Source organism: Devosia sp. (assembly GCF_041917035.1).
Classification (GTDB): Bacteria; Pseudomonadota; Alphaproteobacteria; order Rhizobiales; family Devosiaceae; genus Devosia_A.
This window is the reverse complement of record NZ_JAYRYM010000008.1, coordinates 1-40955: the sequence shown is the minus strand read 5'-3', so window position 1 is coordinate 40955 and position 40955 is coordinate 1. Positions and strand designations below refer to the sequence as shown.

At 68.2% G+C, this 40955-nt stretch carries 47 protein-coding genes and 2 tRNA genes; 30 read left to right on the top strand and 19 right to left on the bottom strand.

Annotated elements, in window-relative coordinates:
• Positions 1–9: 9 nt before the first annotated feature.
• From ACE3TU_RS02250 to ACE3TU_RS02225, 6 genes are all read right to left on the bottom strand, one after another.
• On the bottom strand, positions 10–1122 hold the full coding sequence (locus ACE3TU_RS02250; protein ID WP_374619685.1) for a cis-3-hydroxy-L-proline dehydratase: 1113 nt from the start codon (positions 1120–1122) through the stop codon (positions 10–12).
• Positions 1122–2156, bottom strand: coding sequence for a proline racemase family protein (locus ACE3TU_RS02245; RefSeq protein WP_374619682.1), 1035 nt, complete (start codon positions 2154–2156; stop codon positions 1122–1124). The genes ACE3TU_RS02250 and ACE3TU_RS02245 overlap by 1 nt, the downstream gene beginning before the upstream one ends.
• Positions 2157–2160: 4 nt before the next feature.
• Positions 2161–2886 (bottom strand): amino acid ABC transporter ATP-binding protein, encoded by a 726-nt coding sequence (locus ACE3TU_RS02240; RefSeq protein WP_374619680.1) that lies wholly within the window; start codon positions 2884–2886, stop codon positions 2161–2163.
• Positions 2879–3535, bottom strand: a complete 657-nt coding sequence (locus ACE3TU_RS02235) for an amino acid ABC transporter permease (protein ID WP_374619677.1) — start codon at positions 3533–3535, stop codon at positions 2879–2881. The genes ACE3TU_RS02240 and ACE3TU_RS02235 overlap by 8 nt, the downstream gene beginning before the upstream one ends.
• Positions 3536–3544: 9 nt before the next feature.
• Positions 3545–4210, bottom strand: a complete 666-nt coding sequence (locus tag ACE3TU_RS02230; protein WP_374619674.1) for an amino acid ABC transporter permease — start codon at positions 4208–4210, stop codon at positions 3545–3547.
• Positions 4211–4296: 86 nt separating this feature from the next.
• Positions 4297–5112: a transporter substrate-binding domain-containing protein gene (locus tag ACE3TU_RS02225; RefSeq protein ID WP_374619671.1), complete on the bottom strand. Its 816-nt coding sequence runs from the start codon at positions 5110–5112 to the stop codon at positions 4297–4299.
• A 115-nt stretch (positions 5113–5227) separates the two neighbouring features.
• Here ACE3TU_RS02225 and ACE3TU_RS02220 point away from each other — a divergent pair, with 115 nt between their 5' ends.
• The 3 genes from ACE3TU_RS02220 (at position 5228) to ACE3TU_RS02210 (ending at position 7457) form a co-directional block, all read left to right on the top strand.
• Positions 5228–6160, top strand: coding sequence for an ornithine cyclodeaminase family protein (locus ACE3TU_RS02220; RefSeq protein WP_374619668.1), 933 nt, complete (start codon positions 5228–5230; stop codon positions 6158–6160).
• Between the two features lie 8 nt (positions 6161–6168).
• A complete protein-coding gene (locus ACE3TU_RS02215) occupies positions 6169–6900 on the top strand; it encodes a GntR family transcriptional regulator (RefSeq protein ID WP_374619665.1) in 732 nt (243 codons plus the stop codon).
• A 110-nt stretch (positions 6901–7010) separates the two neighbouring features.
• Positions 7011–7457 carry a Crp/Fnr family transcriptional regulator gene (locus ACE3TU_RS02210; protein ID WP_374619662.1) on the top strand — a complete coding sequence of 149 codons (447 nt, stop codon included), beginning with the start codon at positions 7011–7013 and terminating at the stop codon, positions 7455–7457.
• Between the two features lie 233 nt (positions 7458–7690).
• On the opposite strand, the gene ACE3TU_RS02205 is transcribed toward ACE3TU_RS02210, so the two are convergent.
• Positions 7691–7766, bottom strand: a tRNA-Ala gene (locus ACE3TU_RS02205).
• A 154-nt stretch (positions 7767–7920) separates the two neighbouring features.
• A complete protein-coding gene (locus ACE3TU_RS02200) occupies positions 7921–8325 on the bottom strand; it encodes a TIGR02300 family protein (RefSeq protein ID WP_374619659.1) in 405 nt (134 codons plus the stop codon).
• Positions 8326–8470: 145 nt separating this feature from the next.
• Here ACE3TU_RS02200 and ACE3TU_RS02195 point away from each other — a divergent pair, with 145 nt between their 5' ends.
• The 11 genes from ACE3TU_RS02195 to ACE3TU_RS02145 all read left to right on the top strand — a co-directional run bounded on the left by ACE3TU_RS02195 (position 8471) and on the right by ACE3TU_RS02145 (position 18612).
• On the top strand, positions 8471–9175 hold the full coding sequence (locus ACE3TU_RS02195; protein ID WP_374619656.1) for a d(CMP) kinase: 705 nt from the start codon (positions 8471–8473) through the stop codon (positions 9173–9175).
• Between the two features lie 160 nt (positions 9176–9335).
• Positions 9336–11030, top strand: coding sequence for a 30S ribosomal protein S1 (rpsA, locus tag ACE3TU_RS02190; protein WP_374619653.1), 1695 nt, complete (start codon positions 9336–9338; stop codon positions 11028–11030).
• A gap of 68 nt (positions 11031–11098) precedes the next feature.
• On the top strand, positions 11099–11602 hold the full coding sequence (locus ACE3TU_RS02185) for a GNAT family N-acetyltransferase (RefSeq protein WP_374619650.1): 504 nt from the start codon (positions 11099–11101) through the stop codon (positions 11600–11602).
• Between the two features lie 115 nt (positions 11603–11717).
• The gene (gene sppA, locus ACE3TU_RS02180) at positions 11718–12665 is read left to right on the top strand and encodes a signal peptide peptidase SppA (RefSeq protein WP_374619647.1); all 948 of its coding nucleotides are present in this window, start codon (positions 11718–11720) and stop codon (positions 12663–12665) included.
• A 35-nt stretch (positions 12666–12700) separates the two neighbouring features.
• Positions 12701–12985 (top strand): integration host factor subunit beta, encoded by a 285-nt coding sequence (locus ACE3TU_RS02175; protein ID WP_374619644.1) that lies wholly within the window; start codon positions 12701–12703, stop codon positions 12983–12985.
• A 15-nt stretch (positions 12986–13000) separates the two neighbouring features.
• On the top strand, positions 13001–13351 hold the full coding sequence (locus ACE3TU_RS02170; protein ID WP_374619642.1) for a lipopolysaccharide assembly protein LapA domain-containing protein: 351 nt from the start codon (positions 13001–13003) through the stop codon (positions 13349–13351).
• A gap of 9 nt (positions 13352–13360) precedes the next feature.
• Entirely contained in the window at positions 13361–14011 is a 651-nt protein-coding gene (locus ACE3TU_RS02165) for a phosphoribosylanthranilate isomerase (protein ID WP_374619639.1), read from the top strand.
• Positions 14012–14023: 12 nt separating this feature from the next.
• Positions 14024–15244 (top strand): tryptophan synthase subunit beta, encoded by a 1221-nt coding sequence (gene trpB, locus ACE3TU_RS02160; RefSeq protein WP_374619636.1) that lies wholly within the window; start codon positions 14024–14026, stop codon positions 15242–15244.
• The gene (gene trpA, locus ACE3TU_RS02155) at positions 15244–16068 is read left to right on the top strand and encodes a tryptophan synthase subunit alpha (RefSeq protein WP_374619633.1); all 825 of its coding nucleotides are present in this window, start codon (positions 15244–15246) and stop codon (positions 16066–16068) included. The genes trpB and trpA overlap by 1 nt, the downstream gene beginning before the upstream one ends.
• Positions 16069–16259: 191 nt before the next feature.
• Positions 16260–17219: an acetyl-CoA carboxylase, carboxyltransferase subunit beta gene (accD, locus tag ACE3TU_RS02150; RefSeq protein ID WP_374619631.1), complete on the top strand. Its 960-nt coding sequence runs from the start codon at positions 16260–16262 to the stop codon at positions 17217–17219.
• A gap of 70 nt (positions 17220–17289) precedes the next feature.
• Entirely contained in the window at positions 17290–18612 is a 1323-nt protein-coding gene (locus ACE3TU_RS02145; RefSeq protein ID WP_374619628.1) for a folylpolyglutamate synthase/dihydrofolate synthase family protein, read from the top strand.
• A gap of 35 nt (positions 18613–18647) precedes the next feature.
• Here ACE3TU_RS02145 and ACE3TU_RS02140 read toward each other — a convergent pair whose 3' ends face one another.
• Complete coding sequence (locus tag ACE3TU_RS02140) at positions 18648–19676, bottom strand: aldo/keto reductase (RefSeq protein ID WP_374619625.1); 1029 nt, start codon at positions 19674–19676, stop codon at positions 18648–18650.
• Between the two features lie 62 nt (positions 19677–19738).
• Here ACE3TU_RS02140 and ACE3TU_RS02135 point away from each other — a divergent pair, with 62 nt between their 5' ends.
• Positions 19739–20740 (top strand): rhodanese-related sulfurtransferase, encoded by a 1002-nt coding sequence (locus tag ACE3TU_RS02135; protein ID WP_374619619.1) that lies wholly within the window; start codon positions 19739–19741, stop codon positions 20738–20740.
• Between the two features lie 288 nt (positions 20741–21028).
• On the top strand, positions 21029–21943 hold the full coding sequence (locus ACE3TU_RS02130) for a LysR family transcriptional regulator (protein WP_374619616.1): 915 nt from the start codon (positions 21029–21031) through the stop codon (positions 21941–21943).
• A gap of 6 nt (positions 21944–21949) precedes the next feature.
• Here ACE3TU_RS02130 and ACE3TU_RS02125 read toward each other — a convergent pair whose 3' ends face one another.
• Positions 21950–22996, bottom strand: a complete 1047-nt coding sequence (locus tag ACE3TU_RS02125; RefSeq protein ID WP_374619613.1) for a sodium:calcium antiporter — start codon at positions 22994–22996, stop codon at positions 21950–21952.
• Between the two features lie 252 nt (positions 22997–23248).
• On the opposite strand from ACE3TU_RS02125, the gene ACE3TU_RS02120 reads away from it, so the two are divergent.
• Positions 23249–24562, top strand: coding sequence for a phenylacetate--CoA ligase family protein (locus ACE3TU_RS02120; RefSeq protein WP_374619611.1), 1314 nt, complete (start codon positions 23249–23251; stop codon positions 24560–24562).
• Here ACE3TU_RS02120 and ACE3TU_RS02115 read toward each other — a convergent pair whose 3' ends face one another.
• The 3 genes from ACE3TU_RS02115 to ACE3TU_RS02105 form a co-directional block, all read right to left on the bottom strand.
• Entirely contained in the window at positions 24563–25471 is a 909-nt protein-coding gene (locus tag ACE3TU_RS02115; RefSeq protein WP_374619608.1) for a hypothetical protein, read from the bottom strand.
• A gap of 132 nt (positions 25472–25603) precedes the next feature.
• A complete protein-coding gene (gene mbfA / locus ACE3TU_RS02110) occupies positions 25604–26587 on the bottom strand; it encodes an iron exporter MbfA (protein WP_374619606.1) in 984 nt (327 codons plus the stop codon).
• Between the two features lie 35 nt (positions 26588–26622).
• The gene (locus tag ACE3TU_RS02105) at positions 26623–27555 is read right to left on the bottom strand and encodes a LysR substrate-binding domain-containing protein (RefSeq protein ID WP_374619603.1); all 933 of its coding nucleotides are present in this window, start codon (positions 27553–27555) and stop codon (positions 26623–26625) included.
• Between the two features lie 99 nt (positions 27556–27654).
• Here ACE3TU_RS02105 and ACE3TU_RS02100 point away from each other — a divergent pair, with 99 nt between their 5' ends.
• Together ACE3TU_RS02100 and ACE3TU_RS02095 are read left to right on the top strand one after the other, a co-directional pair.
• Entirely contained in the window at positions 27655–27825 is a 171-nt protein-coding gene (locus ACE3TU_RS02100) for a hypothetical protein (RefSeq protein WP_374619600.1), read from the top strand.
• 109 nt (positions 27826–27934) lie between these two features.
• A complete protein-coding gene (locus tag ACE3TU_RS02095; RefSeq protein WP_374619598.1) occupies positions 27935–28267 on the top strand; it encodes a hypothetical protein in 333 nt (110 codons plus the stop codon).
• Between the two features lie 32 nt (positions 28268–28299).
• Here the strand turns inward: ACE3TU_RS02095 and ACE3TU_RS02090 are convergent, their stop codons facing one another.
• Complete coding sequence (locus ACE3TU_RS02090; RefSeq protein WP_374619595.1) at positions 28300–28770, bottom strand: DUF1203 domain-containing protein; 471 nt, start codon at positions 28768–28770, stop codon at positions 28300–28302.
• 180 nt (positions 28771–28950) lie between these two features.
• On the opposite strand from ACE3TU_RS02090, the gene lepA reads away from it, so the two are divergent.
• Positions 28951–30756, top strand: coding sequence for a translation elongation factor 4 (lepA, locus tag ACE3TU_RS02085; RefSeq protein ID WP_374619592.1), 1806 nt, complete (start codon positions 28951–28953; stop codon positions 30754–30756).
• 562 nt (positions 30757–31318) lie between these two features.
• On the top strand, positions 31319–31807 hold the full coding sequence (locus tag ACE3TU_RS02080) for a Crp/Fnr family transcriptional regulator (protein ID WP_374619589.1): 489 nt from the start codon (positions 31319–31321) through the stop codon (positions 31805–31807).
• Positions 31808–31809: 2 nt separating this feature from the next.
• Here the strand turns inward: ACE3TU_RS02080 and ACE3TU_RS02075 are convergent, their stop codons facing one another.
• Positions 31810–32691, bottom strand: a complete 882-nt coding sequence (locus tag ACE3TU_RS02075) for an NAD-dependent epimerase/dehydratase family protein (protein WP_374619586.1) — start codon at positions 32689–32691, stop codon at positions 31810–31812.
• 70 nt (positions 32692–32761) lie between these two features.
• On the bottom strand, positions 32762–33733 hold the full coding sequence (locus tag ACE3TU_RS02070) for a heparan-alpha-glucosaminide N-acetyltransferase (RefSeq protein WP_374619583.1): 972 nt from the start codon (positions 33731–33733) through the stop codon (positions 32762–32764).
• A gap of 158 nt (positions 33734–33891) precedes the next feature.
• Here ACE3TU_RS02070 and ACE3TU_RS02065 point away from each other — a divergent pair, with 158 nt between their 5' ends.
• From ACE3TU_RS02065 to ACE3TU_RS02035, 7 genes are all read left to right on the top strand, one after another.
• Positions 33892–34317 carry a Crp/Fnr family transcriptional regulator gene (locus ACE3TU_RS02065; RefSeq protein ID WP_374619581.1) on the top strand — a complete coding sequence of 142 codons (426 nt, stop codon included), beginning with the start codon at positions 33892–33894 and terminating at the stop codon, positions 34315–34317.
• Between the two features lie 12 nt (positions 34318–34329).
• A complete protein-coding gene (locus ACE3TU_RS02060; RefSeq protein WP_374619578.1) occupies positions 34330–34764 on the top strand; it encodes a Crp/Fnr family transcriptional regulator in 435 nt (144 codons plus the stop codon).
• Entirely contained in the window at positions 34761–35093 is a 333-nt protein-coding gene (locus ACE3TU_RS02055; protein ID WP_374619575.1) for a SelT/SelW/SelH family protein, read from the top strand. Before ACE3TU_RS02060 ends, ACE3TU_RS02055 begins: the two co-directional genes overlap by 4 nt.
• An 84-nt stretch (positions 35094–35177) precedes the next feature.
• Entirely contained in the window at positions 35178–35975 is a 798-nt protein-coding gene (locus ACE3TU_RS02050; protein WP_374619572.1) for a substrate-binding periplasmic protein, read from the top strand.
• A gap of 45 nt (positions 35976–36020) precedes the next feature.
• Positions 36021–36833, top strand: coding sequence for an amino acid ABC transporter permease (locus ACE3TU_RS02045; RefSeq protein WP_374619570.1), 813 nt, complete (start codon positions 36021–36023; stop codon positions 36831–36833).
• A 67-nt stretch (positions 36834–36900) separates the two neighbouring features.
• Positions 36901–37416, top strand: coding sequence for a CreA family protein (locus ACE3TU_RS02040; RefSeq protein WP_374619567.1), 516 nt, complete (start codon positions 36901–36903; stop codon positions 37414–37416).
• A 104-nt stretch (positions 37417–37520) separates the two neighbouring features.
• Positions 37521–37718, top strand: coding sequence for a hypothetical protein (locus tag ACE3TU_RS02035; RefSeq protein WP_374619564.1), 198 nt, complete (start codon positions 37521–37523; stop codon positions 37716–37718).
• Positions 37719–37733: 15 nt separating this feature from the next.
• On the opposite strand, the gene ACE3TU_RS02030 is transcribed toward ACE3TU_RS02035, so the two are convergent.
• Entirely contained in the window at positions 37734–38000 is a 267-nt protein-coding gene (locus tag ACE3TU_RS02030) for a hypothetical protein (protein WP_374619563.1), read from the bottom strand.
• Between the two features lie 117 nt (positions 38001–38117).
• Here ACE3TU_RS02030 and ACE3TU_RS02025 point away from each other — a divergent pair, with 117 nt between their 5' ends.
• The gene (locus ACE3TU_RS02025) at positions 38118–39914 is read left to right on the top strand and encodes a hypothetical protein (protein WP_374619560.1); all 1797 of its coding nucleotides are present in this window, start codon (positions 38118–38120) and stop codon (positions 39912–39914) included.
• Here ACE3TU_RS02025 and ACE3TU_RS02020 read toward each other — a convergent pair.
• Both ACE3TU_RS02020 and ACE3TU_RS02015 read right to left on the bottom strand, forming a co-directional pair.
• Positions 39909–40280: an MmcQ/YjbR family DNA-binding protein gene (locus ACE3TU_RS02020; RefSeq protein ID WP_374619557.1), complete on the bottom strand. Its 372-nt coding sequence runs from the start codon at positions 40278–40280 to the stop codon at positions 39909–39911. The two genes, ACE3TU_RS02025 and ACE3TU_RS02020, sit on opposite strands and share 6 nt — an antisense overlap.
• Complete coding sequence (locus ACE3TU_RS02015; RefSeq protein ID WP_374619554.1) at positions 40267–40590, bottom strand: hypothetical protein; 324 nt, start codon at positions 40588–40590, stop codon at positions 40267–40269. Before ACE3TU_RS02015 ends, ACE3TU_RS02020 begins: the two co-directional genes overlap by 14 nt.
• Before the next feature lie 252 nt (positions 40591–40842).
• Here ACE3TU_RS02015 and ACE3TU_RS02010 point away from each other — a divergent pair.
• A tRNA-Ser gene (locus tag ACE3TU_RS02010) sits at positions 40843–40932 on the top strand.
• Positions 40933–40955 lie beyond the last annotated feature (23 nt).

Sequence of the window (40955 nt, the reverse complement as noted above, 5' to 3'; positions counted from 1 at the left end):
CTCGGGCGGTCACTGTGGCGCGCGTGAGATCACTGTCGGCGCGCCCAGTACCTCGAACCTCGGCACAATTCCGAGACCGGGGGAGTCCGGTGCTCGCATGGTGCCGTTGACGCGCCGGGGGGCGCCGTCGGCGATGTCGACGGTGCCATAGGAGTTGAAATCCGTGGCGGAAAAGCAGAAGCGCTCCGGCGTCGACTGCGCCAGGTGCGCAATGGCAGCGGTGACGATGTCGCCGCCCCAGGTATCCTCGATGGTCATCGGGATCTGGTGGGCGACGCAGAGATCGCGGATCTGGCGGGCCTTGGTCAGGCCGCCCACCTTGGAGATCTTGAGGTTGATAATGTCGAAGGCATCGTCGGCAAGGCCCTTGAGCAGCATACCGACCCCGTCGATATTCTCATCGAGAACGAAGGGCAGCGTCGTCCGGCGGCGGATCGAGACACTCTCGTCGTAGCTCATGCAGGGCTGTTCGATATAGACGTCTAGGTCGGCGACCGCATTCACCACGCGGGCGGCGTCGGCCATGGTCCAGCCGGTATTGGCATCGCACACGAGGATATCGGTGGGCTCGAGGATGGCGCGGCAGGCGCGGATGCGCGCGATGTCGTCATTGGCATCGCCGCCAACCTTCAGCTGGAACTTAGTGTAGCCCTCGGAGCGGTAGCCGGCGATCTTCTCGGCCATCACGTTTGCGTCTTCCTGGCTGATGGCGCGGTAGAGCTTGATCGCGTCCTGTTCCTCGCCCCCCAGCAGCGTCTTGACCGGCAGGCCGGCGACCTTGCCAAGGATGTCCCAGCAGGCGATATCGATGGGCGCCTTGACGTAGGGGTGGCCGCGCAGCACCGCGTCCATGTGGCGATTGAGCGGCCCCAGCGCGGTCGGGTCCATGCCGATGACCTTGGGCGCCAGTTCCTCGAGCCCGGACCGCACGCCCAGGGCGTAGGCGGGCAGGTAGGCCGAACCGAGCGGGCAGCACTCGGCGTAGCCGGTGATGCCCGCGTCGGTCTCGACGGCGACCACGGTCGAATCGAACACGTCGATGAAGTTGCCGCCGCTCCACCTGTAGCGACCTTCGCGCAGCGGCAGACCAACCTGCCAGTACTTGATTGCGGTGATCTTCATCAGAAACGTCCTTCGAGGGGCCAGGTGTCGGAGAGCCGGTAGCCGGCGGGCCAGGGATCGGTCGGATCGAGCATCTCCTGGCGCGTCCCGGTGATCCAGGCCCGGCCGGAGATCACCGGGACGATGCCGGGGCGGCCGCCGATCTCCACCTCCCGCTCGATCCGGCAGTGGAACTCGGAATCGATGATCGAGCGGCCGATGAAGCGCTCGCCGACCCGCATCTCGCCGCGCGCGTGCAGCACCGCCATGCGAGCGGAACAGCCGGTGCCGCACGGCGAGCGATCGATCTTGCCGGGCCGGATGGCAACGGCGTTCTTCGCCGCGAGGATGCCGCTATGGTCACGTTCCACCGGCGCTGTGATCTGGCAGAACGAGATGTGATCCCAGCCGTCCGGGTGCCTGAAACCCAGCTGCTCGTTGGCGGCCCTGGTGATCTTCATGCCGGTGGTCGCCAGATCGCGTGCCTCGTCGGGGGTGAGGGCGAAGCCCAGTCGCGCCGCCGAGACGAAGACGAAGCTGTCGCCGCCATAGGCTGTGTCGACCCGCAGCGAACCCAGCCCCTCGACCTCGATCATCGCGTCGAGCTTGTCGACGAAGGAAGGGTGGTTGGTGACATGGATGCGCTCGGCCTTGCCGTTCCGGCACTCGGCGACGACGTCGATCAGGCCGCCCGGGGCCTCCAGCGTCAGCCGCGTCAGCGGCTCGGTCATGGGCAGGATGCCGGTATCGAGCAGCACCGTCGAAACGCACATCGAGTTCGAGCCCGACATCGGCGGCGTATCCTCCGGCTCCATGACGATCCAGCCCATCTGGGCCTTCGGGTTCCTCGGCGGCACCAGCAGGCTCACGTGGCGGAAGACGCCGCCGCGCGGTTCGTTGAGCACGAAATTGCGCAGCGTCTGGTCGGCCGCGATGAAGTTTCGTTGCTCCCAGACCGTGTCGCCCGGCGGTGGAGTGACTCCGCCGACAATGACGTCGCCGACCTCGCCCTCGGCGTGGGCGGAAACAATATGGACGAGCTTGGACGACCGCATTGAGCTACTTCAGGACCGAGTTGAGGAAGGCACGGGTGTCGGGCAGTTGCGGGTTGCCGAAGAGCTGCTCGGGGCTGCCGATCTCGTGGATCTTACCCGACTTGAAGAAGGCGACGCGGTCTGACACCTCGCGGGCGAAGCCCATCTCGTGGGTGACGAGGATCATCGTCATGCCCTCCCTGGCGAGCAGCCGCATGGTATCGAGCACCTCGCCGACCAGTTGCGGATCAAGGGCTGACGTCACCTCGTCGAACAGCATGTACTCGGGTGCCATGGCGAGCGCACGCGCGATGGCCATGCGCTGCTGCTGGCCGCCCGAGAGCTTGCCGGGGAAGGCGTTGAACTTGTCGCCCAGCCCGACATGCTCGAGCTGTCGCCGGGCGATCGCGTCGGCCTCCTCGCGTGACTTCCTGAGCACCTTGCGCGGGGCCAGTGTCACGTTTTCGAGCACCGTCAGGTGCGGGAAGGCGTTCCATTGCTGGAAGACGATACCGATCTTGCGCCTGAGCTTGTTGAGATCGGTGCCCCTTGCGTGCACCTCGGTGCCATCGACGAGGATGCGGCCGCCCTGGATCGGCTCCAGCCCGTTGATGCACATCAGCAGCGTCGACTTCCCGGAACCGGACCCGCCGATGATCGAAACCACTTCTCCCTTGTTGACGGCGAGGCTGACCCCGTCCAGCACCTTGAGGGCGCCGAAGCTCTTATCGACGTTCTCGATCTCAATCATTCTCGCGGAACCTTCTTTCGAGACGGGCGCCGAGGCGCGAGATGGGGAAGCTGATCAGGAAGTAGATGAGCCCGGCGATCATGAGAATGAAGAGCGGCTCGTTCTGCATGCGGGTGATCAGGATCTGCGAACTCTTGAGCAGTTCGATCACCCCGATCCATCCGACCAGGGCGGTGTCCTTCATCACCCCCAGCGTCAGCCCGATCCAGCTGGGCAGCATGATGCGCAGGGCCATGGGGTAGACGATCTCGGTCATGTCCTGCCACCAGGTGAGACCCAGCGAGCGGGCGGCGCGGCGGGTGGTCTGCGGCACGGCGAGGACGCCGCCGCGCACGATCTCGGCGCAGTAGGCCGACGTGTAGAGCGCCAGCACGATGCAGCTGACCGCGAACGGCGTCGCCTTGAGCCCCAGGATGGGAATGAAGGAGTTGGCGAGGATCAACTGGATCAGCAGCGGGATCGAGCGGAAGATGTCGAGCAGGAAACCGAGAGGCAACGTCGTCCAGCCCGGCAATACGGCGCGGGTGACGCCGAAGACGACACCGAGAACGGTACCTCCGACCATGGCGATCAGGGTGATCAACAGCGTCCAGCCGGCGCCCTGCGCAAGGAACCAGAGGTCGTTGGGGGTGACGGCGGTCTCGAACATGGGCCGCCCTCAGTACCGGAACAGGCGCCAGGCGACGAGCCGCGCCCCCAGAGTCACCACCTTGGCGATCAGGTAGTAGAGCACGGCGGCGATGGCGAAGTATTCGAAGGTGCGGAAGGTGCGCACGTTGAGGTCCTGCGTCACCCCGGTGAGGTCGGAATTGAGTCCCACCACCACGCCCAGTGAAGTCATCAGGATGGCCCAGACCATCTGGTTGGTCATCGGGTGGAACACCGCCCGGAACATCTGCGGCAGGACGATCAGAGTGAACGCCTCGTAGGCGTTGAAGCCGAGCGAGCGCGCCGCGCGCGTCTGCGTCTGCGGTACCGCCCGCAGGCCGCCGCGGAAGGTCTCCGCCAGGTAGCCGGCATTGTTGAAGGTGATACCGACGAGCAGGGCCAGGAAGCTGTCGAGCCGGATGCCGAGCTGGCCGAGGCCGAAATAGGCCATGTAGATCTGGAACAGCGCCGGGGTATTACGCGCCACCTCCACCCAGGTGGCGTAGATGCCATAGAGCACCTTGTTGCGGGATCCGGAGAAGACGGCAAGCACTACGCCGACGGCGATGCCGATCACCATGGAGAGCACCGCGATCTGCAGCGTCACCAGGGCCCCCTGCAGCATCTGCGGCAAGGCATTGAGGGCCGGGCGCCAATGGAAGGTGTAGTTGAACACGCGAGCCTTCCCCCGTTCAGGCCGGCATCAAACCACGTCGGCCACGCAAAGGGGAGCGCCTTGTAGCGCTCCCCCGAGATGGATCATCAGTAGTAGGAACCCGGGATCAGCAGGTTGGGCGCCGCGCCCTCGCCGACATGCTTGTTGTAGAGTTCCTGGTAGCGGCCACTGCGGATCTGGTGGTTGACGAAGAGGTTGAGGTAGTTGAGCAGGCCATATTCCTGCCGCAGCCCGATCAGCGACACGTAGTCCACCGGATACGGGGCATCGCCCGCTACCTTGAGATTGGTGAAGTTGCCGGAGTTGACGGTCGCGAAGGCAACGGTGGAGGTGACGACCGTGGCGTCGATCTGGCCCTGGCTCAATGCCTGGAAGACATCGGCCTGTGCCTGGAAGCCCTGGAAGGTCGAGGACGAGCCCCAGGTCTTCATGTCATCCTCGAGCAGGATGGCCTCGAACGTGCCGGCCACGGAGCCGAGTTTCTTGTCCTTGAGGTCGGCATAGGTCTCGATGCCGGCATCGGTGCGGGTCAGGACCACGTTGGTGAAGGCGAAGTACGGGATCGAAAAGCCGATGGTCTTGGCGCGCTCGAGCGTATCGGAAGTCGAGGCAACGCCGACATCGGCGCGGCCGGAAACCAGGGCCGGAATGCGGTCCGGGAACGGCGTTTCGACGTACTCGGGCGTCACGCCGAGGGCCTTGGCCAGGTCATTGCAGGTGTCGACGTCGAAGCCGACCGGATTGTTGCTCGCATCGCGCGAGCCCATCGGCGGAAAGTCCAGCACCACGGCGCAGCGCAGCACGCCCGAGGCGATGATATCATCGAGCTTGTCGGCAAATGCCGGCGGTACCGTGAGCATGGTCAGGAAGGCTGCCGTCGCAACCAGCGGTGTCCACTTCATTGGTCTTCTCCCCTGTTCCACAGGAAGAACCCGGCAGGATTGCCGGCCTTCCCTGACCTCATAGTAGGCAAACTGTATGCAATGTGGCAAGCTGTTGTGCTCCAGCAGGATTTCCATGACCCACCGAACCTTCGATGCCGATGAAGTGACGCGGGCGACGCCGTGGCCCAAGTTGTTGACGGCGCTTGCGAAAGCCTTCGCCGCGCCGCACGTCGCACCGGACCGCCATATCCACAGGATCGCCGTCCCCGGCGCCGAGGACGCGACGGCGTTGATCATGCCGGCCTGGATCGAAGGCGAGCATTTCGGCGTCAAGCTGGCCAATATCTTCCCCTCGAACGGTCGCCTCGGGCTGCCGGCGGTGAGTGCCGCGTACCTGCTGTGCAGCGCGCGAACCGGGGCGATCGAGGCGCTGATCGATGGTGGCATGCTGACGGCGCGCCGGACCGCCGCCACGTCGGCCCTGGCCTCGCAACTGTTGTCGCGACCCGACAGCGACACGCTGCTGATGGTGGGGGCCGGACGCATGGCACGGCTCCTGATCGAGGCGCATCGCGCCGTACGCCCGATTTCGCGCGTGCTGGTCTGGTCCCGCCGCGCCGAGCAGGCCGCGTCGCTGGCCGCGGTGGCCGGCGCCGTGGTGGTCAGCGACCTGGAGCGAGCCGTTGCCGAGGCCGACATCGTCTCGACCGCGACGCTGTCCACTCTCCCCCTGGTGCGTGGCGCGGCGCTTCGACCCGGTACGCATCTCGACCTGGTCGGCGCCTTCACGCCGAGGATGCGGGAGGTCGATGCAGAGGCTGTGGCGCGAGCGACGGTGTTCATCGATACCGAGGGTGGGGCCCGCGCCGAGGCCGGCGACCTGTTGCAGGCGGAGGCCGAAGGCCGCTTCCGGTGGGACGAGGTGGCCGCCGATCTTGCCGCGCTGGTGAGCGGTCGGCATCCTGGTCGGCGTTTCGACGACGAGATCACCCTGTTCAAATCGGTCGGCGCGGCGATAGAGGACTTGGCGGCGGCCCGCCTGGTGGCGGCGACGGAGGGGACCTGAGAGGCGAGATGGCGAGCAGGCGGACGGTCAAGACGAAGCTCCAGGCCGATGGCGAGCCCGCGCACGGATATGGTGCGATCCTGGTGTTCGAGCGCCTGCGCGACGAAATCCTGTCGCTGGAACTCCGGCCGGGGCAGTTGATCGACGAGTCGAACCTCGCCGAGCGGTTCAGGGTCTCTCGCTCACCGGTGCGCGAGGCGCTGGTCCGGCTGGCCGCCGAAGGGCTGGTTCAGACGGTCCCGAACAAGGGCACCGTGGTCGCGCCGCTGAACCTCGACGAGTTTCCGGCCTACGTCGACGCGCTCGACCTGATCCAGCGCGCCGTCTTTCGTCTCGCGGCGCGGCACCGCACCGACGCGAACCTCGCCGCCATCCGCGCCGCCAACGACGAATTCCGCAGTCGCGTCAGGGCCAATGATGCGCTCGGGATGATCCGGCAGAATGCCATCCTGCACCTTGCGATGGCACAGGCGGGGCGCAACCGCATCCTCACCGACACGTACCGCCGGATCCTCGACGAGGGCCGGCGTACGCTGCGCCTGTATTTCCGCTCCTACGGCGACACGCTGCCCGAGAGCCTGTGCGACGCGCACGATGCGCAGATCGCCGCGATTGCGGCACGCGACGAGGCCGTGGCCGAGCGGTTGGCCCACGAGCATGCTGAAGAGGTGCACCAGCGCTTCCTGCGCTACATGGGGGAGCGCAACTCCAGCGATCTCAGCGTCGTCTACGACCGCTGACCGGTCACTCCCGTCGCCCCCTTGCGTCCGTCACTGCCCGGCACTTAAGTTGTCTGCCCGAGAGTGGCCAAACAAGCAGGGAACCGACACGAGCCTGTCGGGAGGGGACGATGAAGACTGTGCGGTTCAAGGCCGGTGAGACGATTCTCACCGAGGGTGAGGATGGCGACTCCGCCTATCTGCTGGTGAGCGGGGCGGTGAAGGTCACGGTCGGGACGAACCGCGTGGCCGTGCTGAATGCCGGCGAGGTGTTCGGGGAAATGAGCCTGCTCGATCCGGGACCGCGCTCGGCAACCGTCACGGCGACCACGGATGTCGAGTGTACCGTCACCACCTATGACGAGTTCATCGTTTCGCTGCAGGATCGGCCCGAGCAGGCGATCATCTTCATGCGGACGCTGGTGCGGCGCCTGCGCCAGACCAACGAACTGCTCAACCGGCTCGATCCGCGCAAGCGGGGACTGCGCGGGCTGCTGTCCGACCTGCAGCAATCAATGTCGCTCGAAGCACTCGATCTCAAGGACGAAGAGGCCGTTCGCCCGTATTACGCCTGGTAGGCCCCGGGCGCCCGGCGGCGCGGGTCAGGCTGCGACGCAGCCTTGGCCTGGATTGCCGGTCGTTGAGCGACAATGGTGACCTGGCCCACGGCCCGCTCAGGCGCCGCACCGCTGCGGCCCCCGCGCTGGCGGCGGCCATCCAGGGCGCACCAGTGAACTGACCGACGTCGCGGCGTGTGCCAGAGGTATCGGTTGTCTGCCTCGCCGTCAGCACGACGGGCGGCCGGAAAAAATGGTGGAGCCAATCGGAATCGAACCGACGACCTCTTGAATGCCATTCAAGCGCTCTCCCAACTGAGCTATGGCCCCAGCCAGACCCTCACGGGTCGCGTCCGGTGGCACGGTCCCCCGTGCCTTGGGATTTGCGCCGCGGCGGGCGAACCCGTCGAAGCGCGGTGCTGTCTACCCACTTGGCCCCGCTCATGCAAGCGGCTTTTTCGTGGGTGAGCCGACCCGGCGGAGTTTACCGCTCGTCGCCGCCGCCAACGTCGAAGTCGAGGTCCTCGTCTTCGTCTTCGTCCTCTTCGAGGAACACATCGGCGTCGTCGTCGCCGAGGTCCTCTACGTCCTCGACATCCTCGACATCGGGGATTTCCTCGCCCTCGGGACCGGCTTCCTCGGCATCCGCGTCCTCGAGCGAGACGATCTCAGGAGCGCCGGGCTGCGCGGCTTCCTCGATCTCGACTTCCTCTTCGTCCTCTTCGGGCTCGGGCGCGGCCTTGATCTTGGCCAGCACGGTCTGATCGAAGTAGGAGCGCGGGTACGACTTGCCGGTATAGGGCGAGACAATCGGATCCTTGTTCAGATCGTAGAACTTCTTGCCGGTATCGGGGTCTTCCCGCTTGGTACCGCGTTCGTCCTTGGCCAATTGCTTCCTCACTAGAAAGGCGGGGGCCACCCCGCTGGGAACCGTCCGGTTAGGAGGAAAGCCAGGCCCTGTCAAACCCAAAATGCGGCAGGGGCGCCGATCCGTCGGGGCGGGCAGAAGGATGCTGGCGAGGCCGGAATGCTCCGTGTTAGGCAGGCTGGCAGACGTGCCGGAAGACATCGTGCCGGAAGACGTGGAGAACGACATGATCATCGCGGTGGACGGTCCCGCCGCCTCGGGCAAGGGCACGCTGGCGGCGGGCCTTGCCCGGCACTATGGCCTGCCGCACCTCGACACCGGCCTGTTGTACCGGGCGGTCGGCAAGGCCGCAGCGCGGCTCGAGGGGACGGACCAGTTCGAGGTCGCCGCGATCCGTGCCGCACACGAGATCGACGGTGCGCCGCTCGACGCCGCTGAACTGGGCGGCGCCGAGATCGGCGTTCTGGCCAGCAAAGTGGCGGTGATCGCCGAGGTGCGGGCCGCGCTGTTCGACCTGCAGCGCCGGTTCGCGACGCAGCCGGGCGGCGCGGTGCTCGACGGCAGGGACATCGGCACCCGCATCGCGCCCGAGGCCGACGTCAAGCTGTTCATTTCCGCCGACAGCAAGGCGCGCATGGAGCGGCGAGCCCGCCAACTCGAGGCGCGCGGCCTGTCGGTGGACCGCTACGCCCTCTATCACCAGATCGAGGAGCGGGACGCGCGCGACATGGCCAATCCCAATGGCGGCTTCTACCGGGCTCCGGATGCCCACTTGCTGGACACCACACTTCTCGGTATAGAGGCCGCACTCCGCGCAGCCGTCGCCATTGTCGACGGGGTCATGGCGCGCAAGGCGGGGCATCGCTCCTAAACCAACCCTTGCGTCTCCGCCCCCGAAGCAAAGCCCAAGGGCCGGCAGCGGAAACCAATCTCATCACCATTGGCTCGCGCGCCAGCGCACCGGATCGCCGTTGACGGCGATTGGCACACGGGCCCTCACCTCAAGCCGCCGGGCGCATTGGAGAATTAGTTTGGCAGTTCAGTCTGTTTCCAAGGAAGATTTCGAATCCCTGCTGATGGACTCGTTCCTCGAGAACGAGCCGATGGAAGGGACCGTGGTCAAGGGCACCGTCGTGGCGATCGAAAAGGATCTCGCCATCATCGACGTCGGCCTCAAGACCGAGGGGCGCATCGCGCTCAAGGAGTTCGGCGCCGCCGGCCGTGACGGCACCATCAAGGTCGGCTCGACCGTGGAAGTCTATGTCGACCGCGTCGAGAACGCCGTCGGCGAGGCCGTCCTCAGCCGCGAGAAGGCCCGCCGCGAAGAGAGCTGGGTCAAGCTCGAAGAGATGTACAACGCCAACCAGCGCGTCGAAGGCATCATCTTCAACCAGGTCAAGGGCGGCTTCACCGTTGACCTCGAGGGCGCCGTCGCCTTCCTGCCGCGCAGCCAGGTGGACATCCGCCCGATCCGCGACATCGGCCCGCTGATGAACGTGCCGCAGCCGTTCCAGATCCTCAAGATGGACAAGCGCCGCGGCAATATCGTCGTCTCGCGCCGTGCGATCCTCGAAGAGAGCCGCGCCGAGCAGCGCAGCGAGATCGTCCAGCAGCTCGAGGAGGGCCAGGTCGTCGACGGGGTGGTCAAGAACATCACCGACTACGGTGCGTTCGTCGACCTCGGCGGCATCGACGGCCTGCTGCACGTCACCGACATCGCCTGGCGCCGGGTCAATCACCCGTCGGAAGTGCTCGCCATCGGCGAGACCATCAAGGTGCAGATCGTTCGCATCAACCACGAGAGCCATCGCATCTCGCTGGGCATGAAGCAGCTGCAGGCCGACCCGTGGGACGGCATCGCGGTGAAGTACCCGGTCGGCGCCAAGTTCACCGGCCGCGTCACCAACATCACCGACTACGGTGCATTCGTCGAGCTGGAGCCGGGCATCGAAGGCCTGATCCACGTCTCGGAGATGAGCTGGACCAAGAAGAACGTCCATCCGGGCAAGATCGTCTCCACCTCGCAGGAAGTGGAAGTGATGGTGCTCGAGGTCGATCCCGAGAAGCGCCGCATTTCGCTGGGCCTCAAGCAGACCCTCGCCAATCCGTGGGAAACCTTCGCCGACAAGTACCCGGTGGGGACCACGGTCGAGGGCGAGGTCAAGAACAAGACCGAGTTCGGCCTTTTCATCGGCCTCGACGGCGACGTGGACGGCATGGTGCACCTCTCCGACCTCGACTGGCAGAAGCCGGGCGAGCAGGCGCTGGACGAGTACAACCGCGGCGACGTGGTCAAGGCCAAGGTGCTCGACGTCGATGTGGAGAAGGAACGCATCTCGCTGGGCATCAAGCAGCTGGCGGTCGCCGATACGGCCGAGAGCGGCGACGGCATCCGCAAGGGGTCGGTGGTCACCGGCACGGTGACCGAGGTCAATGACGGCGGCATTGAAGTGCGCATCAACGACACCGAGATGACGGCCTTCATCCGTCGCGCCGACCTCAGCCGCGACCGCAACGACCAGCGTCCCGAGCGGTTCAGCAAGGGTGAGAAGGTCGACGCACGCGTCACCCAGTACGACCGCAAGACGCAGCGCATCCAGCTGTCGATCAAGGCGCTCGAGATCGCCGAGGAAAAGGAGGCCGTCGCGGCCTACGGCTCGTCGGATTCGGGTGCTTCGCTCGGCGACATCCTGGGCGCCGCGCTCAAGGGCCGCGGCGACAACTAAGCCGCCGTCGCCGCCATGCTCTTCGGGCTCGCGCCGGCCGGCGCGGGCCCTTTGTTCGGGGAGTACTCATGCTCAGGGACGTCGCCTGGCGGGCGCTGACCGCCTATGACCTGCCGGCCGTACAGGGCATTGCCGATGCGGTGCATGTCGACTTCTACGAGGCCGGCGAGGTGCTGGCCGAACGCCAGAGGCTGTACCGCAACGGCTGCTACCTGCTCGAGATCGGCGAGAAGCCGGTCGGCTACGTGCTCAGCCACCCCTGGCGCTACGGCACTCTGCCGCCCCTCAACACCCTGCTCGGCCGCCTGCCCGAGGAGCCCGACACCTACTACCTGCACGACCTGGCACTCCTGCCGGTGGCGCGCCGCATCGGGGCCGCCAGCCAGATCCTGTCGGCACTGACCAAGCATGCCCGCGCCGAGGGCTACCCAACCATGACACTGGTGGCGGTCAACGGCTCCATGCCGTTCTGGGAGCGCCACGACTTCGCGGTGGTCGACGTGCCCGAGCTCTATGGCAAGTTGCTGAGCTACGAGGCCAGCGCGCGCTACATGGTGCGGCAGCTGGCATAGCCACCTTCCGGGCGCGACAAACGGGCCGGTCGACCGCCAGGCGGCGTCGTCCGCCTTGCATTTGCCGCTGCCCCCCGCTACCCCGCCTGCACCCCAATTGCGGCGCGAGGCGACGATGAGCGATTTCTCCGGCGATCCGGCTCACCTGATACCGGCCAATGCGAGGCTGCGGCGTTCACGACGGCTGTGGCGGGTCCTGTTCACGCTCGCCCTGATCGTCGCCATCATCGCCATCGTCGGGCGGGTGGCAATCGAAACGGCCGGGCCGGGCCAGCACATCGCGCGGGTCGGCATCGTGGGAACCATCGCCACCGATCCGGCGCGGCTACGCATCCTGGAGGAGCTGGCCGAGAATGACGGCGTCAAGGCAGTGATCATCGACATCAACTCGCCGGGCGGCACCACCGCGGGAGGTGAGGAGCTCTACGAGGCGCTCACCGCGCTGAGGGCGAAGAAGCCGGTGGTGGCCGTGGTCCGCGAACTCGGGGCATCCGCCGCCTACATGACCGCCATCGCCGCCGATCGCATCTTTGCCAGGCGACTATCGATCGTCGGCTCGATCGGTGTGCTCTACCAGCATGTCGATGCGGGCAAGCTGCTCACCACCATCGGGGTGGACTTCGACAAGGTACAGACCGGACCGCTGAAGGCCGAGCCCGACATCGACGAGCCAATGCAGGGCGAGGCGCGGGCGAGCCTGCAGCGCCTCGTCGACGATTCCTTTGCCTGGTTCATCGATGTGGTCGCGGAGCGACGCGGCCTCGAACGGCAGGCGACGCTCGCGCTTGCCGATGGCCGTATCCTCACCGGCCGCCAGGGTCTGGACAACGGGCTGATCGACGCCCTCGGCGGGGAGGCCGAAGCGATTGCCTGGCTCGAAAGCGAGAAGTCCGTGCCGGCGGACCTGCCGGTGAACGATCACTATCCGCTGCCCGAGGAGGGCTGGTTCAGTCCCTCGCGATGGCTCGGCCAGAGCGCACGCGCTGCGCTGGGCCTCCCGGCGACCGGACCGATCGCGCTTGACGGGCTGGTCTCGCTTTGGCAGGCTGCCCCGGCGATGTGAGAACCATCGATCCTAGTGGAGGCGCCGGGGGCGGTATGATCAAGTCCGAGCTCGTGCAGAAACTGGCCGACGAGAATCCGCATCTGTTCCAGCGTGATATCGAGAACATCGTGAACGCCATCCTCGACGAGGTGGGTGATGCGATGGCCCGGGGCGACCGGGTGGAACTGCGTGGTTTCGGAGCCTTCTCGGTGAAGAACCGCCCGGCCCGCGTGGGGCGCAATCCCCGGACCGGCGAAACCGTGGATGTGGGCGAAAAATATGTGCCCCAGTTCAAGGCCGGCAAGGAGATCCGGGAACGGATCAACCGCGCTGGGTGACCTGAAGCGAGTTACATGATCAAACGCGTCGTGGGCTGGGTCGTGCTGGTGCCGCTCTGTGCGGCGCTGATCGTCTTTGCGCTCGCCAACCGGCAACTGGTCGTGATCAACCTCAACCCGCTGGCGCCGCCGGAAGCCATTGCCGCGACCGGTGTCGGGGTGCCGATGTTCATCGTGCTGTTCGTCGTACTGCTGGTCGGAGTGGTACTGGGCGGCATCGCCACCTGGTTCGCGCAGGGCCCGCACCGTCGTGACGAACGGCACTATCGGCGCGAGACCGAGCGGCTGCACCGTGAACTGGAAGTGGCACGCCGCGCCCCGGACAGCCCGCTCATCCGTCCCGACGAACTCGCCCCAACGAGCTAGCGAGAGCCGATGGCCGACCCCCTCATCGTCAAGATCTGCGGCATCAAGACCTTCTCCGTTCTGGAAGCCTGCATCGAGGCCGGTGCGGACATGGTGGGCTTCATGCACTTCGAGCGCAGCCCCCGGCATGTCGACCTCGAAACTCTGCAGCTACTGATCTCGTCGGCGCGGGGGCGCATCGAAACCTGCGTGGTGCTGGTCAATCCCGACAATTCCTGCGTCATGGAGGTGGCCGCGCTGTCGCCGGACTGGATCCAGCTGCACGGACCGGAGACACCGCACCGGGTCGAGGCGATCCGCGACGAGGCCGGCATCGCCATCCTCAAGGCGCTGTCGATCGGTACCGCCGAGGACGTCGCCGGCGTTGCCGCCTATGCCGAGGCGGCCGACCGGCTGCTGCTCGACGCCAAGGCGCCCAAGGGTTCGGAGCGACCCGGCGGACTTGGCGTGCCGTTCGACTGGGGCCTGCTCAAGGCGCTTGACCCCGGCCTCGCCTTCATGCTTTCCGGAGGCCTCACGCCGCAGACGGTCGGCGAGGCGATCGGGATGGTCCGACCGCAGGGGGTGGACGTATCATCGGGTGTGGAGACGGCGCCGGGCGTCAAGGACGTGGCGCTGGTCAGGGCGTTCATCGAGAAGGCGCGAGCCGCACAGGTTTAGGAGTTGAGTGACGTGACAGCGACCGGGGCCAATTCCCTGCGCAACGGCCCTGACGACCATGGTCGCTTCGGGCTCTATGGCGGCCGGTTCGTCGCCGAGACGCTGATGCCGCTGATCCTCGACCTCGAGGCAGCCTACCGCAAGGCCCAGGTCGACCCCGCGTTCCAGGCCGAACTGAAAGACCTTGGCGAGCACTATACCGGACGCCCGTCGCCGCTCTATTTCGCCGAGCGCCTGACGCAGCACCTGGGCGGCGCCAAGGTCTATTTCAAGCGCGAAGAGCTGAACCACACCGGCAGCCACAAGCTCAACAACTGCGTCGGCCAGATCCTGCTCGCCAGGCGCATGGGCAAGACGCGCATCATCGCCGAGACAGGGGCCGGCCAGCATGGCGTCGCGACGGCGACGGTCTGCGCCCGCTTCGGCTTTCCGTGCACAGTGTTCATGGGCGCCACAGACGTGAAGCGGCAGTGGCCAAATGTGCTGCGCATGAAGATGCTGGGAGCCGAGGTGCGGCCGGTGACGGCGGGCGCCGGCACGCTCAAGGATGCCATGAACGAGGCGCTGCGCGACTGGGTGACCAATGTCGAGACGACCTACTACCTGATCGGCACGGCGGCTGGCCCGCACCCCTATCCGGAGATGGTGCGCAACTTCCAGTCGGTGATCGGCGAGGAGATCAAGCTCCAGCACTTCGAGGCCGAGGGCAAGCTGCCCGACGCCGTGGTCGCCTGCGTCGGCGGCGGCTCCAATGCCATCGGCACCTTCCACGCCTTCCTCGATGACCCTTCAGTGAAGCTCTACGGTGCCGAAGCCGGCGGCCACGGCATCGACGTCGAGAACGGCCATGCCGCGTCGATGACCGGCGGGCGGCCGGGGGTGCTGCACGGCAACCGCACCTACCTGCTGCAGGACGCGGACGGGCAGATCCTCGAGGGTCACTCGATCTCGGCCGGCCTCGACTATCCGGGCGTCGGGCCGGAGCATGCGTACCTGCACGACACCAAGCGCGCAACCTATGTGCCGATCACCGACAACGAGGCGCTGGAGGCGTTCCAGCTCTGCACGCGGCTCGAGGGCATCATCCCGGCGCTCGAGAGCGCGCACGGCCTCGCCGAGGTGCTGAAGCTGGCGCCGACCATGGGCAAGGACGAGACCGTCGTGCTGTGCCTGTCGGGGCGTGGCGACAAGGACGTCGAGAGTGTCGGCCGCTACCTGGGACTGATCGAGTAATGACCACCCGCATCCCCGCCCGCTTCGCCAAGTGCGCCGCCGAGAACCGTCCGGCGCTCGTGACCTTCGTCATGGCCGGCGATCCGGACCTTGCCACGGCGCAGGCCATCCTCGAGGCGCTGCCGGCGGCGGGCGCCGACGTCATCGAGCTCGGCATGCCGTTCTCCGATCCGATGGCGGATGGCCCGGGTATCCAGCTCGCCGGCCAGCGCGCCCTCGCCGGCGGCCAGACGCTGAAGAAGACTCTTGCCATGGTCGCGGCGTTCCGCAAGGCCGACGACGCCACGCCGATCGTGCTGATGGGCTACTACAACCCGATCTACGTCTTCGGGGTCGAGGCCTTCATCGCCGCAGCCATATCGGCGGGCGTGGACGGTCTGATCGTCGTCGACCTGCCGCCCGAGGAGGACACCGAACTCTGCATCCCGGCGCTGGCGGCCGGCCTGAACTTCATCCGGCTGACCACGCCCACGACCGACGACCGGCGCCTGCCGACGGTGCTGGCCCATACGTCGGGCTTTGTCTACTACGTCTCGATGACCGGCATCACCGGTGCCGCGATCAAGAGCCATGCCGCGGTGGGCGAGGCCGTCAAGCGCATCAAGTCGCATACCAGGCTGCCGGTTGCCGTCGGCTTCGGCATCAAGACGGCCGACGATGCCGCACTGATCGGGCGGGATGCCGACGGCGTCGTGGTCGGCACGGCGCTCTGCAATGCCGTCGCCGGTTCGCTGGTCGACGGCAAGGCGGGACCGGGCACGGTCAAGGCGGTCGCGGACCTGGTCTCCGCGCTCGCGGACGGGGTGCGGCGGGCACGGGCGTGAGACAAGGACGAGCCGGCGCCCTGTCGCGGCGCGCGATACCGGCCGTGTAGTGGCGCCGTCGGGCAAATCCCCTCGCCGCCCTTAACCGCGCCGCCGCGACCTGATAACATTCGCCACAATCACCCTATAGGCCCGCAGCGGTTGTCGGTTTGCGACGCCCGCAAAGCCGGACCCCAACAGGCGCTAGGCAGATGAACTGGATCAACAACGTCGTCCGTCCCCGCATCCGCTCCTTCCTCAAGCCGAAGGACACCGGATCGGAGAACCTGTGGGTCAAGGACCCGGAGTCGGGCGAGATGGTGTTCTATCGCGACCTCGAGGCCAATATGTGGGTGGTGCCCAATTCCGGGTACCACATGAAGATCAAGGCCACCGACCGGCTGTCGACCTTTCTCGACGAGGGGCGCTACCAGAGCGTGCCGCTGCCCGCAGTGGCACAGGACCCGCTGAAGTTCCGTGATTCCAAGCGCTATACTGATCGGCTGAAGGACCAGCGGCTGAAGACCGGCATGGACGACTCGGTGCTGGTTGCCACCGGCGAGCTGTTCGGTACTGCGGTCACCGTCGGGGTGCAGGACTTCGATTTCCTCGGCGGTTCGCTCGGCATGGCCGCCGGTTCGGCGATCGTCACCGGGCTCGAGACAGCGGTGCGCAACCAGACCGCCTTCATCCTGTTCGTCGCCTCGGGTGGGGCGCGCATGCAGGAAGGAATCCTGTCGCTGATGCAGCTGCCGCGGACTACTGTGGCGGTGTTGCGCCTGCGCGAAGCGGGCCTGCCGTTCATCGTTGTGCTGACCAACCCGACGACCGGGGGCGTCACCGCCTCCTATGCCATGCTTGGCGACGTGCACATTGCCGAGCCCGGCGCGCTGATCGGCTTTGCCGGAGCGCGCGTCATCGAGCAGACCATCCGGGAAAAGCTGCCCAAGGGCTTCCAGCGTTCGGAGTACCTGTACGAGCACGGCATGGTGGACATGGTGGTGCACCGGCACAACCTGCGCGAGACGATCGGCTCGCTGGTCGGCATCCTGACGCGGGCCGAGGCGCGCGAGGAGCTGAGTGCCACCGCGCCGGCGCGGCTCGCCACGCCGATCAACACCAGTTCGGGCCAGGACCTGCCCGCCATTGCCGAAGCGGCGCACGCCGAATAGCCGCGGCGACCATCCCGATATCCGGGGCTGGCCGATTTCATCGGGCCGACAAATGCTCTAGAAGCGCGCCGTGCTGCTGTTCGAGAACCTCGTCCCCGTGTCCCGCACCGACGCCATCCTCCGGCGCCTCCTGGCGCTGCATCCCAAGCTGATCGACCTGAGCCTCGAGCGCATCGAGCGCCTGCTCGGCAAGATCGGCCACCCCGAGGCAATCCTGCCGCCGGTGATCCACGTCGCCGGTACCAATGGCAAGGGCTCGACCGTCGCCTATCTGCGCGCCTTTCTGGAGGCCGCCGGCAAGCGCGTGCATGTGATGACCTCGCCGCACCTGGTGCGCTTCAACGAGCGGATCAGGCTGGCCGGCAGGCTGGTCTCCTCACGCAGACTGAACCGGGCGCTGGAATTCTGCGAGGCGGCCAATGGCGGCGACCCGATCACCTTCTTCGAGATCACCACGGCGGCGGCCTTCAAGCTCTATGCCGAGGTCGAGGCCGACTATCTGCTGCTCGAAACCGGCATGGGCGGCACCTATGATGCCTCCAACGTGGTGCAGCATCCGCTCGGCGTGATCATCACACCGGTCGACCTCGACCACCAGGCTTTCCTCGGCAACACCGTGGCCGAGATCGCGGTCAGCAAGGCCGGTATCCTCAAGCGTGGCGCCAAGGCGGTGTTCGCCCGGCAGCGCGACGAGGGCCGCGACGTGCTGGTGCGGGCGGCGGCCCGGCTGGGGATTCGCCCGGTGATCGCCGGCGAGGACTTCGAGGGCCACGCCGAAAACGGCCGCCTCATCTATTCGGACGAGCACGGCCTGCTGGATCTGCCCCCACCGGCACTGGCCGGCCCGCACCAGTTCGACAATGCCGCGGTGGCGATCGCCGCGGTGCGGCATTTCGGCCTGCCCATCAGCGAGGCCGATATCGCGAGAGGCCTGCGCGAGGTGAACTGGCCGGCCCGATTGCAGCCGGTCACCGGTACGCTGCTGCAGCTTTTGCCGGCAGGATCGGAGCTCTGGCTCGACGGCGGGCACAATGCCCACGGCGCGGCGGCCCTCTCCGTGGCGCTCGACGAGATGCAGGCGCGCCGGCCGCTGCCGCTGGTGATCGTCATGGGGCTGATGAACACCCGCAAGCCGTCGGACTTCCTCGGTCCGTTCGCCGGCAAGGTGCAGAAGCTCTTCGCCCTCACCATCCCCGGCGAGCCCAATGCCCACCCGGCGCCGGTGATCGTCGAGCAGGCCCGGGCCGCGGGCTTCGACGCGGTCCAGTCCCGCTCCATCCTCAGCGCCCTGGCCGGCGCTGCGGCGCCGGGCGCCGCGGTCCGGGTGGTGTTCGCCGGCTCGCTGTACCTCGCCGGCCACGTGCTGCACCAGAACGGCACGCCGCCGACCTGACACGAGGGGTGTGGCCTTGCCGCCCTACCGACCCGCTACCGCCCGGGGCGACCGTTGACCAGCCCGCCCGCCGCCGCCGCATCGATCGCGGCGACCTCGCCGTCTTCGAGCGCGAGATTGTCGAGCACACCGAGGCAGTCCTTGAGCTGCTCCAGCGTGCGAACCCCGATCAGCGCCGAGGTCATCTCCTTGCGCCGCAGCACCCAGGCGAGCGCCAGCTGCACCAGCGACTGCCGGCGAGCCCTGGCAATCTCGCCCAGCTGCTCGACCGCCTCCAGCACCCGCGATTCGAGTCGGCCGGCATTGAGCGAGTAGTTCTCGGCGGCGCGGGTGCCGGCGAGGTCACCCTGCAGCCGGTTGTACTTGCCGCTCAGGATGCCCTGCTGAAGCGGCGAGAAAGCGATGATGCCGATCCCCAGCTCGCCGCACGCCCCGATGGTGTCGTCGTCCTCGATCCAGCGGTTGAGGATCGAATAGCTCGGCTGGTGGATCAGGCAGGGGACCCCCATCTGGGCGAGAATCCGGTGCGCCTCGCGCGTCTGGGCCTCGGGATAGGACGAGATGCCGACATAGAGGGCCTTGCCCTGCCGATGCAGTTGCGCCAGCGCCCCCATGGTTTCCTCGAGCGGGGTCGCAGGATCGTAGCGGTGCGAGTAGAAGATATCGACATAGTCGAGCCCCATGCGCCTGAGGCTCTGGTCGGCCGAGGCGATCAGGTACTTGCGCGAGCCGAAATTGCCGTAGGGACCCGGCCACATTTCCCAGCCAGCCTTGCTCGAAATGATCATCTCGTCGCGATAGGGGCGGAAATCGCGCGCCATCATGTCGCCGAACAGCTCTTCGGCGGCGCCGGGCGGCGGCCCGTAATTGTTGGCGAGGTCGAAATGGGTGACGCCCTTGTCGAAGGCGTAGGAGAGGATCTCGAAGGCGGAGGGGTAGTCGCGCGTGCCGCCGAAGTTCTGCCACAGGCCCAGCGAGATCACCGGGAGCCGGAGCCCGGAGCGGCCACAATAGCGATACTGCATGCCGCCGCCATAGCGTGCGTCACTGGCCCGATAGGTCATGCTGGTCTCCTGATTGCTCCGATTTGCCGGTTGCGCCCGGCGGATGCTACACCGGCCCGGCCATGACCGAGCCCGCTGAAATCGCCGCCAAACTGCCTCAAAGCCCGGGTCCCTACAAGGTTCTGGCGCTGTACAAATTCGCCGCCCTGCCCGATTGCGCCGCGCTGAAGCCCGAACTGGCGCAGTTCTGCTGTGCAAGGCGGATTCGCGGCACCTTCATTCTTGCGCCGGAGGGGATCAACGGTACGGTTGCCGGCACCCCCGCGGCCATCGACGAACTGATGGCATGGTTCCGGTCGGCTGCACTTTGGGCTGGCCGCCTCGACGGCGCCGAAGCGAAGCTCTCGTCCGCCACAAGCCTGCCGTTCCACCGCATGAAGGTGCGGCTCAAGCCCGAAATCGTCACTCTGCGCGCCCCCGAGGCCAACCCGGCGCTGGCCGTCGGCACCTATGTCGAGCCCGCCGACTGGAACAGCCTGATCGCCCGCAACGACGTCACCCTGATCGACACGCGCAACGACTACGAATTCCGCCTCGGCAGCTTCGGCAATGCCCGCGACCCCGCGACACACTCCTTCACCCAGTTCAAGGACTATGTCGCCAGCCTCGATCCGGCCCGCCACCCGAAGGTCGCCATGTTCTGCACCGGCGGCATCCGCTGCGAAAAGGCCTCGAGCTACATGCTGTCGAAGGGATTCAAGGAGGTGTTCCATTTGAAGGGCGGCATACTGAAATACCTCGAGACCGTCCCCGAGGCCGAAAGCCGCTTCCATGGCGAGTGCTTCGTCTTCGACGAGCGCGTCGCCGTCACCCACGGACTCCGGCAGGGCGAGGCGCTGCTCTGCCGGGCCTGCCGGAAGCCAATGCGCCCCGACGAAGCGGTTGGCAACCTCTGCCCCGCCTGCGCCGCCGCAACGCCGCAGGGCGTGCTCGAACGCGAACGGCAGATGGCGCTGGCGAGGGCCCGCGGCGATGCGCATCTGGGCGACGATGCGGCGGAGGCGGCGGCACGGAACAAGGCCGCGAAACGCGAACGACGGGAAGCATCGCGGAACAAAGCCTGACGCGCGGCCGGTGTGCATCGCACCCACCCTTGATCCTTCCCCTCAAGAGGGCAACGCAAATGGCTTTGGCAGCAGTCGGGCCTCCCTTCTCCCCTTGAGGGGGAAGGCAGACGACTCAACCGCCGGTGCCGGGCTGCGGCTCCTGCCTCTTCGAGGGGGAGGATGGCTGGGGGTGTGCAGCGGCCCGGATGCCTCAGTCCCCCTTGCACCACGCCCCGCCATCAGCCTATCCAATGGATAGTCCGTATTCCGCCCCGCCCAGCCCCCTCGCATAAGCCACTTCGATTCATGGACCTCGACCAGATCAGAACCTTCGACCGCATCGCGCAGGACCTGAGCTTCACCAGGGCGGCGGCGCGGCTCAACGTCACCCAGGCCACGGTGTCGATGCGGATGCGGGCGCTCGAGGACCTGCTCGGGGTGCCGCTGTTCCACCGCGGCCGCACGATCAGCCTGACCGACCAGGGGATGACCTTCCTGCCCTATGCGCGCCGCATCCTGTCGGCCGCGCAGGAGGCGAAGGAGGCGCTGCGCCGGGTCGAGCGCGGCCGCGTCTCGATCGGTTCGCTCAGGAGTCTCGTCTCGCCGCTGATCACCGAGTCGCTGCTGCGCTTCCAGACGAAATACCCCTCGGTCGACGTGGTAATCAACGAGGGGCGGCAGAACCAGATCGCCGCCATGCTGCGCGAGCGCGAGATCGAACTGGGCATCCTGTGCTGGCCCAATCTCGACCCGCTGATCACCGATCTCGAGCCGCTGCTCGTCATGCGCGAGCGCGTGCCGATGGTCACTACTCCGGCGATCGCTGCGGAACTCGGGCCGGGCCCGCGGATGGACGACGTGCTGAAGCGCGTGCCGCGGCTGATCTCGATCAACTGGTGGCAGGTCTATCCGGATGCGGCGCTGGCGCTGTTCAGGCGCGCGCCGGTCTCGGTGGAACTGCCCACCGGGCCCGCCCGCCGCATCGCCATCAAGGGCGAGGGGGTGGGCTTCTTCGTCCACTCGGCGGTTCGGGACGATATCGCCGAGGGGCGGCTCGCCGAGATCGTGCCGTCGGACGTCGACCCGGTGCACCGCGACATCGCCATGGTGGTCCGCAACGCCGGGGTGCTGGAGCGCGCCATGCTGGCCGATTTCGCCGCCGAGATCGCTGCCGAGTGCGGCAGGGTCGGAACCGTGCTCGAGTCGCGTCTCCCGGGATGACGGGCGCTACAGCCGGGTGAGAAGGGCCACGCCGGCGAGGAACAGGACGACGACGACCAGCGCATCGTAGCCCATATGCAGGACCGTGCGGTTGCGCCGCTCCAGAAGGCCGACGAGGAAGACACCGATGAGCATGGCGCCGAGCAGGGCAGAAATGACCTCGAAGCGGCCCAACTCATTGACCACCGGGCCGCCCGAGAAGGCGATATCGGCGACGAGGATCATCGCAATATTGACGAGATTGGTGCCCAGCACCTGGCCAAAGGCCAGTTCGAAGCGGCGACGGCGCAGGGCTTCGACCATGGTGCTCAACTCCGGCATCGAGGTGACGGCCCCGATGAGCAGGAAGCCGACGAGCCCGCTGCCGAGACCCGTCTGCCGGGCAATCGCCTCACCCATGTGGGAGAGCACGATTCCGGCAACGAAGATCACCGCGCCGCTCGCGGCGATGGCGAGCACCAGCCGCCGCACCGAGCGCCCGTGCGCCGCTGCGCCGCCGGCCTCGTCCTCGACGGGCGCGACGCCGGGCTGCAGCACGCCCCAGGGGCTGCGCGCGCCGTAGCCGGCGGCAAGCCAGAAGGCGCCGATGGCGACCAGCGCGATCACCAGCCCCCAGGCGCCGACCCCGAAGACCGGCACGTCGCCGGTGACGACGGCAACCGCCACCAGGACGCGCACCAGCATGCCGAGCACGCTCAGCATCAAGGTGGAGGGTTTGGCCACCACCGCGGTGAGTGCCTCGCGGCCGACCAGCGCATCGCTGAGCGCGAGCAGGAAGATGGTGATCGAGGCAGCGCCGAGCAGATTGTTGACCGCCAGCGCCGGATCGCCGAGCACCGACGCGGTGACGGCGTTGGCGAGTTCGGGCAGCGAGGTGATCGCCCCCAGCAGCAGCATGCCGGCGAAGGCCTGCCCCATGCCGGTACGGCTGCTGAGCTGGTCGACAAAGCCGGTGAGGCGCGTGCCGCCGACCCACACCACCGCCGCCGCGACGGCGAAAGCGACGAGGTTGAGCCACAGCGGGTAGGTGTGGGCGTCCGAGAGGAACGGCATCGCTGGCGGTCGCGTCACCACGTGAAGGAAGAAGCGGGACGGAGGTCCGCGGAAGGGTACCTTGGCAAGCGCGCGCCGCGGCCACAAGCGGATATCGACCGGTGCCGCAACAGGGCGTGGACCGCGGCGCGGAATCCTGCCGCCTTGCCGAACGCCTTTCGGCCGCATTGCGGTCACGATGCTGAACGGCTCAATCGCCGCGGGGAGGGCATGGACTTGCCGCCACGCTGCCGTCGCCGCCATACTGGGCGCATGAAGCCCGCCGACCTGCAGCGCCAGTTCTTCGAGATGCTGATGGAGAGCCAGTACTGGCCGCCGGCGACGCTGGTCGACTACCAGCGGAGCCAGCTGGCGCAGTTGCTGCACCACGCCAGACGGCATGTCCCCTTCTACGAGAAGCGGCTCGACCCGGTGTTCACGGCGGGCGGCGACATCGACTGGGACCGCTGGCACGAGATCCCCATCGTCACCCGAACCGACATGGCGGAGCATCGCGAAGCCATGCTGGCAAGCGAGTTGCCACCCGGCCACGGCGCGACCGGGACCGTCGAGACCTCGGGCTCCACCGGACGGCCGATCCGGATCACCACCAACCGGCTGACCGTCATTGCCGCCAATGCCAATCGCTGGCGGGCGCATGGCTGGTCCGGCCTCGACTGGTCGGCGGTCTATACGGCCCGCGATGGCGACAGCGCGGCGGCGGCCTGGCCCGACGGACAGCCGCTCGGACCGTGGGGCCCGGGCTGGCTTGCCGAAGCGGGACGGGGCCGGGCGTTCCGGATCAACCGGGAGGCCAGCAACGAGCAGCTGCTCGAGTTTCTCGCCCGCACCGGCAGCCGCTACTTTTCGACCGGGCCCAAGACGCTGCACATCCTCGCCCTTCTGGCCCTGCGCACCGGCGCGACGCTCAGGCTCGACTGCGCGATGACGCATGGCGAGCGGCTGACCGAGGCCGACCGGCTGGCGATCCGGCGCGGCCTCGGCGCCCGGACCATGGAGACCTACAGCTCGAAGGAGGCGGGCCAGATCGCGCATCCCTGCGAGCGGCAGGCCGGACTGCACGTCCACGCCGAGAGCGCCCTGGTCGAGATCGTCGACGCGGCGGGGCGGCCAGTGCCGGAGGGGCAGAGCGGACGGGTGATCGTCACCCCGTTCGTCAGCACGGCGCAGCCGCTGATCCGCTACGAACAGGGAGATTTCGCCCGCTTCGGGCCGCCCTGCGGCTGTGGACGCGGCCTGCCGGTGCTGGCCGGCATCGAGGGGCGCAGCCTCGCCATCTTCACTCATCCCGATGGCCGGCAGGCGGTGGGGATGATGCAGGAGGCGGCGCGGGACATGCTCGACTGCAGCCTGTGGCAGTTCGCCCAGGTCGGCCCGCGCGCCTTCGAGGCCCGCTACGTGCCGCGCGGCGCTGGCGCCAGCATCGATGCGGACGGGGTGCGCGAGATGTTCCGCCGCATGTTCTTCGCCGACGCCGAACTGACGCTGGTGCCGGTCGCGGACATCCGTCCGGCACCGAGCGGCAAATACCTCGAATACGTCAACGAGTGGTCGGCCAGTCCCTGATCAGTCCGGGATCGGCATGCAGCCTTCGCCCTCGATCCACTCTTCCACACCGATGATGCAGCCCTCGCCGTCCACCAGCGGCCCCTCTTCCGCCTCGGCGAAGATGAGGTCGCCGGCGCCGCCGAACAGGTCGAGCGCGCGGTTCGGCGGATCGTCCTCGCGGTGGCGGTCGATCAGGCTCTTGTCCGGGGCGCCGAAGTAGCCCTTGATGCCGATCTTGGCGGAGAAGGCGCCGGTATCGTAGGCGCGCAGTTCACCCGTGCCGGAGAACGGCATGCCGAAATCGGCGAACTGGTACTCGGTTGCCAAGCGCAGCGATTCGCGCCCCAGCACCGAGGCGCCGCCGACGCTCAGGCGCCAGTCGTCGGTCGGATACCAGGCGATGTCGCCGATGACGAAGATGCCGCTCTCGTCGGTCAGCAGGGCGTCCTCGTATTCGAGCGCGGCCCAGCCGGCCCAACCCTCGAGGCTGAGGCGATCGAGGTAGAGCTCGGCCTCGGGGCCGATGCCGGCCAGCCAGGCGCCCTCGGCCACGACGATGCCGGCGGTGACGCCGAGCAGGTAGGAGGAAGGATCGCGGGTGAATGCATGGAGCGCCCCGCTCACCGCCCAGTCCGCGCCGATGCTGCCGATCGCGGCATCGGCCTGGATGCCGAACATGTCGCCCACGGGCAGCGACACCGAGCCCGCCGCCCGGAAGGTGGCGTTCGCGGGATCGGTGACCATGCCCAGATCGAGTTCGAGCTTGCCGTTCGGCCCCGAGACCGCCGGCAGCACGAAGTCGATGTCCTGGTCGGATACCGGTTCGGGCGACAGAATCAGCAGGTCCGCGGCAACCGCGGCAAAACTCAGCGGCAAGGAGAATACGCTGGCCAGCAGCGTCGCCTTGCTCAAGCGCAGTATCGACATGATCGAAATCCCCAGCCTGCGGCCGATTCTGCATCCGCCGAACAATATCGGCAAGATGTTCGCCGGCCTTGTGCCCGCATTTCGTCCGCGGATGTTGCCGAAGGGCCGCAGCGGCGGCGCTGATGGCCGCGATCAGGCGCTGCCGATCAGGATTCCCGCGGCGAATACCAGCGCCCCGCCGAGCACCACCTGCAGCACCGGCCGCCAGAACGGGGTCTGCATGTAGCGCTGCTGGATGAAGGCGATGGCCCACAGTTCCACCACCACGACGAGGCCGGCGACCAGGGTGGCGATCCAGAAATCGTGGATCAGGTAGGGCAGCGCATGGCCGAGCCCGCCCACCGTCGTCATCACCCCAGCGGCGAGGCCGCGCTTGACCGGCGAACCGCGCCCGGTGAGCTTGCCGTCATCGGACGCCGCCTCGGTGAAGCCCATCGAGATGCCGGCGCCGACCGCGGCGGCGAGGCCGACGAGAAAGGTCTGCCAGGTATCGCCGGTGGCAAACGCGGCGGCAAAGACCGGCGCCAGCGTCGAGACCGAGCCATCCATCAGCCCGGCCAGGCCCGGCTGCACGTAGGTGAGGACGAACTGGCGGTGTTCCTCGCTCTTTTCGGACGCCCGCTCCTCGGGGCCGAGCGCGGCGCTCTCCAGCCGGTCGGCCAGATCGGCGTGCTTGCGCTCGTCGGCGGCGAGATCGCCGAGCAGCTTGCGAACCGCCACGTCGGTGGTGCGGGCCGCCGCCACCTGGTAGAAGCGCACCGCTCCCTCTTCCATTTCCCAGGCCAGCTGGCGCACCTGCTCGAGGCTCATCGCCTGCATCAGCCAGATCGGCTTGCGGCTGATGAAGCCGCGCACATGCTCGCGGCGGATCGGCACCAGCCGCGGCCCGAACTTGTCGGTATAGAGGTCGAGCAGGCGCCGCCGGTGCTCGTCCTCCTCGGCGGCCATGCCTTCGAACACTCTGGCCGAGGCCGGATAGGTGCCGCTGAGCCGGGTGGCGATCTCGGCATAGATGGCGCCGTCCTCCTCCTCCGCGGCTACGGCGAGGGAGAGGATTTCGCGCTCGTCGAGGCTCTCGAAGTCGCGGCGACCCTGGTGGAGAAGTCGTGTCAGCATGGCAGCTTGGCCCCCTAGATTAGAACTATTCTAATCTAGAGCCTCACGTCCGGCAAGCGCCTCCGCTTCACCTGCGCCACGTAGCCATCGGCCGAATCCGGCACCTCGGCGCGCAGCCAGTCGCGGAACAGGCGGGTCTTCCTGGGCTCCCGCCGCCCTTCGCGGATGACGAACCAGTAGCCCATGTCGCTGTCGAGTGAGAGCGCGAAAGGCCGCCGGAGCCGGCCGTCGCTCACCGCATCGGCCGACATCATGTCGACCGCCAGCAGCACGCCCTGTTCGGAAATGGCCGCGTCGAACGCCAGCGCCGGATCGTCGTAGCGGGGCCCGGCGATTTCGGGTGGCGCGATGCCGGCCGCCGCCGACCAGTCCGACCAGCTGAGCATCGAGGCGGTATCGCGGATGATCGGCACCCGGGCAAGGTCGGCCGGCGTTGCGAGCAGCGCCGCGAGCGGCGGCGCCGCGACCGGGCTGTAGCGCGCGCCGCCGATCCGCACGGCCCGCACCCCGGGCCAGTTGCCGCGCCCGAAGCGGATCGAACAGTCGATGTCCGAATGCACGAGATCGATCATCTGCCCGGTCACCACCAGCCGCACCTCGATCTCGGGATGGAGCGCAGAGAACTTGCCCAGCCGCCAGACCAGCCAGCGCGAGGCGAAGACGCTGCCCACGGTGAGTGTCAGCACGTGCTCGTCGCCCTGCCGCAGCATGGCGAGCGCATCGGCCAGCTGGGCGAAGCCGGCACTCAGCTGCGGCAGGATCTGGCGCAGCGCCGGGGTCGGCCGGAGGCCCTGCGGCGTCCGCTCGAACAGCTCGTGCCCGAGCCGCTCCTCGGCGCGGCGCAGGTGCTGGCTCACCGCCCCGGGCGTCACGCCCAGTTCCTCGGCGGCCGGCGCCAGAGCGCCGCGACGCGCGACAATCTCGATGGCGCGGACGGCGTTGAGGGGGATGGGGAACGGGCTCGCCATGTAGATAATCTAAAGTGCTCGCCAGCTCTTGTCGATTGTCGAATGCAGCCGAGCAGAAGGATAACACAGCCCATGCAAGCCCGGAAAGGAGAACCTGCCATGCACAAAATCTTCACCTGGATCCGCCGCCTCCTGGCAGAGATCACCACCGCGAACCGCATCGATCCCGATCCGGTCAGCACGATGAGCCCGCGCGACCTGGCCGATCTGCCCGTCTGGCATCCGTGCTGCGAGGACGGAGCTCCGACCGGGCCACTCAGGAGCCGTTAACCAACTGGCGCAATTGGCTTTTCTGTCAGGCCGCATTCAGTTCCGGTTCACGGCGTCGGCACGATGCTCTGCCTCACACGCCGCCAAGCCGGCCCCGAGGAGATCACCGATGCGTCACGTCCTGCCCGTACTGGCCCTCGTCGCCAGCCTGTTCGCCGCCCCCGGCCTGCCGGCCCTCGCCGCCGACAGCGAGTTCCATATCTGCCCCGACAATGCCGAGGCGCGGGTCAGCCACACCGGCAGCTCGGCGTGGATCGCCACCACGCAGTCCTCGCGTCCGCGCGAACTCAGGATCGAGATCATCGGCCGTAATCCGGCGCTGGTCTGCGTCTACCGCATGTTCGGCACCGACTACTGGATCTACCGCTATCCGTCGGCGCACCATCCCAACTGCACCGTCAGCTCGGAAGGCGGCACGCGCGGATTCTACTGCCTGCGCTGAGGGCTCGCCGCCGACCGGCGGCCCCGCGAGGCTCAGGCCCGGTCGATGCGCAGGGTGAAGCAGTTGTTCGCCGCCGATCGCAGGTGGAGGTAGGCGACGTCCGGCCGGGAGAGCAGATCGGCCGCTTCCGCCGCGATGTCCGCATTGGCCACCACCCGCCCGGTGCCGTAGACGATGCGGTCGTCGAGGCCGTAGCCGCGCAGGATGCGCCCGCCGCCCTGCCGCTCGCGCGGCGGGAGCCCATCGGCGGGCACCCAGGCCGGGCAGGGCTCGGCATGCAGGAAGACCGGTCCGACCTCGGCATAGGGCTGCGGCCGCGGAAACGGACGATAGGCGAGTACGAGGTAGGGCTCGCCCGCCGCGACGAGGCCGAGGCAGTGCCGGCACGGTACCCCGTCGCCATCGGAGACGTGTCGCTCCGGCGGCTGGCCGTTGGCATCGAGGGCGCCGGCGCGGTAGGCGGCGGCAAGGGTGCTGGGCATTCCGGAACAGGCAAGGCGCATGGCGGTCTCCGAGGGTCGGGTTGCGACCGGCATCAAGCACGACCCGCCAGGGCGCGGCGACCCGGTTCCGACGGCCGGGACGACGCGCCTTAACCGCCGATAAACCATCTACCCCGGGGGGCGCGGCTCTGCTATCAGCCGGGCAAGCGGCGCCTCTGCGCGCGAACCCCCGGAAGATGCATGGCCGTTCCCCTCGATCACATCCGCAATTTCTCCATCGTCGCCCATATCGACCACGGCAAGTCGACGCTGGCCGACCGCCTGATCCAGATGACCGGCGGGCTCGAGGCGCGCGAGATGAAGGAGCAGGTGCTCGATTCGATGGATATCGAGCGCGAGCGCGGCATCACCATCAAGGCGCAGACGGTGCGGCTCAACTATCGCGCGCAGAACGGGGAGGACTATGTCCTCAACCTGATCGACACGCCGGGCCATGTCGACTTCGCCTATGAAGTGAACCGCTCGCTCGCCGCCGTCGAGGGCTCGCTGCTGGTGGTGGATGCGAGCCAGGGCGTCGAAGCACAGACGCTCGCCAATGTCTATCACGCCATGGAGGTCGACCACGAGATCGTCCCCGTGCTCAACAAGGTGGACCTGCCCGCTGCCGACGTGCCGCGCGTCAAGCAGCAGATCGAGGACGTGATCGGACTCGATGCCTCGGATGCGCTGGAGATCAGCGCCAAGACCGGGCTCGGCATCGACACCGTGCTCGAGGCGATCGTGCATCGCCTGCCGGCCCCGAAGGGCGACATCGCCGCGCCGCTGAAGGCACTGCTGGTCGACAGCTGGTACGACACCTACCTGGGCGTCGTGGTGCTGATCCGCGTCATCGACGGCACCGTCCGCAAGGGCCAGAAGATCCGGATGATGAATGCCGGCGCCACCTACGAACTCGACCGGGTCGGCGTGTTCACCCCCAAGCTGGTCGACGTGACCGAGCTGGGGCCGGGCGAGATCGGCTTCTTCACCGCCTCGATCAAGCAGGTGGCCGACACCAATGTCGGCGACACCATCACCGACGACCGGCGCCCTACCGCCGCCGCGCTCGCCGGCTTCCGGCCGGCCCAGCCGGTGGTGTTCTGCGGGCTGTTCCCGGTCGATGCCTCCGACTTCGAGGCGCTGCGCGAGGCGATGGGCAAGCTCAGGCTCAACGATGCCTCGTTCAGCTTCGAGATGGAGACCTCGGCCGCCCTCGGCTTCGGCTTCCGCTGCGGGTTCCTGGGGTTGCTGCATCTCGAGATCATCCAGGAGCGGCTGGCGCGCGAGTTCGACCTCGACCTGATCGCCACCGCCCCGAGCGTCGTCTACGAGGTGGAGCTCACCTCGGGCGAGCAGCTCATGCTGCACAACCCGGCGGACCTGCCCGAGGTCACCCGGATCGAGCAGATCCGCGAGCCGTGGATCAAGGCGACCATCCTGACGCCCGACGAGTACCTGGGCTCGATCCTCAAGCTCTGCCAGGACCGGCGCGGCATCCAGCGCAACATGACCTATGTCGGCAACCGGGCGATGATCGAATACGACCTGCCGCTCAACGAGGTGGTGTTCGACTTCTACGACCGGCTGAAATCGATGTCGAAGGGCTATGCCAGCTTCGACTACACGCTGGCCGACCACCGCGAGGGCGACCTGGTCAAGCTCTCGATCCTTGTCAATTCCGAGCCGGTCGACGCGCTCTCGATGCTGGTGCACCGCACCGCCGCCGAAAGCCGCGGCCGGCAGATGTGCGAAAAGCTCAAGGAACTGATCCCCCCGCACCTGTTCGTCATCCCCATCCAGGCGGCAATCGGCGGCAAGATCATCGCGCGCGAAACGGTGCGGGCGCTCAGGAAGGACGTGACGGCCAAGTGCTATGGCGGCGACGCCACGCGCAAGCGCAAGCTGCTCGAAAAGCAGAAGGCCGGCAAGAAGCGCATGCGCCAGTTCGGCAGCGTGGAAATCCCGCAGGAGGCGTTCATCGAAGCGCTGAAGATGGGCGACGAGTAGCCGGCGGCCCGCACCGACGGCGCGGGCACTTGTCGCGATCAGTGCTTGAAGCAGTGCTCCCGATGCCAGCGGAGGAACTCCGGATGCGGCCGGTCGCGGGCTGCATCGAGTCACGGCAGCGCTGCGGCCGACAAGCGGGTGTTACCGGATGCCCGTCGGCTGTCGTGGGACAGGACGGGCATCCGGCTCGGCCTCCGGACCTCACGATCGATTTGGGAATGCAGTCGGGGGAACGGAAGCGTACTGGTCGAATACTGCAACACTGCCGACAGCTGAATATCAAGCACAGGATCGGATGTCGAATATATTCGACGTTCGACGTAACCGCCGACTAGATCGGCGCGCAACCGGCGATCACGGGCTACTCACGACGTCGTTACTGTCGCACTGCTTGGCGCGGGAATGCGGGCCACCTCGTCGGGACTGGCTCCGGCGCCGGAAGCAGGCCCTCGGGGCGCCCGCGGCCCGTGCCGGGTGGAGCTTGCGGTCGGATTCGGGGCGGCTGGCAACACCGTCCGGCAGCGGCTATGCTTGAGGCGATCGAACCCGGGAGCATCTCAACGTGGCCAGCATCCTGCCCCTCGTCCAGTCCCAGCCCAGTCGGGCGCTGCGCGCCGGCGAACGGCTGATCAGCGAAGGCGATTTCTCCGGCGAGATCTACGTGCTCGAGCATGGCCGGCTGCTGGTCGAGCGCAATGGCATCACCATCGCCCGTATCGAGGAACCCGGCGCGCTGATCGGGGAGATGTCGGTGCTGCTGGGCACCGACCATACCGCCGACGTCACCGCCGAGAGCGCCGCCACGGTCCGGGTGATCGAGGACGCGATCGGCTTTCTCGAGCGCACGCCGCTGGTGGCGCTGCACGTCGCCACGCTCGCCTGCGCCCGGCTCGACGCCACCTCGGCGCTGCTCGTCGAACTGCGCAAGCAGGCGGCGGAGCGGCATGAGGAGCAGGGCGTGTTCGGGCGCATCCTGCAGGCCCTCACCAATCCGCCGCCGCCGGCGCCGCCGCGGCGCGGTCCGCGCGTCACGCAGCTGCTGCACGAATAGGGTCAGTCCGTCCCGGCCAGGCCCGCCCACACATCGTCCTGCGGGACATAGCCGATCCAGCGGCGGGCCTCGTCGAGGTCCCAGGCCATGCCGGTATTGGCCGAGACGCCGTTGACGACGATGGCGGGGCCGGGCCAGGCGCGGGTCTCCGCCGTCAGCGCCGCCTCGAGCAGGCGCCGGAAGTCGCCGTCCGACAGCCACATGTTGCGGAACCAGGTGAGGTCGCGGCGCTGGTCGGCCTCGGGCTGGCCGTGCCAGGCCTGGGGCGGCCCGCCGCCCGAGCCGAGCAGGGTCGCCGGCCGGTTCTCGCCGCGCTGGCAGTAGCCGATGCGCAGCGACACCCCGCTCAGCAGCCCCCCGGAAGCGGCCGCCATCGCCCCGACGACGCGCTCGCCGAGGAGCTTGGAGGCCCCGTAGGCGGCGCCGCGGCTATAGGCACCTCCACCCAGAAAGAAGCGCGTCCCGGCCCTGGGCTCGGTGCCCATGCGGAGCTTGCCGTCGCCGGGGATCGGCAGGTCCTTGTAGCCACCCATGGCATGGTTGGAGGAGGCGAAGATGAAGCGGCAGGGCCGCCGGCGCCCGGCATGGGCGAGCAGGTTTGCCGTCATGTCGATGGCGGCTGTGGCAGACGCCCAGCTCGAGGCCGGGGCCGGATCGAGGGTGGCGAAGTGCACCACGGCGTCGGCGGCCTCGACGAGCGCGATCCAGCGCTGATCGTTCGGATCGCGCAGGTCGGCGACGATCGAGCCGTGCCGGCTGCCCTCGGGCCGGGGCCGGATGTCGATGCCGGTGGCCCCGCTGCACCAGGGCGCCGCTTCGAGCAGCGGCCACAGCTTGCTTCCCAGCGTCCCCGCAGCACCCGTCACCACGATCTGCATCAGCATAGTCCTCCTCGATGTCGGCCCCGCCTATAGCACCGACGGGCAGCGGAACTGAACCCCGCGACGGCAGTCCTCACCGCGCCATCGCAGTGCAGAGGCGCGCCAGCGCATCGACCTGCCGCTGCTCCTCGGCGGTGCGCGCCGGGGCGTCGATCACCGCCCAGAGGCCGTTCTGCTCGACCTGTTCGAGCGCACAGGCGCAATAACGCTCACAGCGGCCGGCATCGCCGTCCGTCGCCCTGCAGCTGGCGCCGCAGCTGAGCAGGAACGCGTCGGCGGTCGACGGCACCGGCGGCGCCAGCGCCGGGGCCTGCAGCTGCATCAGGCCATAGAGCGCCGCGATGATCAGCGGCTGGTGCACGAGATATACCGGCAGGCTCCAGCGACCGATGACGGCAATGCCGCGCGCCACGGGCTGCCCGGTGCGGAAGCCGGCGAGGCGGACCCAGAGCGGGGTGCCGCGCACGAGGCCGGTCAGCGCGGCGCCGATCAGCACCACGCCGAACCAGGGAAAGACCGGCACCACGTCGCTGGTCGGAGGGGACACCGGCCAGAAGCCGATCCAGCCCAGCTCCCGGCTGGAGAACACCGGGTCGGAGATGGCGAACGAGACAGCCAGCACGCCGAGCCCGACGGCGAGGATCGCCGGAGGCGGCAGGCGCAGCAGCGGCAGCGCGGCCAGCGAGAAGACGGCGATGGCGTGCAGCACGCCGAAGAACACGAAATAGTCGGGGAACATCCAGTAGGTCCCGGCGGTGACAAGCAGCGCCGCGGCCACGAGGAGCGCGAAGCGCCGCCAGAACGCCCGCCAGCGGATCGCGCCGCGATGGGCGAGCATCAGGCCGGCCCCGACCAGCAGCAGAAAGCTCGAGAGAATCGCCTTCTGGAACAGTACCCAGCCCGGCGCGACGGTCACATCGACGGAACTGTAGCCGAAATAGTAGAGGTCCCAGGCGATGTGAAAGACGATCATGGCGAGGATGGCCAGCCCGCGCATCAGGTCGAGCCACTGGTAGCGCGCCCCTGGCGCCGGTTTCGCGATCACGCCGAACCCCTCCGTCGGGCCGCGCCGACCATAGCGATCCGCCGCCGGCGCTCAAGCACGGCCACAGCCCATCCCCCGCTTTCGCGCGCCGCAGCGGCGCTTACCAAGCGCCGCAACCTCGGCTAGCATCGCGGCAGCACGAACCGGACCGCCCCTCCATGCAGCACATTCTCGAAGCCGCCAAGTCGCTGCCGCTGTTCAAGCTGGGGCCGCGGGCCGTGGTGTTTTCCGAAGGCAGCAGCACCGGGCGGCTGTACATCCTCAAATCCGGCGATCTCGAAGTGGTGCGCCAGGGCAGTTCGGTCGCCGGCATCGCCGAACCCGGCTCGGTTGTGGGCGACATGGCGGTGCTGCTCGGGCAGCCGCACACGGCCACGGTGAGGACGCGGAACGGCGCCGAACTCTACGTCGCCGAGGATGCCGATCGCTTCCTCGACGAGCATCCCGCGGTGGCGCGGCACCTTGCCCGCGAACTGGCGGTGCGGCTGCACAAGACCACGGCGCTGCTCGTCGACCTGCGCCAGCAGGCCAAGGCACGCGAGGACCGCGACATGTTCGACCGGATTTTCGATCTTCTCAAATAGCGGAGCATGCGAGTGGCCGACAACCAGGGCTGGCTGAAGTTCGATTTCTATCCCGCCGGCGCGGAGCTGATCCGACAGGGCGGCCGCACCGGATCGCTGATCGTGCTGAAGGAAGGCGAGGTGGAGGTGCTGCGCGACGGCAGGTTCGTCTCGTCCATCCGCCAGCCCGGCGCGATCTTCGGGGAAATGAGCGTGCTGCTCGATCGCCCGCACAGCGCCACGGTTCGGGCGGTGACGGACGTGCAACTCTATGTCATCGCCGATGCGCTCAACGTGCTCGAGGCGCACCCCGCCTGGCTGCTGCAGATCGCCCGGCTGCTGGCGCAGCGCGTCAACACCACCACCGCGCAGCTGGTGACGCTCAAGCAGGAACAGCTCGAGGCGGAGGAGGATGTACTGATCCTGCCCAGCGCGGTGTTCTCGAGCTGGGCGGATCCACAGGTATGAGCGAGCGCCCGCACCTCGCCATCACCTATTGCACGCAGTGCAACTGGCTGCTCCGGGCCGCCTGGATGGCGCAGGAAGTGCTCTCGACCTTCAGCCTCGAACTGGGCGAGGTGAGCCTCAGGCCGGGAACCGGCGGCATTTTCGAAATCCATATCGACGGCGAGCTGGTGTGGGAGCGCAAGCGCGATGGTGGCTTTCCCGATGCGCGGCAGCTCAAGCAGCTGGTGCGCGACCGCATCGATCCGGGCCGCGACCTCGGTCACGTCGACCGGCCGCGTGGCCCGGCGGCGGGACACGGGGGGACCGGGAACCGCCCAGAATCCGGTTGAGAGAGCCGCAGGAACACGCATATTGTCCGCCGCAATGCCGGGCCCGGAGTTCGTCCGGCGCAACCTTCGGGAGATCGCCGACTCATGAAATCGCTTCTGACCGCAATCGCCGCGCCGCTGCTGGTGCTCGGCCTCGCCCTTCCCGCCGCAGCGCAGGGATTGCCCGACCTGGGCGGTCGCACCATCCGGGCCGTTACCGAGAATGCCTACTATCCGCTGAACTTCGCCGACCCCAAGACCGGCGAGGGCATCGGCCTCGAGTACGACCTGATCAACGAGATCGCCACGCGCCTCAACGCCAAGGTCGAGTGGAACCTGTCCGCCTGGGACGTGATGATCGAAGCGGTGCGGACCGGCCAGTTCGACGTCGGGGCCGACGGCATCACCATCAATGCCGAGCGCGAGGAGCAGATCGACTTCACCGCGCCGTTCATCACGGTGGAGCAGTATTTCCTCGTGCGCGCCGACGAGGCCCGCATCACCGGCATCCAAAGCTTCAAGGACGACACCGGCCTGCTGTTCGGCGCCCAGTCGGGCACCTCGGCCTTCTATACCGCCATCTACGACGTGCTCGACGGCGACGAGGCCAATCCGCGGGTCAAGCTGTTCGACACCTTCGGGGCCTCGGTGCAGGCGCTGAAATCGGGCGACGTCGACGCGGTGATCGCCGACCAGGCGGCATCGGCCGGCTATATCGGCGCCGATCCGGGCGCCTTCAAGCAGGTCGGCGAGCCGATCAAGTCCGAGCCGCTGGGGCTGATCCTGACGCCGGGCTCCGACCTCGTGGCGCCGTTCAACGCGGCACTCGATGCGATGCGGGCCGACGGTTCGCTCGATGCTCTGATCAAGAAGTGGTTCTTCGACTACGGCCAGAACGGCTGACGACGCAGCGAGGCGGGCGCGGCATGGTCGCGCCTGCTCCCCCGCATGGCCCGCCCCTTCCGCTCATCGCCAGCATCCCGGTTTCCGTGGTGGCTGCTCGCCATCGCGCTGCTCGGCCTCACCACCCTGTGGGCCATCGTCGCGGACGCCGGCTATGCCGAAATCTTCGCAACCCTCAGCAAGGGCATGCTCACGACCCTGTGGGTGACGTTCGTCGCCTTCGGCGCCGCGGCGCTGCTCGGTCTCGCCATTGCCCTCGCCCGCACCTCGGGCCGCGCCTGGCTCGAGCAGGTCGCGACCTTCTATATCGAGATCATCCGCGGCATCCCCATCCTCGTGGCGCTGTTCTACGTCGCCTTCGTGGGGGCGCCGGCCATGGTGGTCGCGGCGAACTGGCTGGCCGGCCCGCTGATCGAGGCCGGCCTCGTCGCCCCGGTGACGGTGCGGGGCTTCGACTTCACGCTGCGCGCCATCGTCGCGCTCACGGTGTGCTACTCGGCCTTCATCGCCGAAATCTTCCGGGCCGGCATCGAGGCGGTGGACCGCGGCCAGATCGAAGCGGCGCGGGCCCTCGGACTCAACCGCTGGAACACCTTCCGGCACATCGTCTGGCCGCAGGCGCTGAGGACCATCCTGCCGCCGCTGGGCAATGATTTCGTCTCGATGATCAAGGATTCCGCGCTGGTCTCGGCGCTGGGCGTGCAGGACATCACGCAGCTGGGCAAGGTCTACTCCTCGGGCAGCTTCAAGTTCTTCGAGACCTACAACGTGGTGGCCTTCCTCTATCTGAGCATGACCATCTCGCTGTCGCTGCTGGTCCGGCTGCTGGAGCGGCGGCTCAAACTATCCGAGCGCTGACGCTTGCGTGAGGGACGGGCGGTCCCCACATCACGCCCGTCGTCAAACCCAACCCCGGATGCCCGCCATGCTCAAGCGCCTCGCCTCGATCGGCCTTGCCCTCGTTCTCGCCGGCGGGCTCGCGGCCTGCGGCAACAACACGGCCACCAATGTGGGCAGCGTCGGGGTCGACTGGACCGGCAACGACATCGCCATCGAGGCGGTGCCCGACCCGGAGGTGGCCGGTGTGGTGTGCCACGTCGCCTATTTCAACCGCAGCCTGATCGACCGCCTGCAGCAGGGCAACTGGTTCGAGGACCCGTCCTACTCGGCGGTCGACTGCAGCGCGCAGGGGCCGATCACGGTGGGCGACATCAGCCTCGCCAAGGGGGGCGAGGAAATCTTCAAGCAGTCGCGCTCGCTGATCTGGAAGAGCCTCAGGGTGAGCCGCATCTACGATGCGGAGAACAACGCGCTGGTCTATCTGGCGCATGCCCGCGAACTGCAGCTGGGCTCGGGCAAGATGAGCCTGTCGGTGGTCCCGCTCAACGGCGCCGACGTCACCTGGAGCAAGGGCGCGCCGGCCGGCGCAGGCGGGGTATAGATCGGCGCAGTTTGAGGCAATGGCCACGGATCGGCGCAACCGGACCCTAAGGGCGCGCGCGCGACAAGCAGGTCGACTGACCGGCACCCGTGGGAGGCTTTGCGATGGAAACCTGGCTACCGCTGCTGCAGCAGCACGCCGCCGTGCTGTTCGCCTCGCTGATCCTGATCGTCTCGCTGTTCCTCATCGCCCGCGTGGCGAGGGTCAGGCAGCCGCTCGCACTGGCGCTGGCCCTGGCCCCGATGGCCTTTGCGCTGGCATTCGACCAGGCCATCGTGCCGGCCGCGGCCAGCCTGATCTGAGCTGCGGCGCGGCGCTCAGGCGGTGCCGCGCAGCGCCCGGTTGATGGCGCCGAGCAGCATGATGATGCGCCCCAGGCCCATCAGCACGATGCCGCCGACAAACGGCCCGAGCGCCCATGACAGGGCCCGCGCCGCGTCGCCGAGCGCGACGAACAGGTTGGCGTTCGGCCCATCGAGCGCGGTCATGACCGCCTGCACCAGCGGCGGTGCGCTGTAGCCGACCATGGCGACGGTCACGAGCGCGGCGATCAGTCCGATGACGTAAAGTAGCCCAGCAATCATCTTGCCCCCCTTGGCAATAGCTAACGAACAGTAAATGGGGGCCTCCGCCCTTCGTCAACCACAGGCTTCAGTCGTTCTTAAGCGCCCCCGGCTAAGTCTGGGGCGAAAGGACGAGGGATGACGGCAAAAGGCAGTTCAGTCGATTGGCGCGTGCTGCTGGCGTGCCTGGCGCTGGCCGTCGTGCTGCTGGGGCTGCGCGAGGCGACCGATGCCGCCCCGCTGCTCGCCGATACCGACGATGCCATGCGCCTCGTCGAGGTTCGCGACCTGCTCGCCGGGCAGGGCTGGTACGACCTGATGCAGTATCGCCTCGATACCCCGTTCGGCGTGCTGATGCACTGGTCGCGCCTCGCCGACCTGCCGATCGCCGGGCTGATCGTGTCCGCCCGGTCGCTGCTCGGGGGGCCGGGGTCCGAGATGCTGGCGGCCTGGCTCTACCCGCTGGGACTGCTGCTCGTGGCGCTGTGGCTCTCCGGCCGGATCGCGGTGCGGCTGGCCGGCGGCGCGGCGGCGCTACCGGGCATGCTGCTGTTCGCCTTCTCGGTGGTGACGTTTGCCGACTTCGCCCCGGGGCGCCTCGACCACCACGCGATGCAGCTGGTGCTGCTGCTGGCGCTCGCCGACCTCACCCTCGGCGCGCTGTCCCGGCCCCGCCTGGGCCTCGCCGCCGGCGTCGTGGCCGCCGTGGGGCTGGCGGTCGGCCTCGAGAGCCTTCCCGGCCTATTGGCGGCGGTCGGATCGCTCGGCCTCGCCTGGGTGCTGGACGAAAGGCACGGACGGGCGCTGCGCGGGTTCGGCATCGGCCTCGCAACGGGTGCCTCGGCGCTGTTTGCGGCGACCGTGCCGCCGGAGCGCTGGCTGGTCCCCGCCTGCGATGCGCTGTCGATCGTCACCGTTGCCGCCGGCATCGGGACGGGCGCGCTCTTCGTCCTGCTGTCGCTGCTGCGCCTCAGGACCGCGTCCTTGCGCCTGCCGGCCGGCATCGCGGCGGCCGCCGTGCTGGTTGCCGCCCTGGCACTGGCCTTCCCGGAATGCCGCGCCGGCCCCTATGGAGGGCTCGATCCCTGGCTGGTCAGTCACTGGCTCAGCCGGGTGGAGGAGGCGCAGCCGGCGCTGGCGCTGCTGGCCGACAGACCCGACTTCGTCCTCGCGGCCGGACTGCCGACGCTGCTCGGACTGGGCTTCGCGCTGTGGGCCGCGGCGATGCGACCCAGGGCCGAGCTGGCGCGCTGGCTGAGCATGGCGCTGTTCCTGCTCTTGGCGCTGCTGGTGATGCTGCTGCAGGCGCGCGCCGCCCGCATCGGGGCCAGCCTCGCGCCGTCGGTCGGCGCGGCGCTCATCGCCACGGCGCGGACGGGGTGGCAGCACGAGCGTCGCCCGCTCGCCCTCTTGGCGCTGGTCGGCGGCTGGATCGGCTTTGCCGGCATGGTGCTGACCCTGCTGGCCAGCCCCCTCGCCGGCGCCCCCGCTGCGTCCGGTGCGCCGGCCGGGCTCGCCGCCGGCGGTCTCGACGCCGCGGACTGCTTCAGACCGCAGGCCTATGCCGGCCTCGCCGCCCTGCCCCCCGGCCGCGTCATGGCGCCGCTCGACCTCGGTGCGCACCTGCTGGCGTTCACCGGCCACGCGGTGGTGGGGGCGCCCTATCACCGGGCCGAGGCCGGGCTGCGCGACACGCTGCGCTTCTTTGCCGGCCCGGCCGAGGAGGCGCGCGCGATCGCCCGGCACCGCGGCCTCGACTGGCTGGTGCTCTGCCCGGCGCTGGCCGCCGGCGGGGTGCCGCCCGATGTCGGGCCGGAGGCGGGCCCGGAGGCGCTGGGCCGCCGCCTCGCGCGTGAGGACCTGCCGGACTGGCTCAGCGAGCGCAGCCTGCCGGGCTCGCCGCTGCACCTCTTCGCCATCGCGCCCGGCTCATAGGCCGAGTTCGGCGCGCAGCCTTTGCGTCAGCCTCGCCGCGATCAGCCGGTGCGACTCGCGCAGGTAGTCGGCCAGTTCGGCCTCGCCCAGGGCGCCGGGAGCGACGCTGACCCACTGGCCCCGGGCAAAGTACGGGGCCTGCGCGATGCCCGGCAGATCGGTGAGCCCGGCGAAGGAGAGCGCCGACACCTTGAAGGCGACGGCGCCGCCGCCGCGGCCGAGCAGCGCGAAGACCTTGCCGCCGACCTTGGCGACATGGCTCTCCCACTGCTCGACGAGGCCGGTGCCCGGCAGGCCGGCGACGAAGGCCGCAAAACCGTCGGGGTCGTGAAGGCCCAGGCGATCGGGGGCGCTAGAGCTGGTCATGGCGCACGAATACCCGGGTGCGGCGCGATCGCCCCGCCCAGGCGAGCAGCACGCCCGGAACGGCGAGCACCACCCAGCCGGGCAGCGACAGGATGACCTCCACCGTCGCCGCGATCACCGGCCCGAACAGGCGCGACTGGACGAACTGCCGCGCCGCCGCGAGGCTGTCGGCGTGCAGCCAGGTCCAGGCATCGCCGAACGCCGTCACCAGCAAGCCGTTGGCACCCAGCGAGCGGGTGCCGTCGATGATCAAGAGAATGAGGGCCAGCCCGACGAGCCAGGTGCCCAGCAGCCTTACCACGAACCGCATCGGCCGTTCCGTTTCAGTCCTTCGTCCCGGCACAGGCCGGCGCGCCCTCCCTCCTTGTGCCATGCCGCGACGGGCCTCGACAAGCAGCGCGCGACCATCGCCGGGGGCACACCGCACCGGTTCGCCGCAAACAGCTTGCGGCCTCGCCTTTCCTGAGTATATTGCGCCGCGCCTGAGGGACGGTAGACCGCCCTCCCCCCCGACCCACGGGTCGGCAGGCGAGCGCACCGAGTTCGCCCGGTGGGCGCGAGCGGAGAGATGGCCGAGTGGTCGAAGGCGCACGCCTGGAAAGTGTGTAGGCGGGGAACCGTCTCAAGGGTTCGAATCCCTTTCTCTCCGCCACTTCTCCGATGAGCATCGGAAGC

Coding starts and splice junctions, on each gene's coding strand:
- ACE3TU_RS02250 (WP_374619685.1), bottom strand. CDS start 1,122: ATGAAGATCACCGCAATCAAGTACTGGCAGGTTGGTCTGCCGCTGCGC.
- ACE3TU_RS02245 (WP_374619682.1), bottom strand. CDS start 2,156: ATGCGGTCGTCCAAGCTCGTCCATATTGTTTCCGCCCACGCCGAGGGC.
- ACE3TU_RS02240 (WP_374619680.1), bottom strand. CDS start 2,886: ATGATTGAGATCGAGAACGTCGATAAGAGCTTCGGCGCCCTCAAGGTG.
- ACE3TU_RS02235 (WP_374619677.1), bottom strand. CDS start 3,535: ATGTTCGAGACCGCCGTCACCCCCAACGACCTCTGGTTCCTTGCGCAG.
- ACE3TU_RS02225 (WP_374619671.1), bottom strand. CDS start 5,112: ATGAAGTGGACACCGCTGGTTGCGACGGCAGCCTTCCTGACCATGCTC.
- ACE3TU_RS02220 (WP_374619668.1), top strand. CDS start 5,228: ATGACCCACCGAACCTTCGATGCCGATGAAGTGACGCGGGCGACGCCG.
- ACE3TU_RS02215 (WP_374619665.1), top strand. CDS start 6,169: ATGGCGAGCAGGCGGACGGTCAAGACGAAGCTCCAGGCCGATGGCGAG.
- ACE3TU_RS02210 (WP_374619662.1), top strand. CDS start 7,011: ATGAAGACTGTGCGGTTCAAGGCCGGTGAGACGATTCTCACCGAGGGT.
- ACE3TU_RS02185 (WP_374619650.1), top strand. CDS start 11,099: ATGCTCAGGGACGTCGCCTGGCGGGCGCTGACCGCCTATGACCTGCCG.
- sppA (WP_374619647.1), top strand. CDS start 11,718: ATGAGCGATTTCTCCGGCGATCCGGCTCACCTGATACCGGCCAATGCG.
- ACE3TU_RS02175 (WP_374619644.1), top strand. CDS start 12,701: ATGATCAAGTCCGAGCTCGTGCAGAAACTGGCCGACGAGAATCCGCAT.
- ACE3TU_RS02170 (WP_374619642.1), top strand. CDS start 13,001: ATGATCAAACGCGTCGTGGGCTGGGTCGTGCTGGTGCCGCTCTGTGCG.
- ACE3TU_RS02165 (WP_374619639.1), top strand. CDS start 13,361: ATGGCCGACCCCCTCATCGTCAAGATCTGCGGCATCAAGACCTTCTCC.
- trpA (WP_374619633.1), top strand. CDS start 15,244: ATGACCACCCGCATCCCCGCCCGCTTCGCCAAGTGCGCCGCCGAGAAC.
- accD (WP_374619631.1), top strand. CDS start 16,260: ATGAACTGGATCAACAACGTCGTCCGTCCCCGCATCCGCTCCTTCCTC.
- ACE3TU_RS02140 (WP_374619625.1), bottom strand. CDS start 19,676: ATGACCTATCGGGCCAGTGACGCACGCTATGGCGGCGGCATGCAGTAT.
- ACE3TU_RS02135 (WP_374619619.1), top strand. CDS start 19,739: ATGACCGAGCCCGCTGAAATCGCCGCCAAACTGCCTCAAAGCCCGGGT.
- ACE3TU_RS02130 (WP_374619616.1), top strand. CDS start 21,029: ATGGACCTCGACCAGATCAGAACCTTCGACCGCATCGCGCAGGACCTG.
- ACE3TU_RS02125 (WP_374619613.1), bottom strand. CDS start 22,996: ATGCCGTTCCTCTCGGACGCCCACACCTACCCGCTGTGGCTCAACCTC.
- ACE3TU_RS02120 (WP_374619611.1), top strand. CDS start 23,249: ATGAAGCCCGCCGACCTGCAGCGCCAGTTCTTCGAGATGCTGATGGAG.
- ACE3TU_RS02115 (WP_374619608.1), bottom strand. CDS start 25,471: ATGTCGATACTGCGCTTGAGCAAGGCGACGCTGCTGGCCAGCGTATTC.
- mbfA (WP_374619606.1), bottom strand. CDS start 26,587: ATGCTGACACGACTTCTCCACCAGGGTCGCCGCGACTTCGAGAGCCTC.
- ACE3TU_RS02105 (WP_374619603.1), bottom strand. CDS start 27,555: ATGGCGAGCCCGTTCCCCATCCCCCTCAACGCCGTCCGCGCCATCGAG.
- ACE3TU_RS02100 (WP_374619600.1), top strand. CDS start 27,655: ATGCACAAAATCTTCACCTGGATCCGCCGCCTCCTGGCAGAGATCACC.
- ACE3TU_RS02095 (WP_374619598.1), top strand. CDS start 27,935: ATGCGTCACGTCCTGCCCGTACTGGCCCTCGTCGCCAGCCTGTTCGCC.
- ACE3TU_RS02090 (WP_374619595.1), bottom strand. CDS start 28,770: ATGCGCCTTGCCTGTTCCGGAATGCCCAGCACCCTTGCCGCCGCCTAC.
- lepA (WP_374619592.1), top strand. CDS start 28,951: ATGGCCGTTCCCCTCGATCACATCCGCAATTTCTCCATCGTCGCCCAT.
- ACE3TU_RS02075 (WP_374619586.1), bottom strand. CDS start 32,691: ATGCTGATGCAGATCGTGGTGACGGGTGCTGCGGGGACGCTGGGAAGC.
- ACE3TU_RS02065 (WP_374619581.1), top strand. CDS start 33,892: ATGCAGCACATTCTCGAAGCCGCCAAGTCGCTGCCGCTGTTCAAGCTG.
- ACE3TU_RS02055 (WP_374619575.1), top strand. CDS start 34,761: ATGAGCGAGCGCCCGCACCTCGCCATCACCTATTGCACGCAGTGCAAC.
- ACE3TU_RS02050 (WP_374619572.1), top strand. CDS start 35,178: ATGAAATCGCTTCTGACCGCAATCGCCGCGCCGCTGCTGGTGCTCGGC.
- ACE3TU_RS02045 (WP_374619570.1), top strand. CDS start 36,021: ATGGCCCGCCCCTTCCGCTCATCGCCAGCATCCCGGTTTCCGTGGTGG.
- ACE3TU_RS02040 (WP_374619567.1), top strand. CDS start 36,901: ATGCTCAAGCGCCTCGCCTCGATCGGCCTTGCCCTCGTTCTCGCCGGC.
- ACE3TU_RS02035 (WP_374619564.1), top strand. CDS start 37,521: ATGGAAACCTGGCTACCGCTGCTGCAGCAGCACGCCGCCGTGCTGTTC.
- ACE3TU_RS02030 (WP_374619563.1), bottom strand. CDS start 38,000: ATGATTGCTGGGCTACTTTACGTCATCGGACTGATCGCCGCGCTCGTG.
- ACE3TU_RS02025 (WP_374619560.1), top strand. CDS start 38,118: ATGACGGCAAAAGGCAGTTCAGTCGATTGGCGCGTGCTGCTGGCGTGC.
- ACE3TU_RS02020 (WP_374619557.1), bottom strand. CDS start 40,280: ATGACCAGCTCTAGCGCCCCCGATCGCCTGGGCCTTCACGACCCCGAC.
- ACE3TU_RS02015 (WP_374619554.1), bottom strand. CDS start 40,590: ATGCGGTTCGTGGTAAGGCTGCTGGGCACCTGGCTCGTCGGGCTGGCC.